Annotated in this window: 46 protein-coding genes (1 of these 46 running past the window's edge); 24 read left to right on the forward strand and 22 right to left on the reverse strand. The window is 65.1% G+C overall.

What is annotated here, in order from left to right; all coding sequences use genetic code 11:
• From AC1DW9_RS22560 to AC1DW9_RS22575, 4 genes are all read left to right on the forward strand, one after another.
• Positions 1–774, forward strand: partial view of an ABC transporter permease gene (locus tag AC1DW9_RS22560; RefSeq protein ID WP_441492495.1) — the 3' portion only. It extends 90 nt beyond the left edge of the window; only the last 774 of its 864 coding nucleotides appear in the window; its start codon lies off the left edge, out of view; the stop codon is at positions 772–774.
• Positions 771–1,565: an ABC transporter permease gene (locus tag AC1DW9_RS22565; protein WP_441492496.1), complete on the forward strand. Its 795-nt coding sequence runs from the start codon at positions 771–773 to the stop codon at positions 1,563–1,565. Before AC1DW9_RS22560 ends, AC1DW9_RS22565 begins: the two co-directional genes overlap by 4 nt.
• Before the next feature lie 77 nt (positions 1,566–1,642).
• Positions 1,643–2,764 carry an NAD(P)/FAD-dependent oxidoreductase gene (locus tag AC1DW9_RS22570; RefSeq protein WP_476769446.1) on the forward strand — a complete coding sequence of 374 codons (1,122 nt, stop codon included), beginning with the start codon at positions 1,643–1,645 and terminating at the stop codon, positions 2,762–2,764.
• Between the two features lie 20 nt (positions 2,765–2,784).
• Entirely contained in the window at positions 2,785–3,846 is a 1,062-nt protein-coding gene (locus tag AC1DW9_RS22575; RefSeq protein ID WP_476775513.1) for an NAD/NADP octopine/nopaline dehydrogenase family protein, read from the forward strand.
• A 21-nt stretch (positions 3,847–3,867) separates the two neighbouring features.
• Here the strand turns inward: AC1DW9_RS22575 and AC1DW9_RS22580 are convergent, their stop codons facing one another.
• The 9 genes from AC1DW9_RS22580 to AC1DW9_RS22620 form a co-directional block, all read right to left on the reverse strand.
• Positions 3,868–4,596: an SDR family oxidoreductase gene (locus tag AC1DW9_RS22580; protein WP_441492499.1), complete on the reverse strand. Its 729-nt coding sequence runs from the start codon at positions 4,594–4,596 to the stop codon at positions 3,868–3,870.
• Positions 4,593–6,248, reverse strand: a complete 1,656-nt coding sequence (locus AC1DW9_RS22585; RefSeq protein ID WP_476775512.1) for an FGGY-family carbohydrate kinase — start codon at positions 6,246–6,248, stop codon at positions 4,593–4,595. Before AC1DW9_RS22585 ends, AC1DW9_RS22580 begins: the two co-directional genes overlap by 4 nt.
• A 52-nt stretch (positions 6,249–6,300) precedes the next feature.
• The gene (locus tag AC1DW9_RS22590) at positions 6,301–7,740 is read right to left on the reverse strand and encodes an FAD-dependent oxidoreductase (protein ID WP_476775511.1); all 1,440 of its coding nucleotides are present in this window, start codon (positions 7,738–7,740) and stop codon (positions 6,301–6,303) included.
• Between the two features lie 76 nt (positions 7,741–7,816).
• Positions 7,817–9,112, reverse strand: a complete 1,296-nt coding sequence (locus AC1DW9_RS22595) for an ABC transporter substrate-binding protein (protein WP_441505733.1) — start codon at positions 9,110–9,112, stop codon at positions 7,817–7,819.
• 23 nt (positions 9,113–9,135) lie between these two features.
• A complete protein-coding gene (locus tag AC1DW9_RS22600; protein WP_441505732.1) occupies positions 9,136–9,969 on the reverse strand; it encodes a carbohydrate ABC transporter permease in 834 nt (277 codons plus the stop codon).
• Positions 9,959–10,834, reverse strand: a complete 876-nt coding sequence (locus AC1DW9_RS22605; protein WP_441492504.1) for a carbohydrate ABC transporter permease — start codon at positions 10,832–10,834, stop codon at positions 9,959–9,961. The genes AC1DW9_RS22600 and AC1DW9_RS22605 overlap by 11 nt, the downstream gene beginning before the upstream one ends.
• A 67-nt stretch (positions 10,835–10,901) precedes the next feature.
• The gene (locus AC1DW9_RS22610) at positions 10,902–11,999 is read right to left on the reverse strand and encodes a LacI family DNA-binding transcriptional regulator (protein ID WP_441505730.1); all 1,098 of its coding nucleotides are present in this window, start codon (positions 11,997–11,999) and stop codon (positions 10,902–10,904) included.
• Positions 12,000–12,368: 369 nt separating this feature from the next.
• Positions 12,369–13,652, reverse strand: coding sequence for an amidohydrolase family protein (locus tag AC1DW9_RS22615; protein ID WP_476775510.1), 1,284 nt, complete (start codon positions 13,650–13,652; stop codon positions 12,369–12,371).
• A gap of 273 nt (positions 13,653–13,925) precedes the next feature.
• Positions 13,926–14,678, reverse strand: a complete 753-nt coding sequence (locus tag AC1DW9_RS22620; RefSeq protein WP_441505728.1) for a GntR family transcriptional regulator — start codon at positions 14,676–14,678, stop codon at positions 13,926–13,928.
• A gap of 174 nt (positions 14,679–14,852) precedes the next feature.
• On the opposite strand from AC1DW9_RS22620, the gene AC1DW9_RS22625 reads away from it, so the two are divergent.
• Genes AC1DW9_RS22625 through AC1DW9_RS22635 form a run of 3 tightly spaced genes read left to right on the forward strand, consistent with a single transcriptional unit; the run spans position 14,853 to position 17,519 of the window.
• Positions 14,853–15,689: an ABC transporter ATP-binding protein gene (locus AC1DW9_RS22625; RefSeq protein ID WP_441505727.1), complete on the forward strand. Its 837-nt coding sequence runs from the start codon at positions 14,853–14,855 to the stop codon at positions 15,687–15,689.
• 1 nt (position 15,690) lies between these two features.
• Complete coding sequence (locus AC1DW9_RS22630) at positions 15,691–16,461, forward strand: ABC transporter permease (RefSeq protein WP_441505726.1); 771 nt, start codon at positions 15,691–15,693, stop codon at positions 16,459–16,461.
• A 32-nt stretch (positions 16,462–16,493) separates the two neighbouring features.
• Positions 16,494–17,519 (forward strand): ABC transporter substrate-binding protein, encoded by a 1,026-nt coding sequence (locus AC1DW9_RS22635; RefSeq protein ID WP_441505725.1) that lies wholly within the window; start codon positions 16,494–16,496, stop codon positions 17,517–17,519.
• A 157-nt stretch (positions 17,520–17,676) separates the two neighbouring features.
• Here AC1DW9_RS22635 and AC1DW9_RS22640 read toward each other — a convergent pair whose 3' ends face one another.
• Genes AC1DW9_RS22640 through AC1DW9_RS22655 form a run of 4 tightly spaced genes read right to left on the reverse strand, consistent with a single transcriptional unit; the run spans position 17,677 to position 21,606 of the window.
• Positions 17,677–18,489: an SDR family NAD(P)-dependent oxidoreductase gene (locus tag AC1DW9_RS22640; protein ID WP_441505724.1), complete on the reverse strand. Its 813-nt coding sequence runs from the start codon at positions 18,487–18,489 to the stop codon at positions 17,677–17,679.
• Positions 18,486–19,220 (reverse strand): SDR family NAD(P)-dependent oxidoreductase, encoded by a 735-nt coding sequence (locus AC1DW9_RS22645; protein ID WP_441505723.1) that lies wholly within the window; start codon positions 19,218–19,220, stop codon positions 18,486–18,488. Before AC1DW9_RS22645 ends, AC1DW9_RS22640 begins: the two co-directional genes overlap by 4 nt.
• Positions 19,221–19,268: 48 nt before the next feature.
• Positions 19,269–20,591: an MFS transporter gene (locus tag AC1DW9_RS22650; RefSeq protein WP_441505722.1), complete on the reverse strand. Its 1,323-nt coding sequence runs from the start codon at positions 20,589–20,591 to the stop codon at positions 19,269–19,271.
• A gap of 34 nt (positions 20,592–20,625) precedes the next feature.
• The gene (locus tag AC1DW9_RS22655) at positions 20,626–21,606 is read right to left on the reverse strand and encodes an alpha/beta hydrolase (protein WP_441505721.1); all 981 of its coding nucleotides are present in this window, start codon (positions 21,604–21,606) and stop codon (positions 20,626–20,628) included.
• A gap of 48 nt (positions 21,607–21,654) precedes the next feature.
• Between AC1DW9_RS22655 and AC1DW9_RS22660 the strand changes: the two genes are divergently transcribed.
• The gene (locus AC1DW9_RS22660; RefSeq protein WP_476775509.1) at positions 21,655–22,575 is read left to right on the forward strand and encodes a LysR family transcriptional regulator; all 921 of its coding nucleotides are present in this window, start codon (positions 21,655–21,657) and stop codon (positions 22,573–22,575) included.
• A 42-nt stretch (positions 22,576–22,617) separates the two neighbouring features.
• Here AC1DW9_RS22660 and xerD read toward each other — a convergent pair whose 3' ends face one another.
• Together xerD and AC1DW9_RS22670 are read right to left on the reverse strand one after the other, a co-directional pair.
• The gene (gene xerD, locus AC1DW9_RS22665; protein ID WP_476775508.1) at positions 22,618–23,547 is read right to left on the reverse strand and encodes a site-specific tyrosine recombinase XerD; all 930 of its coding nucleotides are present in this window, start codon (positions 23,545–23,547) and stop codon (positions 22,618–22,620) included.
• Complete coding sequence (locus tag AC1DW9_RS22670) at positions 23,544–23,690, reverse strand: histidine kinase (RefSeq protein ID WP_441492512.1); 147 nt, start codon at positions 23,688–23,690, stop codon at positions 23,544–23,546. The genes xerD and AC1DW9_RS22670 overlap by 4 nt, the downstream gene beginning before the upstream one ends.
• A gap of 156 nt (positions 23,691–23,846) precedes the next feature.
• On the opposite strand from AC1DW9_RS22670, the gene AC1DW9_RS22675 reads away from it, so the two are divergent.
• The 3 genes from AC1DW9_RS22675 to AC1DW9_RS22685 are packed head-to-tail and all read left to right on the forward strand — an operon-like array spanning position 23,847 to position 26,904.
• Positions 23,847–24,437: a shikimate kinase gene (locus AC1DW9_RS22675; RefSeq protein ID WP_441492513.1), complete on the forward strand. Its 591-nt coding sequence runs from the start codon at positions 23,847–23,849 to the stop codon at positions 24,435–24,437.
• A gap of 18 nt (positions 24,438–24,455) precedes the next feature.
• A complete protein-coding gene (gene aroB, locus AC1DW9_RS22680) occupies positions 24,456–25,598 on the forward strand; it encodes a 3-dehydroquinate synthase (RefSeq protein WP_441505718.1) in 1,143 nt (380 codons plus the stop codon).
• A gap of 13 nt (positions 25,599–25,611) precedes the next feature.
• Complete coding sequence (locus AC1DW9_RS22685) at positions 25,612–26,904, forward strand: HlyC/CorC family transporter (protein ID WP_441492515.1); 1,293 nt, start codon at positions 25,612–25,614, stop codon at positions 26,902–26,904.
• On the opposite strand, the gene AC1DW9_RS22690 is transcribed toward AC1DW9_RS22685, so the two are convergent.
• Complete coding sequence (locus AC1DW9_RS22690; protein WP_476775558.1) at positions 26,894–27,997, reverse strand: calcium:cation antiporter; 1,104 nt, start codon at positions 27,995–27,997, stop codon at positions 26,894–26,896. The genes AC1DW9_RS22685 and AC1DW9_RS22690 overlap by 11 nt on opposite strands.
• A gap of 142 nt (positions 27,998–28,139) precedes the next feature.
• Positions 28,140–28,466: a DUF1330 domain-containing protein gene (locus AC1DW9_RS22695; protein ID WP_476775507.1), complete on the reverse strand. Its 327-nt coding sequence runs from the start codon at positions 28,464–28,466 to the stop codon at positions 28,140–28,142.
• 142 nt (positions 28,467–28,608) lie between these two features.
• On the opposite strand from AC1DW9_RS22695, the gene AC1DW9_RS22700 reads away from it, so the two are divergent.
• Positions 28,609–29,004, forward strand: coding sequence for a hypothetical protein (locus tag AC1DW9_RS22700; RefSeq protein ID WP_441505716.1), 396 nt, complete (start codon positions 28,609–28,611; stop codon positions 29,002–29,004).
• A gap of 174 nt (positions 29,005–29,178) precedes the next feature.
• Here the strand turns inward: AC1DW9_RS22700 and AC1DW9_RS22705 are convergent, their stop codons facing one another.
• Positions 29,179–30,996, reverse strand: a complete 1,818-nt coding sequence (locus AC1DW9_RS22705; RefSeq protein ID WP_441492518.1) for a glucan ABC transporter ATP-binding protein/ permease — start codon at positions 30,994–30,996, stop codon at positions 29,179–29,181.
• Positions 30,997–31,137: 141 nt separating this feature from the next.
• Here AC1DW9_RS22705 and AC1DW9_RS22710 point away from each other — a divergent pair, with 141 nt between their 5' ends.
• Both AC1DW9_RS22710 and AC1DW9_RS22715 read left to right on the forward strand, forming a co-directional pair.
• On the forward strand, positions 31,138–31,908 hold the full coding sequence (locus tag AC1DW9_RS22710) for a motility protein A (protein WP_441505715.1): 771 nt from the start codon (positions 31,138–31,140) through the stop codon (positions 31,906–31,908).
• Between the two features lie 14 nt (positions 31,909–31,922).
• On the forward strand, positions 31,923–32,747 hold the full coding sequence (locus AC1DW9_RS22715) for an OmpA/MotB family protein (RefSeq protein ID WP_441492520.1): 825 nt from the start codon (positions 31,923–31,925) through the stop codon (positions 32,745–32,747).
• Between the two features lie 31 nt (positions 32,748–32,778).
• On the opposite strand, the gene AC1DW9_RS22720 is transcribed toward AC1DW9_RS22715, so the two are convergent.
• On the reverse strand, positions 32,779–33,306 hold the full coding sequence (locus AC1DW9_RS22720) for a CAP domain-containing protein (RefSeq protein ID WP_441492521.1): 528 nt from the start codon (positions 33,304–33,306) through the stop codon (positions 32,779–32,781).
• A gap of 4 nt (positions 33,307–33,310) precedes the next feature.
• Positions 33,311–35,929, reverse strand: a complete 2,619-nt coding sequence (locus AC1DW9_RS22725) for a DUF3772 domain-containing protein (RefSeq protein ID WP_476775506.1) — start codon at positions 35,927–35,929, stop codon at positions 33,311–33,313.
• A gap of 222 nt (positions 35,930–36,151) precedes the next feature.
• Between AC1DW9_RS22725 and AC1DW9_RS22730 the strand changes: the two genes are divergently transcribed.
• The 8 genes from AC1DW9_RS22730 (at position 36,152) to AC1DW9_RS22765 (ending at position 42,296) form a co-directional block, all read left to right on the forward strand.
• Positions 36,152–36,301, forward strand: coding sequence for a hypothetical protein (locus tag AC1DW9_RS22730; RefSeq protein ID WP_441505713.1), 150 nt, complete (start codon positions 36,152–36,154; stop codon positions 36,299–36,301).
• A gap of 95 nt (positions 36,302–36,396) precedes the next feature.
• Entirely contained in the window at positions 36,397–36,864 is a 468-nt protein-coding gene (locus AC1DW9_RS22735) for a (2Fe-2S)-binding protein (protein ID WP_441505712.1), read from the forward strand.
• Positions 36,865–36,988: 124 nt separating this feature from the next.
• On the forward strand, positions 36,989–39,181 hold the full coding sequence (locus AC1DW9_RS22740; protein ID WP_476775505.1) for a xanthine dehydrogenase family protein molybdopterin-binding subunit: 2,193 nt from the start codon (positions 36,989–36,991) through the stop codon (positions 39,179–39,181).
• A gap of 10 nt (positions 39,182–39,191) precedes the next feature.
• Complete coding sequence (gene soxX / locus AC1DW9_RS22745) at positions 39,192–39,641, forward strand: sulfur oxidation c-type cytochrome SoxX (RefSeq protein WP_476855187.1); 450 nt, start codon at positions 39,192–39,194, stop codon at positions 39,639–39,641.
• Positions 39,604–40,098 (forward strand): thiosulfate oxidation carrier protein SoxY, encoded by a 495-nt coding sequence (locus AC1DW9_RS22750; RefSeq protein ID WP_441505709.1) that lies wholly within the window; start codon positions 39,604–39,606, stop codon positions 40,096–40,098. Before soxX ends, AC1DW9_RS22750 begins: the two co-directional genes overlap by 38 nt.
• Positions 40,099–40,111: 13 nt before the next feature.
• The gene (locus tag AC1DW9_RS22755; protein WP_069878835.1) at positions 40,112–40,435 is read left to right on the forward strand and encodes a thiosulfate oxidation carrier complex protein SoxZ; all 324 of its coding nucleotides are present in this window, start codon (positions 40,112–40,114) and stop codon (positions 40,433–40,435) included.
• A gap of 9 nt (positions 40,436–40,444) precedes the next feature.
• A complete protein-coding gene (soxA, locus tag AC1DW9_RS22760; RefSeq protein WP_441505708.1) occupies positions 40,445–41,203 on the forward strand; it encodes a sulfur oxidation c-type cytochrome SoxA in 759 nt (252 codons plus the stop codon).
• A 163-nt stretch (positions 41,204–41,366) separates the two neighbouring features.
• On the forward strand, positions 41,367–42,296 hold the full coding sequence (locus AC1DW9_RS22765) for an alpha/beta hydrolase (protein ID WP_441505707.1): 930 nt from the start codon (positions 41,367–41,369) through the stop codon (positions 42,294–42,296).
• Between the two features lie 4 nt (positions 42,297–42,300).
• Here AC1DW9_RS22765 and AC1DW9_RS22770 read toward each other — a convergent pair whose 3' ends face one another.
• Entirely contained in the window at positions 42,301–43,410 is a 1,110-nt protein-coding gene (locus tag AC1DW9_RS22770; protein WP_441493178.1) for an ROK family protein, read from the reverse strand.
• Between the two features lie 225 nt (positions 43,411–43,635).
• Here AC1DW9_RS22770 and AC1DW9_RS22775 point away from each other — a divergent pair, with 225 nt between their 5' ends.
• A complete protein-coding gene (locus AC1DW9_RS22775) occupies positions 43,636–44,115 on the forward strand; it encodes a DUF2938 domain-containing protein (protein WP_476775503.1) in 480 nt (159 codons plus the stop codon).
• Positions 44,116–44,156: 41 nt separating this feature from the next.
• Here the strand turns inward: AC1DW9_RS22775 and AC1DW9_RS22780 are convergent, their stop codons facing one another.
• A complete protein-coding gene (locus AC1DW9_RS22780; protein ID WP_441505705.1) occupies positions 44,157–44,900 on the reverse strand; it encodes an aspartate/glutamate racemase family protein in 744 nt (247 codons plus the stop codon).
• A gap of 1,043 nt (positions 44,901–45,943) precedes the next feature.
• Here AC1DW9_RS22780 and AC1DW9_RS22785 point away from each other — a divergent pair.
• Positions 45,944–46,429, forward strand: a 486-nt coding sequence (locus AC1DW9_RS22785; RefSeq protein ID WP_476855188.1) for a diacylglycerol/lipid kinase family protein, incomplete at its 3' end; no start/stop codon positions are given.

The following is a 46,429-nucleotide window of genomic DNA, read 5'->3' on the forward strand; positions in this document are numbered from 1 at the left end:
ATGATCGCCGTGCTGAGCTTCCAGTCCTTCGACCTCGCGACCGGTGCGACGGGCGGGGCGACGCTGTCGAACTTCGCGGATACGCTGGGCGATCCCTATTACCACACCATCTTCCTGCGGACGGTCGGGATCGCGCTGGCGACGACGGTGCTCTGCGTGCTGATCGGCGCACCCGAAGCCTATTTCCTGTCGCGGATGCGACCACCCTGGCGCTCGATCTTCCTGATCGTAACGCTGAGCCCGCTGCTGATCTCGGTCGTGGTGCGCACGCTCGGATGGGCGCTGCTGTTCGGCCGCAACGGTGTGATCAACAACGTCGCCTCCGGGCTCGGCCTGACGAGCGGGCCGATCCCGATGCTCTACACCATCCAGGGCGTCGTCATCGCGCTCGTCCATGTCGCGGTGCCGTTCATGATCATCTCGGTCTGGGCCGCCCTGCAACGGCTCGACCCCAAGGTGGTTCGTGCGGCGCAGTCGCTCGGCGCCGGCGAGACCACGATCTTCATCAGGATCATCCTGCCCCAGATCGTGCCCGGCATCCTGTCGGGATCGCTGATCGTCTTCGCGCTCGCGGCCAGTGCCTTCGCGACGCCCGCGATCATCGGCGGGCGCCAGCTCAAGGTCGTCGCCACCGCCACCTATGACGAGTTCCTGGGCACGCTGAACTGGCCGCTCGGCGCGGCGATCGCGATCGTACTGCTCATCGTCAACGCCACGATCATGCTGACCTATAACCGCTTGCTCGAGCGGCGCTATGCGAGGTTTGCCCAATGAACCGCAACGGCCCCGTCGCGCTCCTCTGCCACAGCCTGTTCGTCATCTTCATGCTGGCACCGCTGATTGTGGTGATGTGGATGTCGCTGACGCCGAGCAACCTGCTCTCGCTGCCCACGACCTCGTTCTCGCTGCGCTGGTTCAGGGCCATCCTGGCCAATCCGCAGTTCGTTTCCGCCTTCTGGATGAGCATCGTGCTCGGCGTCGTTGCCGCGACCTGCGCGATGGCGCTCGCCGTGCCGGCCGCGCTCGCTCTGGCACGGCATCAATTCCCCGGGCGCGAGGCCCTGGTCGGGCTGTTCCTGTCGCCGCTGATCATCCCGCATGTCGTGCTCGGCGTCGCGTTCCTGCGCTTCTTCACACAGGTCAATATTACCGGCTCGACCGCAGGCCTGCTCGCCAGCCACGTGCTGATCATTTTCCCCTATGGGCTGAGGCTGGTGCTCGCGGCCCTGACCGCGGCCGATCCGGCGCTCGAACGCGCCGCGATCTCGCTCGGCGCCTCCAGCTGGACCGTGTTCCGGCGGGTGGTGTTTCCGCTGATGATCCCCGGCGTCGCCGGCGGCTGGGTGATCTCATTCATCCAGAGCTTCGACGAGGTGACGATGACGGTGTTCGTGGCGACGCCGTCCTCGATGACGCTGCCGGTCAAGATGTACCACTACATCGAGGAATCGATCGATCCGCTCGTCGCCTCGGTCTCGACCGTCGTCATCCTGCTGACCTTCCTGCTGATGGTCCTCGTCGACCGCATCTACGGGCTCGATCGCATGCTGGTCGGGAAAGGCTGACTAGCCGGGCTGACCGGCAAGCGCGGACAGGCCAGGCCGCCGCGCCCCCCTCTTCTCAATCGTCAAGGACATTCCAGATGAAAGCCATCGTCGTCGGTGCCGGTGTCATCGGCTCGTCGGTCGCCTATCGCCTCGCCCAGGCCGGCGCGGCGGTCACCATCGTCGAGGAAAGGCGGATCGGCGGCGGCACCTCCAGCGTGACCTATGCCTGGGTCAATGCCTGCGAGAAGCTGACCTCCCATGCCTATTACAAGTTGAACTTCGCCGGCCGGCAGGCCCATGAGGACATCCTGGCCGAGTTTCCGCACGCGAACTGGTACCACCGCCCTGGCGTGCTGCAATGGCAGAATGCGGAGGCCGAAGCCGGCGCACGCGACGGCACCGACCCGCTGGTGAAGCTCAGGCAGCTGATCGACTGGGGCTACCCGGCCGAGCTGCTCAGTCTGAAGGAGGTTCGCGAGCTCGAGCCGGAGATCGACCCGGACGTTATCGGCAATGCGCCAGTGATCTACTACCCCCGGGATGGTTGGCTCGATGCCGTGCCCTATGCCGGCGCGCTCGTCACTGCTGCGCAGGAGCGCCATGGTGCGAGGCTCGTCAACGCCAAGGTCTCGGGACTGCTGGTCAGCGGCGGGCGCTGCGATGGCGTGGAGATCGCGGGCGGCGATCCGATCCATGCCGATATCGTCGTGAACTGTTCGGGACGCTGGTCCAACGAGGTCGCCAACCGGAGCGAACATCAGGTTCCGCTCGCACCGACGGTCGGCCTGGTCGCCTACACCCCACCGGCGGGCGTGACGCTGCGCAGTGCCTTGCGCACTCCCCTGCTCAATATGCGGCCCGATGGCGGCGGCAGGTTCCTGCTGCGCTCGAACGAGCTTGACCGGCTGGTCGCCGCCGACGCCGCTTCCCTGCCCACGCATCCCCAGGCTCAGGAACTGCTCGCCCGGGCCAAGACGACGATCCCGGCCCTGCGCTCCGTCGAGGTCGAGGCCGTTCGCATCGCGATCCGGCCGATCCCGCGTGACACGCTCTCGGCTGTCGGGCCGGTCCCGGGGCTCGACAACTACTATGTCGCCGTCACGCATAGCGGCGTGACGCTCGGCGCCTTCCTCGGCGAAGCCATCGCCGACGAAGTCGTGCGCGGCCGCACCCGCTCCGAACTGGCCGAGTTCCGGCCGGCCCGCTTCTTCAACTGACGACCCGACGAGGACAGGACATGAAAACCGCCATCATGGGCGCAGGCGCGATCGCCTATGCAAGCGCAGCACTGCTGATCCAGAACGGTCATGAAGCCCGGCTGTGGTCGCCATCCGGCCGCCGCATCGCAGCGCTCGCCCAGGGCCAGACGCTGCGCAGCGAAGGGGTCGTCGCCGGGGAGTTCAAGCCGACCATCGCCGCGGATTGCGCTGCCGCGCTGGCAGGGGCGGATGCGATCCTGATCGCGCTTCCCGCGAACGGCCATAAGGCGGTGATGGACGCCATGGCGCCGCATCTCGTCTCGGGCCAGACGGTCGTGATCAGCTCGCACGCCTCGCTGGGCGCGATCTATCTGGCACGATTGATCGCGGATCGCGGGCTCGATGTCCCGGTCGTGGCGTTGAGCACGACGGTGCTGCGCGCGCGCCAGACGAGCGACACCTCCGTGAAGATCGCGACGCTGCGCGGCAAGGTCGATATGTCGACCCTGCCGACGGAAGCCGCCGAGCGCGGCCTCACTATCTGCAAGGCGCTGTTTGGCGACCGTTTCCGCGCGATCTCGAATGTGCTGGCCGTGGCGCTGAGCAACGTCAATCCGCAAAGCCACATGGCGCTGGCCCTCTGCAATTTCACGCGCATGGAGAAGGCCGAGGCCTGGGGCCAGAGCGAGCACATGACGATGGCCGTCGGGCGGTTGTTGGAAGCGATCGACGCCGAACGCCTCGCCATCGCGGCGGCGTTCGGCGTCGAGGTCCGCACCATGCGCGAGCATTATTCCCTGACCTATGGGCTTCCCGATGCAGCCCTTGGAGAGACCGCGAAACTGCTGGCAGCCAGCCAGGAGCCGACGCTCGGGCCGGCCACGATAGACACGCGCTATACACTCGAGGACGTGCCGTTCGGGCTCTCGCCCCTGGTCGCACTCGGACGCCTATGCGGGGTCGCGACCCCTTTGCACGAGGCCGGCCTCCAGATTTTCTCGGCGCTTTACGGTCGCGATCTCGCCGCGGAAAACGATATCCTGCCGGCGCTGATGGCCCGCCAGCTCACGCGAGAATCACTCATTGCAATGACGCGCTGACGAGGAGCCTGGAGAGGGCGCTCAAAGGTCGGTGCTCTGGGGTAGGATCACCAGGTCCCGGATGGTGACGTTTCGCGGCCGGGTCAGCATGAAATGCACGGCCTCGGCGACCTCCTCGGCTTCGATCAGGCCGCCCCTGGCTCGTTCCGCTTCAAGCTTCTCCTGCGGCCAGTCGGCGATGAGGGCGGTCACGACCGGACCCGGCAGGACTGCCCCGACGCGCAGTCCGTGCGGAATGACCTGGCGCCGCAGGGTATGAACGAAGGCCTGCACCGCGTGCTTGGAGGCGGTGTAGATCGGCTCCCACACCACGGGCACAATGCCGGCGATAGAACTGGTGACGAGAATATCGCCCGTCTTGCGCGCGATCATATGTGGGAGCACCGCATGGATGCTGCGGAATACGGCGTTGATATTGAGATGCAGCATGCGATCCCAGGCGTCGGGATCGCCCTCGCTGACCGACCCGCCGACATAGGCTCCGGCATTGGCGTGGAAGATGTCGAGCTCTCCGGCCCGCTCGAGGATCTGCGACATCATGCCGGAGACGGAGGCCGGATCGGCCAGGTCCACGACGAGCGGTATGGCCTCGGCGCCGAGAGACTCGGTGACACGGCCCAATGCTTCACTGTCGCGATCGACGAGAACGACGCGCGCGCCAGCCGCCAGCAGCCGTTTCGCGCAGGCCAGTCCGATCCCCGATGCGGCGCCGGTAATCGCGGCGACCTTTCCGGCCAGTTCCTGAGTCACGTCATCGCCTCCGACACGGCATGATCTTTCGTCTCCTGCAGCAGATCGCGCGCCGCGCGCGCGGCTGCCTGCAGCGTTTCAAAGGCAGCGAAGCGCCTGTCGTGTACCCGGGCGATGTCGCCGCCGACCGGTGCGAAGACACTGGCGCCCGGTGCCATCTCGACCATGGCTTGCGCGAGGTCCTGGAAGTTTCCGGCCGCCGTCGCACCAAGCATCGCGGATCCGAGAAGGACGGGGTCGACATCCTCGGGAACGAGCACGGGCAATCCGGCACAATCAGCGAGCATTTGCCGGATCAGCGGAGCGCGACCGGCGCCGCCGCTGAGCACGATCGCATCGATCGTTGCGCCCTTGGCGCGGCTGACCTCGATGATCTGCCGAAGGCCGTAGCCGATGCCCGTCAGCCCGGCGACATAGAGCGCGACGAGATGGTCCAGATCGCGCTCCATGCCCAGGCCGGCGATCAAGGCCCGCGCCTGCGGATCGGCATGCGGCGATCGGTTCCCGAGAAAATCCGGCACGACGACGAGACCCTTCGCAAGACGTGCAGCCTCCGAAAGGTCGGCGGCGCTCGTCGCCGCGCGCGCGGCGAGCCAGTCTGGCAATGAGCAATGGTCCGCCGCCGCGCGCTGCTGCGCCTCCGGCGCGGCCGGATGAAATCCGATCAATTGTTCGATCGCGGCGCCGGCGCCGGATTGACCGCCCTCGCTGAGCCAGAGATCAGGCGCCATCGCCGAGAAGTAGGGGCCCCACACACCGGGAATGAAGATCGGCTCGCGGCTGCTTGCCATGGTACAGGCGGAGGTGCCGAAGACATAGGCCATGCGGGTTAGTGCCGTGCCGTGCGACGAGCGCACACCAACCGAGCCGACACCGCCGGCATGAGCGTCGATCAAGCCCGCCGCTACGGCAGTGCCTGGCTTCAGCCCGAGTTCGGCAGCTGCCTCTTCGGTCAGCCCCTGTGCGAGGGCAGTGCCTCCGGGAACGATCTCCGTGCCGATGCGGGCAAAGCCATCGTCGCCGAGATCGCCGAGCCCGATCTGGTGGAAATAGCCTGCGTCCCAGCGCGCTTCATGCGCGAGATAGGTCCATTTGCAGGTCACCGTGCAGGTCGAGCGCGCCAGCGAGCCGCTTGCCCGCCAGGTCAGGAAGTCGGCGAGGTCGAGGAACTGCCACGCCGCATCGTAGGTGGCCGGCAGGTTCTCCTTGAGCCAGAGCAGCTTGGGCGTCTCCATCTCGGGCGAAATCGTGCCGCCGACATAGGCGAGCACCGGATGGTTCGTGCGGTTGATGCGTTCGGCCTGATCCAGCGCACGATGGTCCATCCAGACGATGATGTTGCGGCCCGGATCGCCATGGGGACCGACGGGCAGCGGCACGCCGTTCTGCCCGAGCACCACCAGCGAGCATGTCGCATCGAAGCCGATGCCCGCGATGGCCTCCGGCGCGAGCTGTGCCATCGCCATGGCCTCGCGGACGCAGGCGCAGACCGCATTCCAAATGTCAGCGCTCGATTGCTCGGCGATGTCCGGCCCGTCCCGATAGAGCGCGATGCCACGCTTCGCCGTCGCGAGCATGCGCCCGCTCGGGTCGAAGATTCCGGCGCGGGCGCTCGCGGTGCCGACATCGATGCCAATGAAATGCTCGGTCATATCCTCGCGATCCTGTCGGAAGGGGCGGCATCGGCCGCCCCGTGCAGAGCGGTCAGGCTGCGGCGCGATTTGGCGACCCGGCACGCGTCCCATCTGGATTGCGCAAGTAGACGCCGCGCTCGAGTTGCTGGCGGCGTAGGTCCTCGATGTCGATATCGGCCGGCGGGCGGTTGCCGCGGACCGAGATCCTGGCGGCGCGCCCGGCCGCCTCGCCCATTGCCATGCAGGTTGCCATGACGCGGATCGCGCCCATGGCCTCGTGTGTCGCAGAGATGCTGCGTCCGGCGACCAGCAGATTGCCGATCTTCTGCGGGATCAGTGAGCGGTATGGAATATCGTAGCAGTCGCCGCACCAGATCAGGGTACAGCCGTCGTCGGACGGGCGGTGAATATCGATCGGATAGCTCGCCACCGCGATCGCATCGTCGAAATGGCGACAGGAGAGGACGTCGTCCTGCGTCATCACATATTGGCCGATGATGCGGCGTGTCTCGCGGATGCCCAGGAAAGGCGCGGTCTTGGTGAAATAGGCCTTCTCGAAGCCCGGCACGTAATTGACGAGATAGGTGACGATATCGTCGATCTGGGCGCGACCTTCGATCTCGCCATTGGTCAGGCTGCGGGCGTTGGTTCCATCCGTGCCCTTGACGCGGGTCATGTTGATCCAGACCTCGCCCTTCTTCAGACCGGTGATGATGATGGTCCGCTCGTTCGGGATCTGCAGGCCGCGCTCGGCCTTGGCCTTGGCCATCAGCTCACGCATGCCGACGACGATGAACTGCCGGTTCTGGCCGAAATACTCGGCGGGAATGAAGTCGGTGAGGTAGGTGCGTGCTTCCGGCGGAGCATTTGCGATGCTCATCCGAAGCGCATCGGTGTCGACGCCGGCCAGGCAGAACATCAGCGTCGGCGGCTGCATGCCGCCGTCGGCATTGCCCTTCTCCGTGGGCACGCCGGCGCTGTAGGCGACGTCGGCATCGCCGCTGCAGTCGATGACGACCTTGGCGAGTATGGCGATGCGGCCGGTCTTGCTCTCCGTGATGACGCCGCGAATGATGTCGTTCTCGACAAGCGCGCCGGCGAAGAAGGTGTAGAACAGCACATCGACGCCGGCCTCGGTCAGCATCTCGAGCGCCACGGTCTTGACCGCTTCGGGTTCGACCAGCGTGATGCCCATATGCAGCGGGCAGGGCCGATGCTCGCTCGCGCCATCCCGCTCATTGCGCAGGCGTTCGATGAATTTCTGCGGCAGTCCGTCGATGATCTGGTTGCCCTTCTGGCCGAGGAAACCGAGCACCGGCAGGCCGATCGTCATATTGCCGCCGACGAAACTGCGGCTTTCGATGAGCCCGACGCGGAGACCGTCTTCGGCTGCGGCCAGGGCAGCGGTGATTCCGGACGGCCCGCCGCCGACGACGAGCACGTCATAATCGGCTGAAACGGGGATGGAGCGCGCCGGCTCCTCGATGAAGCGAACCCCGGTGGTGGACATGAGGCGATTTCCTTCCATTGGCATCGTTCGATCGTGGTGCGGGGCCGGCGCCGAGGCGCCGGCCGTTGTCGTTCAATCAGGCCGGCATCATCGGCTTGACGCGCTCGATGATGGCGCCGACTGCGTCCTTGACGGGCTTGCGTCCGAGCACGGCGAGTTGGACCTCCTCAAGGAACGTCGCCTGCGCTCGGGCCGCCTCGGGAAATGGCGGGAAGGCGCCGCGCGCCGTCGCCAGCACCCTGGCTTCTGTGGCGGCGAGAGCGTTTTTGGCCTTCAGGCTTTCATCGGCATAGGTCGAGACGCGCACCGGGCCATTGCCGTTGACGGCCATGCCGAGCGTCACGCGCTTGCTCGACACTTCCCTGATGAAGCTCCAGGCCAGCGCCTTGTCCTTGGCATTCTTCGGGATCGACATCGCCCAGGCTTCGACCACGGAGGCCATCGGCATCTTGCCCTTGAGCCCGGCGGCGATCGGGAACTCGACCGCCTTGATCTTGCCCGCAAATTTACTCTGCTCGGGATTGTTGAGCTGCGCGCCGCGGGCGAAAGGCAGGACGGTGAAGGCGGCACGGCCCTGTTGCAGCCAGGTCACCTGATCGTCGTTCTTGGTCGTCGCATAGCTGCGCGGCAGGCTTCCGGATTCGAACATGCCGCGCAAAGCCGCGAGCCCGCTTTCCAGAGCGGCACGGTCCGGGACCAACTTGAGATCAGGACTGATGAAGTCTCCGCCATAGGCGCGGGCAAACATCACGGGGAAGACGGCGAGATCGCTCGCCAGCACCATGCCGGTTACCGGCGTACCGGCCTTGGAGGTGAAGGTCGTCTTTTTGGCCTGCTCGATCAGCTCTTCGAGGGTCGTCGGCGGCGCCGAGATCCCGGCCTCATCGAGCAGGGCCTCGTTGTAGAACAGGCCCTGCGTCGCATGACGCACCGGGATGCCGATCAGCTTGCCGTCGACCGTCATGCCCTGCACGAGACCAGGCGCGATATCGCCGAAATCCTCGATCGGGTCCTGCTTCTGAAGAGCGTCCAGCGGCTCGAACAGGGCGGCGATCTGAGAGGTCGGCCGGTTGTCGATGAGATAGCCAACCCCGTACTCGGTCTCCTTCAGGCTCGCCTCCCGGAAGAGTCGGTCCTGCAGCGGGTTGGAGTCGAAGGTGGTGAAGGTGATCTCGGCATCATTGGCCTTGCGCCAGTCCTTCAGCAGGTCACTGTCGCCGCTGCCGAGCACGGTCTGATGGACCTTGTGGCTCAGCACGTTCAGCGTCTTGCCGGCGGCCAGGGCAGGCCCGGTTGCGAGCGCGGCCGCGGCGCCGGCAGCGCCGGCCATGAAACCGCGGCGTGTCACGTCTGTTGCAGGCTTGTTCGACATGGCTTCCTCCCTTTTTTGATTGGCTACCCCTTCGTCGAACCGGCGGTGAGGCCGGCCACGAGATAGCGGTTCATGAAGACGACGAAGAGCAGGACGGGCACGAGCTGCACCGTCGAGGCGGCAAAGAGGATCCCCCAGTCGACGCCGTCGATGGAGCCGATCATCTCCGAGATGACGAGCGGCGCGGTCTTGGCGCGCGTCGCCGTGAAGATGAAGGCGAACAGGAACTCGTTCCAGGAGAAGACGATCACGAAGACCGCGACGGCGAGAACGCCCGGCATCGCCAGTGGCGCGATGATCTTGCGCAGGATCGTCATGCGGCTGGCGCCGTCGATCGAGGCAGCCTCGTCGAGCTCGCGCGGGATCTGGTCCATGAAGGTGCGCATCAGCACCGTCCCGAGCGACACGAAGAAGGTCGCGTAGAGCAGGATCAGCACGAGATGGGTGTCGCTGAGGCCGAGTGCGTTGACGATCGGGAACAGCGGCAGCGTCACCACGATCGGCGGGATGAGGCGTACGACGATCAGTCCGACGATGCTGGCTCCCAGCCATCGGCTGGAATGGCGGGAATAGACATAGCCCGCACAGGCGCTGGCGATGATCGCGAGCAGCGTCGCGCCGACCGTGATCAGCAGGCTGTTCAGCAGAGCTTCGAAGAAGACACCCCAGGACCGCCAGAGTTCGGCGTAGTGCTTCAGCGTCGGCGTGAAGAGCCATTTCGGCGGAACCGCGAAAATGTCCTGACCCGGCTTCAGCGACGAAACGGCGATGAAGAGGATCGGAAACAGCGACCAGAACAGGATCGCCGCGACGGCGAGAGCCTTGCCGGCCCCGATGAGGAGACGCTCAGTGCGCATGGGAGAGGCCTCCCCGTCGCAGCAGAAGAACATAGCCGGCCGCGAGCAGCAGCGAGACCACGACCATGATCCAGGCGGTCGCCGCCGCCGACCCGAAGGCGTTGAAGCTGAACGCCTCCTGATAGAGATAGATCGCCACGACTTCGGTCGAGCGCGCCGGTCCGCCCTTGGTCAGCAGCCACGCCTCCGAGAACAGGCGGAAGGCGAAGATGTAGCGGAAGAGCAGCGCGATCAGCATCGCCGGGCCGAGCAGTGGCAGTGTCACACGCCGGAAGGCCTGCCAGCGCGTGGCTCCGTCGATCCGCGCCGCCTCGTAGAGCTCGGCGGGGATGGCGAGGCGTGCCGCATAGACGATCACGAAGGTAAAGGGCAGATGCAGCCAGACCGTCAGCAGCCCGATCAGCACCATGGCGTGCGACGGTTCGAAGGACCAATCCAGCGTCGGCAGGCTCAATGCCCGCAAGGCCAGCGTGACCGGCCCGGCATCGGGATCGAACAGGAAGCGCCACATCACCACGGCGGTGACCTCGCTGACGGCATAGGGCGCGAGCACGGCGACGAGAAGGAAGCGGCGAAACGGCAGGCCACTGGCGAAAAGCAGCGCCATGCCGAGCCCGACGGCCAGTTCGAGGTGGACGGCCACGACGACGAGCACGACCGTGTTCAGCAGCGCGCTGTGAAAGGCCGGGTCCGCGAGGACACGCATATAATTCTGAAGCCCGACGAAGCTCGGCGCCTGGCCGAAGCTCGAGGTGTTCAGGCTGAGCCACATCACATAGAGCGACGGCAGCACGATCACGCTCAGGATGAGCAGATGGACCGGCGCGAGCAGCGGCAGAATCCGTGCCGTTTTTTCAGGCTGCACTCTTTCCTCCAGGACTTCTTTCGATCCAGGCTCTCTTGGCCCGGTGGCGCGGACATGGGGTTGTCCGTCAATGCATGGCTTTGGGCGCAGAGATCGCCGTCTCCGGGTTCAGAAGCGGTTCGGGGCTATCGCTGTCGCGACCATCGTCCGCCGCGGGCACGAGATCGCGGACGGACTCGCGGACCTGCAGGCTGGTCTGCAGTACGATGCGCTGCGGCGCCGAGCCGTCGCCCGCCATGCGCGCGCGCAGGCGCTGCCAGGCGGCTGCGGCGATCTCCGCGATCGGCTGCCGAATTGCGGTGAGGCCGGTCTTGCGCGCGCTCATCCAGGGATAGTCGTCGAAACCGACCACGGAGACCGGATCGGGAATATCGACCCGCAGACGGGCCAGCGCCGAGAGCGCGCTGAGCGTCGTGACGTTGGTCAGGGCGATGACTGCGCTCGGCCGCCGGTGTCGCTCGAGCCAATGCAGGAAGGCGCCGGCCCCGCGCTCGGCATTGGAACCGAGTTCGATGACGGTCGGCTCGTGGCCGATCGTCGCACGAATCAGGTCGCAGGCGCCGCGCGTGCGCTCGCGGATCGGTGAAATTCCGAGGCTTGAGGCGGCGACGACGATGTCACGATGACCCCTGCCCAACAGATGCCTTGCCGCGATCTCACCGGCTTCTCGATTATCGATTGCGACCGTGTCGACGATGCAGCCTTCGGGCGGCACGCGATCCGCGAAAACCATCGGCAGGCGACCGATCTCGCGCTCGAGTCCTGCGGGCATGCCGTCGCTGCAGGGAATCGCGATCAGGCCGGAAGGGCGCCAGGCCAGCAGGGCACGCAGCCGCGATTGTTCCAAAGCGATGTCGTCACGCGAATTGGCGACGATGATGTCATATCCGTCCGCCTGCGCCATCACTTCGAGCTGCGAGACCAGGGAGGTGAAGAACACGTCGTCCAGATCCGGAACGAGTACGCCCACGACCTTTGCCTGGCCCGAACGGAGCTGAGAGGCAGCGCGGTCGACTTGGTAGGACAGCTCGCGGGCCGCCTTCTGGACCCGCTCCTGGAGATCGGCATTGACCGGCTTGTTGCCGCTGAAGACGTTCGACACCGTGGCGATAGACACGCCAGCGAGCGCCGCTACCTCCTTGATCGTGACACGTTTCGAGCTCACCGCATGGCCTGTTAAACGTTTTACAGTAAAACGTTTAACGGAGCGCGCGCGTTGATGCAACTGCCTTTCACATGGCTCCCTGTGGCCGGGGGCCAGGCTTGAGCGGGTCGGCCAAGGCTCCGTGCAACGGAGCCCGAAGCTCAGCGATCCAATCCCTTGACATCTGGGGTCCGTCCTATCTGGCACCCTGTGTGCATGGCGCGCCGCTCTGCCGCGCTTATAGCGACGACCTGCGGCTTGCCGGCCATGAGATCATCCTGAAGGGCGGCCAGATGGGGCCCGCAGGATTTCTTTGCGAGGGCTCGCGGGGGTATTCTTCCCAAGGTAGCCAATCGCTCCCCGCGCGGCAGATATCGGAATACGGAGCGCTCAACCGCCTGAGAGAGCGACGGGCCTTGGCAGGACGCCGTTCGTTGCAGCCAATCTGTTCAACGACGCTCGGGGGCGTTCGAAACTGAGCCGTCCGCGCTTGAAGCCAGTGATGGGCTCGGCAATCTCTGCCAGCGCATCGGTTGGGGTCTTGGCATCGAGAATGACAAGATCCGCGGGATTCCCAACCGCGATCCCGTAGTCAGGCAGCCGCATCAGCCGCGCAGGCAGCGTCGTGATCAGGTCCAGACAGCACGGAAAATCGCCCGGCCCGCATTGCGCGACATTGGCATAGAGATTCGCCATGCGGAGCAGCGAACAGTCACCGAAAGGGGTGAAGGGATTGAGAACGTTGTTGGTCGCGATCGAGCAGACCACACCTTGCGCGGCGAGACGATGGGCTGGTGCGAGCCCGCGCGGCTGAGCGTAGGCCGATTGCCGCCCCATCAAATACAGGTCTGTCGCCGGGAGCACAGTCAGTGCAACTCCGGAATCGGAAAGCCGGTGCCCGATCACAGCCAGCGTTTCCGGATCGACCATCGATAGTTTGCTGACATGGCCAATTGTGACGCGACCCTGCCAGCGATGGTGCTCAGACTGGCGGCAGACTTCGTCGAGATGCATCCAGCTCGGATCGAGGTCGAAGTCGAGATGGAAGTCGAGGTCGACGTCAAATTCCCTTGCCAGTGCGAAGAGACGGTCGATCTGGGCAACCGGGTCGGTATCAGTATAGGGGCAGCCGCCGAGGAGGTCGGCGCCATCGCGTAACGCTGCAAGCAGCAGCGCCTCCGTGCCCGGGTCGTTGGTCAAGCCCTCTTGTGGGAAGACGCAGATCGAAAGATCGAGCGCCCAGGCATAGTCGGTTCTCAAGGCCTTGATCGCCTGAAAGCTCCGAATCCCGGCACGGAGATCGACCTCGACATGAGTGCGCATGCGGGTCGTGCCCTTCGCGATTGCCTTGTCGAGCACGCAAGCGCCGCGCTCGTAGACATCGGTCACGCTAAAGTCCCGTTTCATCGCGGCCACAGCCGCAAGGGCGTTGCTGAGCCCGCCATGGGAGTGGCCGCAGCGGCCAAGCAAGCAGGCCTTGTCGAGATGGATATGGCTGTCGACGAAACCTGGCACGACAAGGCGGCCACCGACGTCATGGGCCGGTGCATCGGTGACGAGATTTGGTGCCATGGCGACGATACGACCGGCGCTGACTCCGATGTCCTGCGGCCGCTCGCATCCCGCAATGGCGGCCTGGCGGAAGACGAGATCGAGAGCTGTGTCGGACGGCATGATGCTGCTTCGGAATCGGCATTGAATGGATCGAAAACATGCATGCACTTAATGTGCCGGGATGATGCTCTCCGACGCACCGCCGTTGAGCCATGGCTGCGGCGAGGAGGGGAAGGCGCGAGAGGAGGCGAGATAGTCAGGCGTCGCCATGAACCCGTGGGGGTCACGGGCCCCCGAGCCAGGCGCCTGGCTCGGGGGCCCGCTGTCGCCGGGATGTCTGGAACGAGAATGTTGCCTCGATCCTGCAGCCGCACGGCATCGCCGCGGGCAGCGCTATTCCGCTGCGTCCAGGCGCCGCTTGCGGACGGTGGATCGCGTGACCGGCGCGTCAGCATAGGGCGCCAGGATATCCATGATGTCGCGGCCGCGGGGCTTGGCCTGCGCGACGAGGGCCCGCTCCGCCACCGAATCGAGGTGGTGATGCATCAAGCTCATCACCTTCTCCGCATCGCCGCTTTCAAGCGCATCGATGAGCAGGCGATGCTCATTGATTGCGCATTCCGAGGAATGCGGGCGGCTGAACAGCGATAGCGTCAGGCAACAGCGATAGGCGATCTCGCTGACATAGCGGATCATGATCGCGCTTTCCGTCATGGTGGCGAGAAGGATGTGGAATTCGGTGGCGAGCCGGATCGAGACCGCGTCGGGCCCACCGCGTGCCGCGTCTTCCTGATCGATATGAGCGCGTAGCGCCGTGAGCTGGGCCTTGCTCAACCTGCCTGCGAGCTGGCGCACGACGAGGCGCTCGAGCTGGATCCGAATATCGAAGGTGTCGCGCGCCTCTTGCCAGCTCGGGGTGGCGACGACGGCGATGCGGTTGCGGCGTAATTCCACCAGGCCCTCGGCCGCGAGCTGGCCGAGCGCGTGGCGCGCGATCGTGCGGCTCACGCCAAAGCGTTCCCCGAGCGCATCCTCCGGCAGTTTGGCGCCAGGCTCGAGCGCCTGCTCGATGATCGCACGCCGCAACGCCCGGCAGATCGTTCCGACCTTGTCCGATGGGCTGTCTTCGGCCTTGTCGCGCGCCATGTCCCGTGTCCGCGTGTGAAGCCACCCCTCTTAGCGCCTCGGTTCCAAACTCTGCAATCTGCTCGGATCGGGAGCCGCCGGATAGAATACAAGATGGCATCATGATTGCATGCACTTTTGGGAATGAACCTCGCGATAGCCACACTCCCTATCGTCTCGGCTCCTGATGCGATCATGGCACAGGGCACCATGACACGGCCGGGCTCGGCGATCGAACTGTCGCAGACGAGCGTCACCTTCGGGCGGGGCGCAAACGCCGTTCCCGCCTTGGCGGAGACGACCCTGCGTATCCAGGACGGTGAGTTCCTCGCGCTGGTCGGCCCGTCGGGTTGCGGCAAGTCGACGATCCTGAAGCTCGTCAGCGGGCTCGTGCAGCCGACGACGGGCGTCGTCATCGTGGGTGGCCGCGAGGTTGCGGCGAAGGCGCTCAGGATCGGGATGGCATTCCAGAACCCGACCATGTTGCCCTGGCTGACGATCGAACAGAACGTCATGTTGCCCTTGAAGATCGTCCAGCCTTTCCGCTCGCGTTATCGGCGGGAGAAACGCGCTGCTTTCCGCGACAAGGCGCATGCATTGCTGGCGCAAGTCGGATTGCAGGGATTTGCCAGCAAATATCCCTGGCAACTCTCAGGCGGCATGCTTCAGCGGGCCAATCTTTGCCGAGCGTTGATCCATGAGCCGCGCATGCTGCTGCTCGATGAGCCCTTTGGCGCTCTCGATCAGTTCACGCGCGAGGAACTTTGGGCGATCCTGCAGGATCTTTGGCTGGCTCACCGTCCGACCGTGCTGCTGGTGACGCATGATCTGCGCGAGGCCGGATTCCTGGCGAGCCGCATCTGCGTGATGAGCGCGCGGCCCGGCCGCATCCTCGACGACAGCGAGGTTGCGTTTGCGCGCCCGCGCACCATCGCCATGAGCTTCGAGCCGGATTTCGTGGCGCTGAACCAGCGCTTGCGTGACTTCATTGTTGATGCCCGCTCGGCGCCGGCAAGCCAGGACGGTGCATGAGATGAGCGAGTTCAAGCGCAAGTTCTGGGCAGCGGCGCTGATCGCGCTCTTCTTCGCGTCCTGGGAGCTGTTCTGCCTGCTCGCGGGCGTGTCGGACCTGATCCTGCCGCGGCCAAGCCAGGTCTTCGCTACGCTTCTCGCGCGCTTCCCTGTTCTCTGGCCCCATATCCTGCAGACGCTGGCGACGACGATGGCCGGCTTCGTCCTCGGCGTCCTGCTCGGGGTCTTCCTTGGTGCGACGATCGGGGTGTCGCGCACGGCCTATGACACGGTCTATCCGCTACTGATCGGCTTCTCCTCGATCCCCAAGGTCGCGGTCGTGCCGATCTTCGTGCTCTGGTTCGGCTCCGGCACAGTCCCGGCCGTGCTGACCTCGCTCGCGATGTGCTTCTTCCCGATCGCCGTCAATATTGCGACCGGGCTTGCCACCACCGAGCCGGAAATGGAGGACGTGCTGAAGGCGCTCGGCGCCAGCAAGCTCGACATCCTGTGGAATGTCGGCCTGCCGCGGACGATGCCGTTCTTCTTCGCCTCGCTGAAGGTCGCGATCACCTATGCCTTCGTCGGCACCGTGCTGGCGGAAACCGTCGCCTCCAATCGCGGCATCGGCAACGTGATGATGAGCGCCTCGTCGAATTTCAACGTGCCGCTGGTCTTTGCCGGGCTCTTCATCCTCGCCGGCCTGGGAGTCGCGCTCTACGCCGCGTTCTCGCTGATCGAGATGCGTGTCACCGGCTGGGCCAATCGCAAGAACGACTTCGCTGCCGCCTGATCCAATTCGTATCAACCAGAGGGGACATGAGGATGCTCAAGACGTTGACCGCGACGCTGTTCGCAGGCCTTGCACTGGCCAACTCCGCCATGGCGCAGGAGACGACGCTCAAGTTCACGCTGGGCTGGAAGACCCAGGGCTCCGATGCGGTGTTCTTCGTCGCCCGTGACAAGGGCTACTACAAGGCAGAGGGCTTGAACGTCGTGATCGACCAGGGCGAGGGTTCGGGCGCGACGGTGACGCGCATCATGGGCGGCGCCTATGACGCCGGCTTCGGCGACGTCAACGCCATCATCCAGAACGCGGCTGCCAAGCCGGGCGAAGCGCCGGTGATGGTGTACATGATCTGGAACCGGCCGCCCTTCGCCATCTCGAGCAAGAAGGCGACCGGCATCACCACACCGAAGGACCTCGAAGGCAAGACATTGGGTGGGGCACAGGGCACCCCGACGACCCGGCTGCTCGAGGTCTTCGCCCGCAAGAATGGCCTCGACATCAGCAAGATCAAGCTCTCGAACATGGCGCCCAACCTGCAGGAGCCGCTGCTGATCAAGGGCGATGTCGACGGCGCGCTCGTCTTCAACATCACCGGCTACTTCAACCTGCTTCTCAACCGGCAGGATCCCGACAAGGATTTCAACTGGCTGAGCTTCGGGGATTACGGGCTCGACCTCTATTCCAACGGGCTGATGGTCTCGCAGAAGCTGCTGAAGGATAACCCCAAGGCGGTGGCAGGGCTCGTTCGTGCGACCAACAAGGCCATGATCGAGATCGCTAAGGACCAGGCCCTCGGCATGAAGGGCGTGATGAATTTCGACAATCTCGTCAACGAGGCTGTCGAGAAGAAGCGGCTGCAATACTCCTTCAGCGAACTGATCGTCTCGCCGGAAATGAAGGAAATCGGTGTCGGCGACACCAAGGACGACCGCATGGCGCGCGCCATCGACATCATTGCCGAGGGCTATCAGCTCGCCCGCAAGCCGAAGCCCGAAGAGATCTTTTCGCGCCAGTTCCTTCCGCCCAAGGCGGAGCGCGAGCTGGTCTACACGGCAAATTGATCGGCCATGGCGGCAGGGCGGCGCGATCGGCACCGTCCTGACCGATCCGTCGCTGGTTTGTGACCAGGCGTCGGTGATTGTTTTCTATGCTCGTCAACGTCGCATGACACAGGGAGATTCTGCCCTTCGCGATTACTGGTGCGCGCCGCGGTCGTGGCTACGCGGGCTGTACAGTCCCGACGTCGCGCCCGATCTTCGTGTAGATACCGGCGCCGATCATGCCACCATCGACGGCGAGATCCGTGCCGGTGATGAAGCGGCTATCGGGTCCGAGCAGGAACATCACCGCGCCGGCGATCTCGTCCGGGTCGGCACCACGCGCGAGTGGCGTCATCATCCGGTTCCCTTCGAAGAAGGCGGTTGCGCGCTGAGCGTCGTAGCCTCCGTTGGGCTGATTGATCATCGGGGTATCGACCAGCCCCGGGCAGATCGTGTTCACCCGAATTCCCCGAGCCGCCAGTTCGATGGCAGCCGCCTTCGCGAGACCGCGCAGCCCCCATTTGCTGGCGGTGTAGGCGGCGCTGAAATAGCCGGTGAGGCCAGCCGTGGAAGACACGTTCACGATCGACCCGCCGTCGGCCATGTGCGGCGCCAGGTGCCGGATACCCAGGAAGGCGGCATTGAGGTTGACGTTCAGCACGGCCAGCCACTCGTCATGCGTGGTCTCCGTAACGGTCTTGCGCAGCGTGATGCCGGCGTTGTTGACCAGCCCTGAGAGCGAGCCTCCGAGTGTGCCGGCTGCGGCGAGGATCTCGGCCCAGGATTCCTCCCGCGATATGTCGGCCGTGACGACACTCAGCCTGTCCGCTGTGTCGCCGAGCACTGACCAATGCGGGTCGTCGGGGCCAAGCACGTCGGCGACCACGACCTTCGCGCCGGCCGCAAGAAGGCGGGACACCTCGGCAGCGCCTTGCCCCCTTGCCCCACCGGTGACGACGAAGACCCGATCCTGCCAGAAGGACGAACTCATGACCTGCCGATGCCTCCGTCGACACCCAGAACGTGGCCGGTGATGTAGCCGGCGGCATCGGAAGCGAGGAAGCTCACGGAATCCGCGATCTCTGTCGGCTGCCCCATGCGTCCGAGTGGCGTCCGACCAAGATAGATCGCCTTCTGCTCGGGATCGGCATGCATCCATGCGCTCATCGGGGTCTCGATATAGCCGGGGGCGATGGCGTTGACGCGAATGTTCAGGGGGCCCCACTCGATCGCGAGACAGGACGTCAGATGCGCGATTGCGGCCTTGGCAGCAGCATAATGAGCGCAGTTGGGCCGGGCCTTCAGGCCGGCATAGCTTGAGAGGTTGACGATCGAACCACCGCCGCCGTCCTTCATGACCCGCGCAGCGGCCTGTGCCCCGAAGAATGCCGCCGTCAGATTGACGTCGATCGACTTGCTCCAGTCATCGACCGTGATGTCGAGTGCGGCCTGGCGTTCCAGGAAGCCCGCGTTGTTCACCCAGATGTCGATGCGGCCGTGATCGGCTGCGATCTGCGCGACGGTATCCTGCAGGGCGGCCGTATTCGCGATGTCGACGATCCGGCGATCGATGCCGGCCGACCCTGGTCCGTCCTGGCGGTCGAGCGCAACGACCCTGGCGCCTTCGGCATTCAGCTTCGCGCAGATGGCTGCTCCAATGCCGCCGCTCGCGCCGGTCACGACGGCGATCTTGCCCCGATGGGCCTTCTGGCAATCCTGCATGGTTCCCGTTCCTGGAAGAATGGGCCGCACGCTGTGCGGCCCGGTTGGTCAGCGACCGCTGCGGATCTGGCTGAGGGGGACGCCGCGGGTTTCGCGGATCATGATGGCGGCGATGACGGCGAGGGCGCCGAGGACCATGATGTAGAGCGAGAACACCCAGGACAGTCCGATCGAGCTCAGCCAGGCGTTGAGATAAGGGGCCGTGCCTCCGAAAATCGCGACCGAAAGCGACGACAGGAAGCCGACTCCGAGCGCCCGCTGCTGGGTCGGGATCTGCTCTGCGATCAGGGTCGGGTAGATCGAGGCGATGATCGCCCAGACGGCCAGGCCGATGCCTTGAGAGAGGAAGAGGGTCCAGGGCTCGTTTGTCAGAATCGCTGCGACCGGGATCGGAGCCAGGATCAGTCCGAGCCCATAGATGAACACCATCGGCTTGCGGCCGACCTTGTCTGCGAGGTGCCCGAACAAGGGCAGCAGACAGAGAACGACGAGTTGAGCGAGCAGGCTCGCGATGAGGGCTCCGCGGGCATCCATTCCGCGCGCGGAGATCGCAAAGCTCGGAGCGAAGGTCACCCAGGTGTAGTAGGCGACATTGGAGCCGGCCGAGAAGAAGACCACCTTCAGCAGGATCTGGAGTTTGTCGCGGCCATTCATCGGCGCGACAACCGCAGGTGTGGCTTCGTCCGCGTCATAGACCGGGGACTCATGCGCGGCGCGGCGCATGTAGAGCGCGAACAGACCGAGGATACCACCGAAGGCGAAGCCGAGACGCCAGCCATAGGCCATCATGTCCGCCGGCGAGAATAGCGACGTCAGCACGATACCGAGGAGGGTCGCCGCCATGACGCCGAGCGTCACGCTGATGAAGACGCTGCTTGCCCAAAGGCCGCGCCTTTCGGCGGGAGCGATCTCTGCAACATAGGCATAGGAGACGCCGGACTCTCCGCCATGCGCCAGGCCCTGCAGCAGGCGTGCGATCAGCAACAGCGCCGACGCCCAGATTCCGATGCTCGCGTAGGAGGGGATGAGGGCGATCATCAGGCTGGCCGCAGCCATCGTCGACATCGTCACGATCAGGGTGTTCTTGCGGCCGATCCGATCGCCGAAGCGCCCAAAGATGATGCCGCCGATCGGTCTCGCAACGAAACCAACCGCAAAGACGGCGAGCGTCGAGAGCAGCGCGGATGTGGAGTCCGTCTTCTCGAAGAAGTTGGCTGCGAGATAGACGGCGAAGGTGCCATAGAGCGTCCAGTCGAACCACTCGAGCAGATTCCCGACGGCGGCGGCTCGGAGCGACTGGAGCGATTTGCTCCTAGCGACACGATCGTGCGGACGCGCGGCCTCGCCGCCCGCCAGAATATCGGCTGACATGAATTCCTCCCTGGTGGCTCTTTGGCCGTTCTGTTTAGAGATGGGTCGAGAACCAGCGCGCTGCCGCGCTGCTCGTCGTCTCGAAATGCTGCTGGTAGGCGGAGTAATGGCCGCCCTGGAGCAGCAGCAATTCCTTGGGCTCGCGCGCCTGGGTGAAGGCGTCGAGTTGAAGATCGGTCGGCGTCTGAAGGTCGTTGTCGGCAACGATCATCAGGAGCGCTGCGGGCCCGATCCGCGACACCCATTGACCTGGCTCGTAGCTGCGCGCGAGTTCGAGAGATCGGATGGTCACTTCGTTGCGCCATTCGGGGCAGCGCGCGGCCTGTCCGATCATGTAGTCGTATGATTCCGCGCCGGGATAGGCGACGTCCGGCCCTTCATCCTGCCCGACCTCGCGCATCGTGCCTGGCGGTTGTCCGTTCAGGCGCGCCAACCGGTCATCCGCGAAAAAGCGCTGGAGCGTCTCGGCGTGGCGCGGATGGACCTTCCGCAGGCCGGACAGGTAGCCGCTGATCGTCGGAACCTGGCTCACGACGCATTTCACCCGGCGATCGGTGGCACCGACTACGAGGACATGGCCTCCGCTGTAGCTGGTTCCCCAGATCCCGATGCGCTGCACGTCGACGTCGGGGCGCGAACAAAGATAGGTGACCGCAGTCCTATAGTCCTCCTGCTGCCAGGCGGGATCGATCTCCTGGCGGGGCAGTCCGGAGCTCTTGCCGAGCCGCCGATAATCGAAGGTCAGGCAGGCGATGCCCTGTGCCGCAATGATGCGGGCATAGTCCTCGAGATCACCGCCCGCGACCATTCCCCAGCCGTGTCCGAGGGCAACGGCGGGAAGCGGTCCGCTCGTCGACGGCAGATGGAAGGAGCCGCGAATGACATCCTCACCGGCGCGAAATTCCACGGGGGTGGTTGAAACGTCCATTCGCCTGTCCTCCTGATCCGCCTTGGCGCTGGCTGCGGGAGCGGATGTATTTTCAAGAGGTTTTGGCGAATGGTGCCTCTTGATCAACGCCGCAAAACAACTTTATCAATCGGTATTCCCGATTGATCAGGCGCCATGGATCTCCGCAAACTCGATTGCTTCCTGGCCGTGGCTCACCGGCTGCACTTCGGCCAGGCCGCCGAAGCACTGGGCGTGAAGCAATCCGTCGTATCGGAGTCGATCAAATCTCTCGAGAGCCATCTCGGAGGTCGGCTGTTTGAGCGGACGAGCCGGCGCGTATCGCTCACAGCTCTCGGGCAAGCTCTGCTGAAGGATCTCGAACCGCCGGTCAATGCTCTCAGGGCGGCGCTTGGCGATGCGCACAAACGCGCTCAGGGCCAGCAGACGGAATTGCTCGTCGGCTATCTCGGCGGTGGATTCTACGAGCTCACATCGGCGGTGGTTGCGGAATTCGCGCGCTCTCGTCCCGACATCTCGCTCCGCTTCGTCGAGCTCAACTATCTGAACCAGGGATCGGCGGTCCTGGACGGCAAGGTCGACGTGGCGCTGGCGCGGCTGCCGCTTGCGACACACAGCCTGACGCGAGGCGCCATTCTCTTCCAGGATGCACGCACGCTCGTTGTGCCGAGCGGACACCGCCTGGCGGCCAACAAGCTGGTGGATCCAGAAGAGCTGCAATACGAGCGAATGGTCCGATTGCCCGCCGGCGCAGCGTCCGACGAGTGGTGCAACTATCATTTTCCGCGTGTGACCCCGTCGGGGCAGGCCATCGCCGACGGTCCCGAGATCGCGACGGTGCGAGAAGGGCTGGTCGCGGTCGCAGCCGGCCAATGCGTCATGACCTTGACCTCGCGAGCCCGGAACTACTTCGCCCATCCTGGCGTCGAGTTCATCGAGATTGATCTGCCGCCGATCCAGAGCGCCCTGACCTGGCGCACTTTCGATCACCGCTCAGGGCCCCGAGATCTCGAAATGGCGGCAAGGGCCGTCGCCGCCCGCCTCGGCACGCTCGCCCTTGCAGAAGGCCCGCGCTGATCGGGGCGGCCTCGCAATTCCGGTCTTCCCGGGGCCTGGCGATCAGCTCTCGTCGGCCAGGGGGTGCAGGTCGCGCACCATGCTCTTCAGGCGCTCGTCGAGGACATGGGTGTAGATCTGGGTCGTGGCGATATCGGCATGGCCGAGCAGTTCCTGCACGACGCGAAGATCCGCACCGTTCTGCAGCAGATGGCTGGCGAAGGCGTGGCGCAGCACGTGCGGGCTCAGCGCCGCGGATAAGCCGGCTGCCCCGGCCAGCATCTTGAGGTCGCGGCCAAAGGCCTGGCGCGTCAGATGCCCACTCTCGCCGTCGGACGGGAAGAGCCAGCGGCCGTCCGCGCTTCCAGCCTGGCGCAGGGCCTCCAGATAGCTGCGTGCGGCCTCGCGGGCAGCGTCGTTCAGCGGCACCAGCCGGTCCTTGTTGCCCTTGCCGCGCACGACAAGGAAGCGCTCGCGCGTCGTTGCCGCTGAGAGCGGCAACGCCATCAGTTCGGACACGCGCAGGCCCGTGGCGTAGAGCATCTCGATCAGGCAGCGCATGCGCAGGGCCTTCGGCCGTGCCGCCGGGGTAAGACCATCGCGTTCGCTGAGGAGCCGCGCCGTCTCGATCAGGCGATCGACATCGGCGACGGAAATGACCTTGGGCAGCGGCCGGCCCTGCCTTGGTCCGTCGATCGCGGCGGAGGGGTCGGCGCCCGTCAGCCCTTCCGTATAGAGGAAGCGATGGAACTGGCGCACCGCGGAAAGCCGGCGCGCCGTCGATGACGCCTTCAATCCACGGGCTGCAAGATCGGCGAGCCAGTCCCGGATGTCCTGGGCGCCGATGGAGCCGAGGTCGCCGCGGCCGGCGATGAAGCCGGTATAGTCGTCGAGGTCGCGCTCATAGGCCTCGAGCGTGTTCTTCGCCGCGCCGCGCTCCGCCGCGAGCATGTCGAGAAAGGCCGTGATCCGGCTGCGCGCCAGCCGGCTCATCGCTGCTGCAGCTTGGACGGTGGCACGATCTCGACCATCTCGCGCTGCTCGGGCTGGACGAAGGTGACCAGCGCGATCATTCCGGCGAAGATCAGCCCGCCGACGATGGCGAGAAAGGCGATGAATCTGAAGAGGGTCGGCACGGGCCGGATGTCTCCTGGAACCTTGCCCCGATTCAGGACTATCCGGTTATTCCCGATGCCTGGCGGTTCGCGCAAGTGCAGACCGGTTCATCAGCGTCGTGAGGGCATGACGTCGGCTGACGGCTCATGCTAGACCGGCTGCGAGGAAATGCCGCGATGACAATAGCCGACCCCATCGAGAACCTGGACAATTCCGAGTTGCGCAGTCTGCTCGGGAAGCGCGCAGTCGTGCTTGTCGGCATGATGGGCTCGGGCAAGAGTTCCGTGGGGCGGCGGCTGGCAACGCGGCTCGGCCTGGCTTTCGTCGACGCCGACGTCGAAATCGAAACTGCGGCCGGCATGACGATTCCCGAGATTTTCGCGCAGCGCGGCGAAACCGAGTTCCGTGACGGCGAGAGACGCGTCATCAGCCGGGTTCTGGCGACACGCGCGCCGCTGGTGCTCGCGACCGGGGGCGGCGCCTTCATGAACGCGGAAACGCGGGAGCGCATCATCGAACTCGGCATCTCGATCTGGCTCAAGGCGGATGCCGATGTGCTGATGCGCCGGGTGCGCAAGCGCTCCAACCGGCCCTTGCTGCAGACTGCCGACCCTGAAGCGACGATGCGGCGGATGCTGGCGGAGCGCGAACCGGTCTATGCACTGGCTGATGTAACGGTGACCTCGCGCGATGACCCCCATGAGGTCGTCGTCGAGGAGGCGATAGTCGCGCTCGATCGCCATTTGCGTTCCCTTGAGAGCCTTTGAGCTGCTGAGAGCGAAGACATGATCAAACCTGCGAACGAGAAGTCCGGCGCGCGGATCGTGGTTCCCGTTGCGCTCGAAGGGCGCAGCTACGACATCCATATCGGCCGCCACCAGCTTTGCGAGGCGGCGAGCCTGATCGCCAGCTTCGCGCCTGGCGCCAAGGCGGCGCTGGTCACCGACGAGCATGTCGCCGGCCTGCATGCGCCCGCCTTCGAAACCTGCCTCCAACAGGCCGGCGTCGCGACCACGCGGATCGAGATCCCGCCCGGCGAGGCATCGAAATCCTATGCTCGGTTCGCGGCGCTTTGCGACGCGCTGCTCGCTGCGAAGATCGAGCGCAACGATCTCGTCATCGCCTTTGGCGGCGGTGTGGTCGGCGACCTGACCGGTTTCGCGGCGGCCGTGCTCAGGCGCGGCGTGCGCTTCGTGCAGATCCCGACGACGTTGCTGTCGCAGGTCGATTCCTCGGTCGGCGGCAAGACAGGGATCAACTCCTCGCATGGCAAGAACCTGATCGGCGCCTTCCACCAGCCAGCCCTGGTCATTGCCGACACGGCGCTGCTCGATACGCTGAGCGAGCGGGAGTTCAAGGCTGGCTATGCCGAGGTTGTGAAATACGGGTTGATCGGCGACCCGAATTTCTTCGACTGGTGCGAAGTCAACTGGAGCCGCATCATTGCAGGCGGACCCGAGCGCGATCATGCTGTCGCCGTGTCCTGCCGCGCCAAGGCGGCGATCGTGGCACGGGACGAACGCGAGGAGGGGGACCGCGCCTTGCTCAATCTCGGCCATACCTTCGCTCACGCGCTGGAGCGCCTAACCGGCTATGACGCGAACCGGCTGGTGCATGGCGAGGCGGTGGCGATCGGTCTTGCGCTCGCCTTCCGCTTCTCGCAGCGGCTCGGCCTTTGTTCCGGACAGGATGCAGGGCGGGTCGCGGCGCATCTCGATGCCGTCGGCCTGCCGAGCCGATTGCAGCAGGTGCCGGGCGGGGCCGGCAGCACGGAGGAGATCGTTGCCGCGATGACCCAGGACAAGAAGGTCAAGCGCGGCGTGCTGACCTTCATCCTGGCGCGCGGCATCGGCAAGAGCTTCATCGCGCCGGGCGTCGCGGCGGACGAGGTCAGGGACTTCATCGAGGCCGAGCTCGCGGCCGCCTGAGCACGCTGGGACCATGCTCGAGAACATCAACCCCTGGCTGGCCGCGCTGATCGTCCTGATCTGCCTGTTGCTATCAGCCTTCTTCTCGGGCAGCGAGACGGCGCTGACGGCTGCCTCGAAAGCCCGGATCGCCGCGCTGGAGAAGGCGGGAAGCCGACGGGCCGGCATCGCGATGCGGCTGCTGGCGACGCGGGAGCGGCTGATCGGCGCCATGCTGATCGGCAACAATGTCGTCAATATCGGTGCCTCGGCCTTCGCCACCAGCGTGCTGGTCGCGGCCTTCGGCAATGCCGGGGTGATCTATGCGACGGCCGTGATGTCGGTCCTCGTGATCATCTTCGCGGAGATCATGCCGAAGACAGCGGCGATCGCGAAGCCCGACCAGGCGGCGCTGCGGCTGGCGCGGCCGGTGGCCTGGGTCGTTGCCGTGCTGGGCCCGCTGACACTGGCGATCGAATGGTTTGTTCGGCGCTTCCTGCGCCTCTTCGGCATCCGTATCGACGAGAACCAGTCGATCCTTTCACCGAATGAAGAGCTGCGTGGTCAGGTCGACCTGATGCACCAGGAGGGGGCGGTCAAGAAGGCCGATCGCGACATGCTCGGCGGGCTGCTCGACCTGAAGGAGCTCGGCGTCGAGGACGTGATGATCCACCGCACCAAGATGCGGACGATCAATCTCGATATCGGACCGGAAGCGATCGTGCGCGAGGTCCTGGCCTCGCCCTATACGCGGATGCCGCTCTGGCGCGACAAGCCGGAGAACATTGTCGGCATCCTGCACGCCAAGGACCTGCTGCGGGCGCTCGATGCTGCCGGCGGGGATGCCGGCAAGCTCGACGTGGCGCAGATCGCCCTCGCGCCCTGGTTCACCCCGGTCACGACCTCGCTGCCTGATCAGCTCAAGGCCTTCCTGGCGCGCAAGACCCATTTCGCGCTTGTCGTCGACGAGTATGGCGAGGTGATGGGGCTGGTGACGCTCGAGGATATCCTCGAGGAAATCGTCGGCGATATCCGCGACGAACATGACATCGCGGTGCCGGGCCTGCGCCAGCAGGTGGATGGGTCGGTGGTCGTTGATGGCGGAGTGCCGATCCGGGACCTGAACCGCGCGATGGACTGGGACCTGCCCGACGAGGAGGCGACAACGATTGCCGGCCTCGTCATTCACGAGGCCCGCACCATCCCCGAGGCCGGGCAGGCCTTCACCTTCCACGGCTTCAAGTTCGAAGTGGTGCGCAAGAGCCGCAACCGCGTGACCTCGCTCCGGATCACCCCCCTGGCGCTTGCCCTCGCCGCTACGGGCTGAACACTAGCACCAGGAAGACGAAGAAGACGCAGAGATGCACGGCGCCTTCCAGCATCGTCGTGCGTGAGCCGGTGAAAGTCAGCGTGCTCAGCATCAGCGTCATCGCCAGGATGACCATATTGGTGGCCGACAGGCCGAGCGTGACCGGCTGGCCGGTGAGAAGGCCGATGCCCAGCACGGCAGGCACCGTCAGGCCAAGCGTCGAGGCTGCCGCACCCAGGCACAGATTGATCGCGCGCTGGAGCTGGTTGGCATTGATCGCGCGCAGGGCCGTAATGCATTCCGGCGTGAAGACGACCATCGCGATCAGGATGCCGCCGAGCGCCGGGGGGGCGTCGAGCTTGGCGATGCCGAAATCGAGCACGGCCGCCAGGCTCTTCGCCAGGATGACGATCGGCAGGATATTGGCCAGGAGCAGCCCGATATTGGGCAGGATGCTCCCGGACGCGGCGTGCCCGACGCCTTCGACCTGAGGCTGCGCTTCGCCGGTGCGTGCCAGCATGTCAGGCTCGATGAAGAAATCGCTGTGGCGGCCGGTCTGCAGGATCAGGAAGGCCGCGTAGAGCGCCAGGGTGAACAGCGAGAAGCAGATGGCCTGCACGTTGGTCAGCGTGCCGTCGCTGGTCGAGGTGGTGAAATTCGGCAGAACCAGCGCGATGACCGTCAGCGGGATGATCACGACCAGATAGGCGGTGGCACCTTGCAGATTGTAGCTCTGCTGGAAATGGCGCAGGCCGCCGAAGATCAGCCCGATGCCGACGACGCCGTTGAGCACGATCATCAGCACGGCGAACATCGTGTCGCGGCCAAGTGTCGGCGCCCCGGTTGCCCCGAGCATCACGGCCCCGATCAGCGCCACCTCGATGATGACGATCGAGAGCGTCAGGATCAGCGTGCCATAGGGTTCGCCCAGCCTGTGCGCCAGTTCCTCCGCCTCATGCACGACGCCGATCGCCGACCAGGCGATGATGCCGAGCAACCAGGCAAAGATCAGCATGGACAGGACGGGGGAGCCAAGCTGCCCGAGAATCGTCTTGCCGAAGAACAGATAAGCAAGGACCGAGGCCCAGGCGCAGATGAGGCGGATGATCATGCTGGTCAAAGACAGACCCCATCCTTGTGGCGGGCGGACGACAAACGAGACATCGCCCGGCGAGGACGCCGGGCGATGGACCGAGGGATATACGCGCGGCGTCGGAGGATCGTTGGCTCCGCCGCGCCTCATTCGCAAGTATTCACTGTCGGCGTAGCACATCCGTCGCCAGATGGTCGGACGAAACACCATCGATGAAAAAGACCGCGCCGGACGAATTGCGCATGCGCAAGGGCAGGATAGCCTGATAGGCCTCTGATTCGTACCAGGCCTTCGCGGCCGCACGGTTCGGGAACTCGATCACGATCAGGTCGCCCGACCAGCTGCCCTCCAGCAGCTCCGGCGGATCGCCATGGATGATGAAGCGCCCCTGGAACGGTGCCAGCGTCGCATCGATACCTTCGAGATAGCCAATGATCTCATGTCCCAGAGCGACGTGGGTGAGGTGGGCCATGGCGTAGGTCTTCATCGTGAAATCCCCTTCGTTGTCAGCCGGGCTGGTCTGCCGATGTCGCGACCTTCGCCTGCAGATGGAATGAAGTCGATTACCTCCAGGGTTATCGCGGCAACCCGTTCGCAATCCCGCCGCAAACCCGCGCGACAGCTGGGGCATGACCAAGCGTCTCCTTCGTTCGCTGCTCTGCGGCGCCGCCCTCGTTACGGCCCTGATCGCGGCGGATCAGGGCAGGGCGCAGCCCGAGCCGAGCTTGCGCGCGGCCTGTTCCGAACTGCGGCAGGCGCTGCGGGGGCTCGAAGGGAAGGAGGGCGAACTCACGACCATCCAAGTCGAGGGAGAGTTGACCATGGTCCGCTCCGACGGGGCGCTGGTCTATCTCGCGCTCTGTCATGCGCCGGATCCGCAGGTTCTGTGCGTCACCTATGCCGAGAATGGCAGCAAGCTCGGCGACCGGGTCGTGGCCAGCGGCAGCTTCGAACGGGTCGGACCCAACCATGTGAAGCTCGATCCCTGTCTGCATCACGAACCGGACAAGGAGAGGCCGCGCTAAGGCATCGGCCCGAAAAGTGGATTGCGGTTTTCGGAAAAGCCGATGCAAAGACAAAGGGTTAGATCATCGGACTGGATACGATATCCGGTCCGATGATCTAAGGCATCGGCTCGAACAATGGATTGCGGTTTTCGGCACAGCCGATGATCCAAGGCCGTCCGGTGCAGCACGCGGTCAATCGGCGGCGAGCTTCTGGGCGAGCGGGCTGACCGCGTCCTCTGCCAGCATCGCGACCGGCTTGTCGGTGACGAGATACTGCGCCCGCGCCAGCGCGGCGAAGCGTCCGCCCCTGGCGACGAGTTCGTCGAAGGAGCCCATCTCGATGACGCGGCCCTGCTCGAAAACGAGAATCCGGTTGGCGTTGCGGATGGTGGCCAGGCGGTGCGCAATGACGAAAGTCGTGCGGCCCTTCATCACCTCGTCGAGCGCCTTCTGGAGCTTCACTTCCGTGGCAGCGTCGAGCGCGGAGGTGGCTTCGTCGAGAATCAGGATCGGTGGGTTCTTGAGGAGCGCGCGCGCGATCGAAAGGCGCTGGCGCTCGCCGCCAGACAGCGTGCGGCCGCGTTCGCCAACCAGGGTGTCGAGCCCGTCGGTCTGGCGCGCCATGACTTCGGTCGCCTGGGCCCGGTCGAGCGCCTCAAGCATCTCGGCATCGGTCGCGTCGGGCTTGCCGACGGTGAGATTCTCGCGGATCGAGCGAGCGAAGAGCATCGGCTCCTGAAAGACGACGCCGATATTGCGGCGCAGGCTGAGCAGCGAGATGTCCCGAATATCACTGCCATCGGCGAGGATACGGCCGGATTGCGGATCGAAGGCGCGGTGCAGCAGGCCGAGCGTGGTCGACTTGCCGGAGCCGGTCGAGCCGACAATGGCGATGGTCTCGCCGGGCTCGACGGCGAAGGACACGTCGGCGACCGCCGCGCGCTTGCCGTCATAGGAGAACGAAACGTCATCGAAGGTGATGCGGCCCTCGAGGCGGCCGACATCGGGCGCGCCCGGGAGATCGCGCACGGCCGGCATGGTGTCGAGCACCCCGAAGAATTCGCGCATCTTCGGCGCCTGCATGAAGATGAAGTTCACGAAGGAGACGATCTGCTCAAGCCGGCCGACCAGCATGGTGGCGAAGCCCATGAAGGTGACGATTTCACCGACGGTTGTCTGCCCCATCATCAGGAGCCAGGTGCCGACGACGAAGATCGCCAGCACGGTGAGCGTTGCCGAGGCGCGGGTTGCCACCGTCGCGATCGCCCACCAGGACAGCACCGGAAGCTGCGCCTCCAGCAGGCTGGCGATGGTGGAGCGCAGGCCGCGTACCTCCGCTTCGATGCGGGTGAAGCTCTGGATCACCGGGACATTGCCGAGCGCGTCCGAGGCGCGTTCGGCAAGGTTGGAGTGGTAACCTTCGACATTGCTCTGGAGCTTTTCGGTCTTGCGCAGCACGAAGGCCGTCAGCGTGCCAAAGAGCACGACGAGGCTGATCAGCAGCAGCCCGAGCTGCCAGTTCTTCCAGAGGGTGAAGGGCAGCAGGATGAAGAGCGCGACGAAGCTGGCGCAGTGTTCGCGGAAGAAGGAGAGCCATAGCGCCCACATGCCGCTGGTGCCTTCCAGCATCACCTTGAGCACCCGGCCGGAATGAGTCTGGGTGTGGTAGGCCAGCGGCAGGGTCAGGGCATGCTCGAAATAGTCGGCCATCACGGCGAGGCGGCGGCGATGGGCCAGCCGGTCGGCATGGAGGGCGACGAAAACGCTGGCTCCGATATTGAAGAGCCCGAAGCCGACCCAAGCCGCGATCAGGACATTGATGTCGCTCCAGTTTGGTCGCTGGCCGGAGCTCTGGATGCTGGTCAACCTGTCGATCAGCGTGCCGAACAGAATCGGCTCGGCGAAGGCTGCGGCCGCCAGCAGGATATTGGCGAGCGCAAGGATCAGCCCCAGCCGCTTTTCGGGGCCGAGTTCGCCGAGGACGCGGGCATAGAGCGCAAACAAGGACATCCGCGGAGCATTATCCGAGCCGCGGGCCTGAGCAAGTGCTCAAGCTTAACGCTTCGTTCAAACCGCTCCCGCTATGGTTACCAGACTGCCAAGACAGGGCGCTGCGCGGGTGCTGGATCTGCGTGGATCAGGATGGCTTAAATGGATATCGCAACCGGCGTCGGCATTCTGGGCGGTATCGCGACAATCATTTCGCTGATCATGATCGATGGTGGCAATTTCGCCGCCTATTGGGATAAGCACGCCGCGATCATCATCTTCGGTGGTGCCTCGGCCGCGACCATGCTGCGCTTCCCGTTCACCGTGATTGCCCATGGCATTCCGATGGGCTTCCGTTTCGCCTTCACGATGCGCTCGATCCATCCGCGCGAGTTGATCGACGAGATCACGCGCGTCGCCGAGATCGCCCGCAAGAGCGGCCCTGTCGCGCTGGAAAACGTCGAGGTCTCCGATCCGTTCCTGGCCCAGGGCCTGCGCTACATCGCCGACGGCTATGACAAGGAGTTCATCCGCGACACGATGGAGCGTGACCGCGACAACTTCCTGCAGCGGCTCGACGAGGGTTCGAAGGTCTATCGCGCCATCGGCGACTGCGCCCCGGCCTGGGGCATGATCGGCACGATTCTCGGCATGGTGACGATGTTCGCCAATATGAGCGACCCGTCCAAGCTTGGCCCCGCCATGGCGACGGCGCTGCTCGCGACGCTCTATGGAGCGATGGTCGCGAACATGTTCACGCTGCCAATCGCCGACAAGCTGCATATCAAGCTCGAGGAAGAAGAGATCTCGCGCACGCTGATCATCGACGGCGTCCTGCAGATGCGCGATGCCAAGAGCGCGACGCTGGTGCGCGAAATGCTGCTCGCCTATCTCCCCGACCATCATCGGGCCGAGATGGCCCAAGCGGCCTGACGGAAACCTGAGCGATGGCGAAGAAAAATCGCGGCGGCCATGGCGGTCACGGCTGGTTCGTGACCTTCGCCGATCTGATGGCGCTGCTGATGGCGTTCTTCGTCATGGTCGCGGCCTATTCGAGCCAGGACAAGAACAAGCTCCAGATCGTCGCGGGCTCGATGCGCGAGGCTTTCGGCACACAGACCGACATGCGGCTCGCCGGCATCGTCGAGGTCGACGGCATCCCGACCAAGACCCATATCAAGAACGCCTATATCCGGCCGCTCAGCGATGCGTCCGACACGACAGCGCCCAACCACAACCAGCAGAAGGAAGACGGCCTGGTCTCGGCGACGCATGACCGTGGCTTTGCGCTCGCGGCCGCCTCGCTCCGGCAGGCCCTGCGCGAGATGCCGGAGATCGCCGAGCTCTCGCGTAACATCCTGGTGGAGGTTTCCGAGGCGGGCATCGATATCCAGCTCGTCGATCAGGATGGGCGGGCGATGTTTGCCGAGGGCTCGGCGCAGCCGAACGAGCGCATGCGCAAGCTGCTCGCGGCCGTCGCCCCGACGCTGCGGCGGATGTCCAACAAGATCGCGATCACGGGCCATACGGCGGCGCCACGTCCCGGAGCGGCCCCGGAAGGCAATCCCTGGGAGCTCTCCGTGGCGCGTGCCGCGGCGGTCCGCGAGATCCTCAGCAATACGGGTGTCCCGGATGACCGCTTCGCCTCCGTCACCGGCAAGGGCGACACCGAGCCGCTGATCAAGGACAATCCTTATCTCGCCTATAACCGCCGTGTCGGGATCGTCCTCAAGGCGGATGCACCGCCGCTGCCCTTCGGCGCGAAACCCTGAGGCAGCTTCGTCTCAGCGCGTCAGCCTTGCCTCAGGGGGCGAGGATCAGTGCCCAGTAGACCTGATATTTCGAGCCCGGCGCATAGGCGGTGGCAATGCCCATGCGGGTGGCGCCCGGCGTCTTCATGACACGGTCGTGCTGCGGCGAGTCGCGCCAGCCCGAGAAAGCTTCGGCCAACCGCCGATAGCCGGCGGACAGATTGGCTTCCGCTCCCGGCTGGCCGGCCCGCGCCAGCCGCGCCTTGACGGCTTCGGCCTGGACTGGCTTGTCGGCCGCGGCCATGGCGCCGGCCTCCTGCTCGGCAGCCTCGACCAGGGCCGGATCAAGTTTCAGCGTGCCGAGCCCGTGGTTCATCCGGTAGGCCGAGATCATGGCGCGCGCCTCATTTGCATCGACCCGGGCCGAGGGCGAGCCGAGATCGCGGTAGAAAGCGGGCTGGCTGGTCCGGGCAGGCTCGGTGCAGCCGGCAATGCCGAAGACGGCGAGCGCACCGGCGACGAGGGCGGGGCAGGTCACGGTTCGGTGCGCCACGGCGGCTGCACGGAAAGGCTTGGGCATCGCATCATTCCTTGCTGTCGTCCTTGGACGCATCCTTGGCCGGCTCGGGCGCGTGCGTGGTTTCGCGCCGCACCTGCTCCTCCGGCTCCTCCTCCTCCCCCGTCTCACCGTTGAGGAGGCGGGGCCTTGATGCGCGCGCGGTGGTTACGGCTTTCTTGCGATGCGAAGGCTTTGTTTCGCGCCCGACGGCGGCGGCGATGTCTCCGAGCGATTGTTCGATTCCGTCGAGGCCCTTGACGAGCAGCTCTGCGCCGGCTGCCGGCCCTTCCATTTCGGTCAGGCGCTTGTGAATGGCGAAGTTGAGATCGCTGGTGACGCGGCCGACGATGTCGACATCCGCGACGACGCAGATCAGGTCGAAATCCATCGTCGAGGTGCCGATCTTCTTGAACTGCACGGTTGGCGGCGGCTTCTGTAACACGTCGCCATGGGAGTGGGCGGCCTCGGCGAGCATCGTGCGCACGTCGGACGCGTCCAAACTCCTGGGCACGGTGATCGAGATCAGCGAGCGGCCGGTGCGATCGGCGCGCACCCGGTTCCTGACCACACCCGAGACGAGGTTGGAGTTCGGCACGATCACGGTCGAGCGATCGAAGGTCGCGATCTCGGTCGAGCGGACATTGATGCGCTTGACGATGCCTTCCGCGTCGCCGACCACGACCTGATCGCCGACCCGGATCGGGCGCTCCCACAGCAGGATCAGCCCCGAGACGAAATTCGAGACCACGGACTGCAGGCCAAAACCGATACCGACGGAGAGGGCGCTGGCGACGAGGGTCAGGCGTTCGAGGCTGAGACCCAGCGCAGAGACGGAGAGCGCGACGGCTGCGGCATAGCCGAGATAGCCGGCGGCGGTGATGATCGAGTTGCGCAAACCGGTATCGAGCTGCGTCGTCGGCAGGAACTTGCCTTCAAGCCAGCCCTGGGCGCCGCGTGTCGCCGTCAGGGCGAGCGCGAAGAGCAACCCGGAGACGATGATCGAGGACAGCGAGATCGTGACGCCGCCGACCTGGAAACCGAAGAAGGCGGCGCGCAGCGATGTCAGGAAATCGACCGATTCCAGGCCCCAGGGGGCCAGCGCGAGCATCAACGTCACCACGATCAGCACGAGCTTGAGCAGCCCGGTGACGATGACGGCGATCTTCTGCAGCGCCGAGCCCCGGATGCCGACGCCGGCCTTCAGGGTCAGCGCGAAATGTCCGTTGCCGGTCAAGAGCTCGCTGATGCCGAGATCGAGCAGCTGGTAGGCAAGGACGAACAGGCAGGCGAGAATGCCGAGCCAGAGCACCTGCTCGGTCAGGAAGGAGGCGAAGACGACATAGCCCGTCAATGCAGCCAATGCGATGACGAGGCCGACGATCCAGCCGAAGATGCGGATCGGCCCGAGCGAGGCGCCATCGACTGCCACATAGGGGCCGAGACAGGCCTCCTCCTCGACTTCCTTGTCGTCGCGAAGCTGGTAAAGCCCGGCGATCAGGACCGCCGCGAAGACGAGCACAACCACGCCGCGGACGACAATCGACGATGCCAGGCTGGCGGCGATGGCCTGGAGCCAGGCCTCGAGCACCTTGCCGGTCGATACAACGAGCGCGAGCGACGCCGCGATCCAGACCACGGTCCGGGCCGTCGAGTCCATGACGCTGACAAGGCGCCGCTGCGGCTTGTTGGGAGCAAACAGCGCGTCGGCCAATGCCTGGACGAAAGCGAAGATCGCGAGCCCGACGACGATCGCCCAGATGACCGGCTGGATGCGTGGCGGCAGGAGGCCCGCAGTTTTGAGCGCGGCGTAGATCAACCAGCTTGCGAGCGCCGGTGGGGCCGCACCGGCCACGATATGGGCGAGCGCGACGTGAAGGCAGCGCAAGCTGTTGGTATCGCCTGTTGGATCGAGCCGTTCCGCAAAGCGCGGCAGGTAGCGTGCACGGGCGACGTAGAGCAGGATCGCGCCGAGGAGGGCGACAGCGACAAGCGCTCCGCGGGCCGTGCTGGATGCTTCGACGACGACGGAGAGCCAGTCCCCGAAGATCAGGCCGGACGCGCGCATGTCCTCCGGCGAGGTCGACAGTGCCGCGCCCCAGAGCTCCGGGTTGACGATGGCGGGCCCCGGCGCGAACAAGGCCTTGGCGAAGAGGTCGCGGCGCCGGTCGCCGATGCTGGCCAGAAGCTGTTCTGCCTGGAGAAGGGCCGAGCGCGAGATCTTCAAAGTCTCGTCAGCGTAAGCAAACGCCTTCTCTCGCGTTTCGCGCTCTCGGACGACTTCGGCGGATTCGGCCGGCGCCTTTGCGTCGGGCTTCGGGCCAAGCTGCTCGATGCGCAACTTGGCCTGCTCGGTCTTCGGAGCCTGTTCCTCGGTGATATGGCGGAGCTGTTCGAGCAGAGGCTGCAGCCTGAGCCGGTGGCGCTGCAGCTCGGCATCGGTCGCATTCGGATTGGCGAAGAGGGTCTCGATCTGGGCGAGTTCGGCACGCGCTGCGTCGAGACGCGTCCTGGCCGGGGCCGGATCGGGAGCCTGGGCCCAGCTCTGTGCGGCAAAGATCAGGGCTATGGCCAGAAGCCCAAGCGCTGCCAGTGCGGCGCGCCACGCCGTGGCGATGGAAACCTCTCGTATGGCGCGGGCCGTCATGGCGATCCTGGCTCGTTCAGGCTGATTCGACGCGATGCCGCACCTCGCCCTCTCCAGCTGCGTAAGGCAAGGCGAGATCGGAAAATGCGTCGGATGGGGCAAGGACGGCACCTTGTTGCTGGGAATGCCGAACTGGCGCCTGATTCATCACATTGATGTGAGAAATGGAGCAGTCAGCGAAATGCGAGGATTGCCCTGATCGTCGATAATCAGGACGTGATCATGGCGATCAGGGGGCTGATTGCGCATTTTTGGGTCGATCCTGCTGGGATCGTACAGGTCATCCCGGAGCGGAGCGTCTGGGATACGGGCGCGGCGCTCGCACTTTTGGCATTGGCTCAAGGTCGCTTTCTGGATTTCAATCTCATCTAAATACAATCTGTCCGCGTGCCCGTTGGCACGGTGGACTCCTGGCGAGGCGCGCTGGCTCTCTCGCCACTCTTCTGAAATCGAACCGGGAGGTTGCGGTGGCGAAGCTGAGCATAAACGGCAAAGTGGTGGATGTGGCGGTCGATGGCGACACGCCGCTGCTTTGGGTGATACGCGAAAAGATCGGCCTGACCGGAACGAAATATGGCTGCGGCGTCGCGCAATGCGGTGCCTGTACCGTGCATATCGACGGGGTCGCGGCGCGCTCCTGCGCTCTCCCCGTGAGTGCCGTTTCGGCGGAACAGAAGATCGTCACCATCGAAGGGCTTTCGCCGGATGGATCGCATCCGGTGCAGAAAGCCTGGATCGCTCATGATGTTCCGCAATGCGGCTACTGCCAGAGCGGTATGATCATGGCCGCTGCTGCGCTCCTCCAGGCCAATCCCAAGCCGAGCGACGCCGATATCGCCAATGAAATGACCAATATCTGCCGTTGCGGCACCTATACGCGGGTCAAGGCGGCAATCCTGGATGTGGCGGCCAGCGGCACGCTCGGCCGGGGCTAAGCCTCTTCGCGTCGGCCCGGCTGAGCGTCGGTCCGCATGTTTCACGTTTCGCCTGGGTAGGGTCGAGCGCGACGGGCCAGGTGCCCTTGCTCCCCTGCTTCCCTAACGGAATCTGGAGAACGATATGATTTCTGCCTCGGCTGACACATCTGCGACCCTGTCCCGCCGCACCATGCTCGCCGGCTCCGCTGCGGCGGCCGGGGCCTTCACCTTCGGCTTTGCCATACCGTTCGCTGGCGAGGCGATGGCGCAGGGGGCCGTCAAGGAAATCAATGCGTGGGTGGTGGTCCATCCCGACGACAAGGTGGTGATCCGCATCGCCCGCTCCGAAATGGGGCAGGGGACGCTGACGGGGCTCGCCCAGCTCGTCGCCGAGGAACTGAACTGCGACTGGGCCAGGGTGACGACCGAATATCCGACGCCGGGCCAGAACGTCGCGCGCAACCGCGTCTGGGGCAATTTTTCGACGGGTGGCAGCCGTGGCATCCGGGAATCGCATGAGTATGTCCGCAAGGGCGGCGCGGCGGCGCGAATGATGCTGATCCGGGCTGCCGCGAACCAGTGGAGCGTGCCGGCGGCGGAGTGCTCCGCCGAGAAGAGCATCATCACGCACAAGGCTTCCGGCCGCTCGCTGCGATATGGGCAGGTCGCCGAGGCGGCGTCGAAGCTCGAGGCTCCCAAGGATGTTCCGCTCAAGGATCCGAAGGACTGGACGATTGCCGGCAAGCCGCTGAAGCGGCTCGACACGGTCGACAAGACCAATGGCGCCAAGATCTACGGCATCGATCTGAAGATGCCCGGCATGCTCAATGCCGCAATCAAGGACTGCCCGGTCTTCGGCGGCAAGGTGAAGAGTTTCGACGCTGCCAAGGTCAAGGCCATGCCGGGTGTGACGCATGTCGTGCCGGTGGGCGAGACGGCCGTCGCCGTCGTCGCCGAGACCTGGTGGCAGGCGAAGACGGCACTCGATGCGCTGCCGATCGAGTGGGACAATGGCGAGAATGCCAAGGTCTCGAGCGAGAGCATCGCTGCTTGGCTCAAGGAAGGTCTCGATGCGCCCGAAGCCGTCATCGGTAACCAGGTCGGAGACGCGAAGGCTGCGATCGCCAAGGCGGCGCGTGTCGTCGAGTCGGTCTATTCCTACCCCTTCCAGAACCACGCCACGATGGAGCCGATGAACGCGACGGCGCGCTACACGCCGGAGCGCTGCGAGGTCTGGACCCCGACCCAGAACGGGGAGGCGGCACTGGCTGCGGCGTCCGAAGCCTCGGGACTGCCGATCGCCAAATGCGAGGCCTACAAGATCGATCTTGGCGGCGGGTTTGGCCGGCGCGGCGCGGTGCATGACTGGGTCAGGCAAGTGGTTGCCATCGCCAAGCAGATTCCCGGCACGCCGATCAAGCTGGTCTGGTCGCGCGAGGAGGACATGCTGCATGGCCGCTACCACCCGGTGACGCAGTGCAAACTGACCGGCGGGCTCGACAAGGATGGCAATCTGACCGGGCTGCACATGCGCATTTCCGGCCAGTCGATCGTTGCCGGCATCTTCCCGCAGAACATCCAGAACGGGCGTGACCCCGCCGTCTTCCAGGGCCTCAATCCCCCGGGGCCGGAGGCTTCGATCGGATATGGCATCCCGAATCTGCTGATCGACCATGCGATGCGCAATCCGCATGTGCCGCCCGGCTTCTGGCGCGGCGTGAACCTGAACCCGAACACGATCTATCTCGAATGCTTCATGGACGAGCTCGCCCATGCGGCGGGCAAGGACCCGCTCGAATTCCGCCGGGCGCTGATGAAGAACCATCCCAAGCATCTGGCAGTTCTCAATGCGGTCGCCGAGAAGGCGGAATGGGGCAAGACCCTGCCGGCCGGGGTCTATCGCGGCATCTGCCAGACCATGGGTTTTGGCTCCTATGTCGCGGCGGTCGCGGAGGTTTCGGTCAGCGCAGAGGGCAAGCTGAAGATTCACCGTATCGTCGCGGCGACCGACCCGGGCCACGCCGTCAACCCGGCCCAGATCGAGCGCCAGGTCGAGGGCTCCTTCGTCTATGGCCTTTCGGCGGCGCTCTATGGCGAGTGCACGGTCAAGGACGGGCGCATGGTCGAGGAGAATTTCGACACCTACACCGTGCTGCGCCTGGATGAGATGCCGGTGGTCGAGACGGTGATCGTTCCGTCCGGCGGTTTCTGGGGTGGCGTCGGCGAACCGACGATCGCGGTTGCCGCCCCGGCGGTGTTCAACGCGATCTTCGCGGCGACCGGCAAGCGTGTGCGCTCGGTCCCGCTGAAGAACATGGATCTGCGGAAGGCCTAGGACCCGGCGTGTGACGCGCCTCGGCTTCGCCACAGCCCTCCTGCTCGGAGGACTGGCTTCCTCCCGGCCGGGCGCGGCGCTGGAGCCCTACGCCGTCGTCGGGGACGCGATTCCAAAGGCTCTCGGCGCGCGTGTCGGCGATGTGGCGCGAGGGCAGGCCATCCTGCGCGACCGGGAGCGCGGCAATTGCCTGATCTGTCATCAGGGGGCGGATCCGGCAGAGCCGTTCCAGGGTGCGATAGGACCGCCACTGGCCGGCATCGGGGCCCGGCTCGACGCCGGGYAGATCAGGCTGAGGCTGGTCGATTCATCGCGGCTCAATCCGGAGACGGTGATGCCGCCCTATTACCGGACCGAGGGCTTGCACGATGTCGGCCCGGTCTATCGTGGCAAGCCGGGTCTGTCGGAGCAGGAGATCGAGGATGTCGTTGCCTATCTCGCCACTCTCAAGACATTCTGAGTCCGCCCCGAGCCGGCGTGACATCGTCGTCGGTGCTGCGGCCGGGATCGGCCTTGCCAGCCTGCCGAAGGTGGCGATGGCTGCGACGCAGCCGGCGCTGCCGGAGCTGATCGCGCGGCTGACCGATGGCGCGGTGCCGGAGCGCGGCAGGATCACGCTGGAGATTCCGGCGCTCGTCGAGAACGGCAATTCGGTCGATACGAGTATCGTGGTCGAGAGCCCGATGACGGAGGCGGACCATGTCCGCTGGATTCATCTTATCGCCGAGAAGAACCCGTTCCCGGACATGGCGCGGTTTCATCTTGGCCCCCGCTCCGGCCGCGCCGAGGTCGCGACCACTTTGCGGCTGGCGACCTCGCAGAAGGTTACCGTCGTCGCTGCGCTCAGCACGGGGGGCTATCTCATGAGCGATGCCGATGTCGTCGTGACGTTGAGCGCCTGCATCGACGGCGGATGAGGAGAGATCTCCGATGGCATTCAACGCCCGCATCAGCATGCCGACGGAAGCTCGCGCCGGCGAGATCATCGAGATCCGCGTTCTGACGCGGCATCCGATGGATCGCGGCGGCCAATCCGACGGCAAGGGAGGCACCGTTCCGCGGAAAATCCTGAACCGGCTGACGGCGACCTATTCCGGGGAACCGATCTTCCGGCTCGACATGTATACGGGGGTCTCGGCCAATCCCTTCGTCTCCTTCACGACGCGCGCGGTCGAGACGGGCGACATCGTCTTCGAATGGCGCGAGGACGGCGGAGCGGTCTTCACCCGGACGGCCAGGCTGACGGTGACGTGAGCCCGGGCGATGTGGTTGAAGCTGGCCTTGGGACTCCTGATCGCGACGCTCGGCACAGCCGCGGGCGGCGAAGAGATCACCTCGGGGAGCGCCTTCCTGTCGCCCGATCTGCGCCGGCAGCAGGATGATCCGACGCGAAACCCGGCCTGGTTCTGGGTCGAGCAGGGTCAGGAACTTTTCAGTCGCAAGCCGGGGGCCAGCCAGGCCTGCAGCCAGTGCCATGCCGAGCCGGAGAGGAGCCTGCGTGGCGCGGCGACGCATTATCCGCGGGTGGATGCCGGCACCGGGCAGCTCCTGAATCTCGAGGGGCGCATCGAACAGTGCCGCGTGGAGCGGCAGAAGCAGCCGGCCTTCGGCTATGAGAGCGGTGAGCTTCTGGCGCTGACGGCCTATGTCGCTTCGTTGTCGCGGGGCTTGCCGATGGACGTCGAGACCCGCGGTCCGGCACAACCTTTCTACGACGCGGGCAGGGCCTTCTTCGAGCGCCGCCAGGGGCAGCTCAACCTCTCCTGCAAGCAATGCCATGACGGGCTGGTTGGCCAGAAGTTGCGCGGCGACACGATCAGCCATGGCGCGGGGACCGGCTATCCGGCCTATCGGCTGGAATGGGACGGCGTCGGTTCGCTGCATCGGCGCTTGCGCGCCTGCTCGCTCGGCGTCCGGGCGACGCAGTTCGACTACGGCGCGCCGGAATATCTGGCGCTCGAGCTCTATCTTGCCGGGCGTGCGCGCGGCCTGCCGATCGAGACGCCGGCCATGCGGCGTTAGATCATCGGACCGGATATCGTATCCGGTCCGATGATCTAACCATCTGTGATTGCATCGGCTTTCCCGAAAACCGCAATCCACTTTTCGGGCCGATGCTTTAGCTCTTGGCGGACCGACCGGGAACCGTCACGATCCCGGCACATTCATGTCGGAGATCCGGCGAATGCCTCGCCTGCCTGTCCTGCTTGCCGCCCTCGGGTTCGCCAGCGTTGCCGTTGCCCAGCCGGCTCCCGAACCTCCGGCTGCTGTTGCGGTCCCGTCGAGTCCGGCGCCCTTCGTTCTGAAGGACACTGAGGTCCGGACGATCCATGCCAAGACGCTGCAGCGCGACTACGAGATCTATGTCAGCCTGCCGGTCTCCTATCACTCCTCGCCACGCCGGCGCTTTCCCGTGCTGTTCGTCACCGATGCCGATTACGCCTTCCCGCTGGTGCGCAGCATTGCCCGCCGGGTCGGCAATCGCGGCCAGGGGCTGGAAGAGTTCATTCTGGTCGGTCTCTCCTACGCGCTCGGCGACACGCCGCAGTTCAGCCGCCGCCGGGACTACACGCCGACGCCCAATGGCGAAAAGACGAAGGACGAATCCGGCCGGACACCGATCTTCGGCGAAGCAGAGCCCTATCGCCGCTTTCTTGCCGACGAGGTGATGCCCTTCGTTGCCGCGACCTATCGCACCGACACCAATCGCAGCATCTTTGCCGGCCATTCCTATGGCGGGCTGCTCGGCGTCCACATCCTGCTGACCGAGCCGAAGATGTTCTCGCATTATATCATCGGCAGCCCTTCGCTCTGGTACGACCAGAAGGTGATGCTTGCGCGCGAGCGCACCTATGCCGAGACGAACAAGGACCTGAAGGCCGATGTGCTGATGGCGATCGCTTCCTTCGAGACGATCAGCAAGGCCTCGCCGCGCTATAGCGGCAAGCTCGACATGATCGCCGACCTGCAGGAATTCGAGAAGGCGCTCCGCTCGCACAACTATCCCGGCCTGAAGCTGACCACGGAGATCATCCAGGACGAGGATCATCTCACTGTCTTCCCCGCGATCATCACGCGTGGGCTGATGTGGGCGCTGCCGGCAAAGCGGAGCTGAGCGGTCAGCCCTTCTTATCGTCGGCCTTTCCATTCTTGGCCTTGCCGCGGCCCTTCGGCTTCGTCCGGTTCTGGTAGCTTGCATTGCCAAGGCCGGTGCCGATGGTCAGCACCGCCCAATGCTCGACATCCTGCATTGACGGCATCTCGCTCAGTCCCTGGATGACGGCGTCGTTATGCATCACGACCGTCGTCTCGTGTCCGCCGATCTCGGGGACCATCTCGCGGATGCTCTCGACCAGGTTGAACCGGCTGCTTTGCCAGTTGCCAGGCAGGTTCTGCGCGCCGCGGTCGATCGAGCCGTCCCGTTCGATCAGGCCGGGGCAGCCGACGCCGATAAAGGGAGCAACGCGGAGGCCCGCCTTGCCGGCCTGCTTGATCTGGGCATCGAGCATCTTGCCGAGCCGCTTGATTGCGTCGTCGCGATTGGTCTCCTCGTCGGCGTGGCGCCAGAGTTCGGATTGCCAGACCTTGGCCTTGGCGAGGTCAGGCGCCTTGTCCTGGCGCAGCTCGACGATGCCGGCGCGAATATTCGAGCCGCCGATATCGACGGCGACGAGGCTGTCATAGGCCTCGAAGATCCATTTCGGCGCAAGATGGGCGCTACCGACCAGCCCGGCCTCGTCGGGATGATGGCGGATCGGCACAAGGTCGATACTATGTCCGTCGGTCTGCAGGATGATGCCGGCACGCGCGATCGCAAGCTCGCCGACCCTGCTCTGGCGGAATCCGCCGCCGACCACGATACGCTCGACGGTGCTCCAGGGCTTCAGCCTGGCGAAGCGGCGAATGACGAAGGCCAGCGACTGGGCGTAGCGTTCGATGGCGCTGAGGATGAGAGCCGCCTCGCGCGGCTCGCCTTCCCCCAGCAGCGCATCGAGCTCCTTCTTGCCGATCTTGTCGGAGTCGACCGTGATGGGGTCTTCGCCGGTCCGGCGCAGGTGCTCGCGAAGGGCGTCGAGATGCTCGAGAAATGCGCCACGTTTGGCCTTGTCGCCAACGAAGCCGTCCTCGTCGCGAACCTCCAGATTATAGCTGGTGACGACAACCGAAGGCAGGTCATCCACTCCGTGAGGACCGCCCGCGCGTGCTTTCGTCGTCATTTCGGCTGCCATGTTCCGCTATCCCCCGTGTGGACTCCCGAAGGGAACGGCCTCGGTGCTCCCAGGGTTCCGTAAGCTGGCGGCATATCGCCTCCTGGGATGAACAGCGCATGGCGCCCCTGCGCGGCGCGCGCGGGGAAGACCGCCCCCTGCGATTGACCTCGCAGGGCCTCTTCCCTTCCATGGCGGCCAAGGCGCGACGGTCGATGCGCCATGGCTGGTTTCCGGGGATATGCGATGCTTGAGTTTCTTCTGCGCGCGGTGCTGATCGGTGTCGGCGCGACAATCCTGTTCGATCTCTGGGCCCAGTTCCTGAACCGCGCCTTCGGCCTGCCGACTCCGAACTGGGCTATGACCGGGCGCTGGTTCGGCCATCTGGCGCAAGGTCGACTGGCGCATGAGGATATTGGACGCTCCGAGCCGGTGGCGAACGAACGCGCCCTCGGCTGGATCGCGCATTACCTGATCGGCATCCTGTTCGCGGCGGTCCTGCTGGCGATCTGGGGGCTCGACTGGGCCCGCAATCCGAGCCTCGCGCCTGCTCTGATCGTCGGTCTCGTCACGGTCGGCTGCGGCTGGTTCATCCTGCAGCCGGGAATGGGCGCCGGCATCGCGGCGTCGAAGAAGCCGAATGCCGGCCCGATCCGCGCCATGAACATCGCGGGCCATATCGTCTTTGGCGTGGGGCTCTATTGCTCGGCGCTCCTGCTGCGCTGAGCATGCCGGCGGCAGCTCCCCGGTTCAGGACCTTCCCCGGTTCAGGACCTGGCGAGAAGGGCCGTAAGCGCGGGCGACAGGCCGACGCTCCCGACCGGCGCCGGGAAGGCGAGATCGCCGCTTGCCGGTTTCGCCGTACCGCCATTGAGAGCGGCCAGGACCGCTTTCATGCCGGTCTGGACCGAGCAGATCACCGGAATATCGAGAAGTGGCTGGACGCGTGCGGCGAGGCCGGCAAGTCCGGCGCCGCCGAGAATGACGGCTCCGGCGCCGTCGCGTTCCGCCGTCTTGCGGCAGGCTGCGGCGAGCAGTGCAATCGAGCCATCGGGATCACGGGCGATATCGGCCCCCGTCGGAGTGACTGTTTCAACCGAGGCAAGCCGGCCGTCGAGGCCGATCATGGCGACGAATTCATGCAGGATCGGTCCCCAGCGCTCGCCGCCGGTGACGATCGAGAACTGCCGCGCCATCGCCGCGGCGGCCAGGCAACTCGCCTCCGCCATGCCGATGACCGGAACGGGAGAGACCTCCTTCAGGGCGTGAAGCCCTGGGTCGCCAAAGCAGGCGAGATAGACCGCGTCGCAGCCGGCGCCATGCTCGGCATAGGCCTCGAGGGCGGCATGGGCCGCAATCACCCCCGCGCTGCGGCTCGAAATATACTGCGCGCCGAAGCGGCCTGTCACCGGATGCAGGGCGACATTGGACGGAGCATGCGGCGCCACGACCTGCATGACGAGATCCGTCATCGCCTGGGTCGTGTTGGGATTGATCAGCAGGATACGCAAGAGAGCCTCGGGCAGGGTGCAGGCTTCAGGCTTAGCGAGCTCGAGGCCCCAGGCCAAGCGACCAGCGCGGACAAGGTCCAAGTCATGAATGTATACGGGGCGCTTCGCAGAGGCGCGGTGTGGGCGCTGCGATGGCCCCGATGCCTCTGGCGGGCGACCGCCACGGCCGAGAGCGCCGTTCGATGAGCCTGAGGGCGGAGGCGATGCTTGGACAAGGTGCTCAAAGTGGCGCGTTGCGATCTAAGCGCGAATAGCGCTGACCAATGGGCGATGAGAGGCGTTTGTGGGTTGATAGTGGGAGAGCGCTCCCTACCGTAAGGATCAAGGTCGGCCTCCGGTCTGTGGCGCTCAGGCGCGCGCAGACCGAAGGCGAGTGCGGGGCCTTTCCTTGCGCGGCACAAAACGGCTACATTCCGCGCTCATAATGCCGCAACTTTGCCACATGTCTGACAAGGGGCCAGCATGGTGAACTTAGTCTGTCGCGTGAGCCTTGCCGGCTTGCTGGCTGCTGGCTGCTCGCCACAAGCGATGCCAACGGTCGAAGCGATCACAAAGCCGACGGTCGAGACTTTTGCTCGGCTGGGGAGTTGGCGACCCTGGCAGTCTGCTCAAGCGGAGAAGCCGCAGACTGCGCCTCTCGTTCTCTCTGACCCCGCGCCGGAGGCGAACAAGCCAGATTCGATCGTGCGTGAGCCGGTAACGGTGACCAGGCCAGCGCCCAAGCTGACAGCGGTCGCTGTACGGGCCCCGAAGCCGGTCGCTCGGCCCGTTCAACCTATTGTGCCCGCTTCGATGCCCGAGGAACCCAGTAAGACCCCGCCGGCCCTCGTCTCTTGCCGCACGCATAACGAACCCGGCCAGCGCGTACACATGGAGTGTAGTCCTGTCGATTGATAGAAGGCGGTGAACAGGTAACTGGAGCGCGAGCAAATCGCGGGCTATCAAGGTCCACGAGGCATTGATTGCATTGCTGTGCGGGCACAAACCTGAAGAAGGAGTGTCCGGTATCTCGGGTTCGGTAGGACCAATACCGGGTCATAACTATGTTTGTTCTGTTCAACCCGGTTGCCGGAAGGGCTCGTGGGTTCTCGGCTTGCGATCTCGCAAAACTCTTTCCCAACTCGACTGTCGTCGAGACCAGGATGGCAGGAGACGCGGAAAGGCTGGCGCGGCAAGCTGCCCACGATGGGCATGACTGCATCGTGGCAGTCGGCGGCGATGGCACGATATCGGAGGCCGCGTCGGGCATGATCGGATCGCGTGCCGAACTCGGTGTGTTGCCACTCGGCACTGCGAATTTGTTCGCGCAGGAACTCGGGATCCCGCTTGATATCGTGGAAGCCGCTCGCCTCATCAATGAGGGATATTCAGTGCCGGTCTATCCGGGACTGTACTCTGCTGTGGGGCGTCGAGAACGAGTATTCGTCCAAACTCTAGGAGTTGGATTCGATGGTGCGGTTGTTCGCCGCCTGAACAAAGATGCGAAGAAGATAATTGGTAAACTCGCATACGTCATCGCGGCTATACAG

It is taken from the genome of Allobosea sp. P4_E12 (genome assembly GCF_056401655.1).

Bases quoted from the DNA above. Each gene is read 5' to 3' on its own strand.
- AC1DW9_RS22565 (WP_441492496.1), top strand. From the start codon at position 771: ATGAACCGCAACGGCCCCGTCGCGCTCCTCTGCCACAGCCTGTTCGTC.
- AC1DW9_RS22570 (WP_476769446.1), top strand. From the start codon at position 1,643: ATGAAAGCCATCGTCGTCGGTGCCGGTGTCATCGGCTCGTCGGTCGCC.
- AC1DW9_RS22575 (WP_476775513.1), top strand. From the start codon at position 2,785: ATGAAAACCGCCATCATGGGCGCAGGCGCGATCGCCTATGCAAGCGCA.
- AC1DW9_RS22585 (WP_476775512.1), bottom strand. From the start codon at position 6,248: ATGACCGAGCATTTCATTGGCATCGATGTCGGCACCGCGAGCGCCCGC.
- AC1DW9_RS22590 (WP_476775511.1), bottom strand. From the start codon at position 7,740: ATGTCCACCACCGGGGTTCGCTTCATCGAGGAGCCGGCGCGCTCCATC.
- AC1DW9_RS22595 (WP_441505733.1), bottom strand. From the start codon at position 9,112: ATGTCGAACAAGCCTGCAACAGACGTGACACGCCGCGGTTTCATGGCC.
- AC1DW9_RS22600 (WP_441505732.1), bottom strand. From the start codon at position 9,969: ATGCGCACTGAGCGTCTCCTCATCGGGGCCGGCAAGGCTCTCGCCGTC.
- AC1DW9_RS22615 (WP_476775510.1), bottom strand. From the start codon at position 13,652: ATGCCGTCCGACACAGCTCTCGATCTCGTCTTCCGCCAGGCCGCCATT.
- AC1DW9_RS22620 (WP_441505728.1), bottom strand. From the start codon at position 14,678: ATGGCGCGCGACAAGGCCGAAGACAGCCCATCGGACAAGGTCGGAACG.
- AC1DW9_RS22625 (WP_441505727.1), top strand. From the start codon at position 14,853: ATGGCACAGGGCACCATGACACGGCCGGGCTCGGCGATCGAACTGTCG.
- AC1DW9_RS22630 (WP_441505726.1), top strand. From the start codon at position 15,691: ATGAGCGAGTTCAAGCGCAAGTTCTGGGCAGCGGCGCTGATCGCGCTC.
- AC1DW9_RS22635 (WP_441505725.1), top strand. From the start codon at position 16,494: ATGCTCAAGACGTTGACCGCGACGCTGTTCGCAGGCCTTGCACTGGCC.
- AC1DW9_RS22640 (WP_441505724.1), bottom strand. From the start codon at position 18,489: ATGAGTTCGTCCTTCTGGCAGGATCGGGTCTTCGTCGTCACCGGTGGG.
- AC1DW9_RS22645 (WP_441505723.1), bottom strand. From the start codon at position 19,220: ATGCAGGATTGCCAGAAGGCCCATCGGGGCAAGATCGCCGTCGTGACC.
- AC1DW9_RS22650 (WP_441505722.1), bottom strand. From the start codon at position 20,591: ATGTCAGCCGATATTCTGGCGGGCGGCGAGGCCGCGCGTCCGCACGAT.
- AC1DW9_RS22660 (WP_476775509.1), top strand. From the start codon at position 21,655: ATGGATCTCCGCAAACTCGATTGCTTCCTGGCCGTGGCTCACCGGCTG.
- xerD (WP_476775508.1), bottom strand. From the start codon at position 23,547: ATGAGCCGGCTGGCGCGCAGCCGGATCACGGCCTTTCTCGACATGCTC.
- AC1DW9_RS22675 (WP_441492513.1), top strand. From the start codon at position 23,847: ATGACAATAGCCGACCCCATCGAGAACCTGGACAATTCCGAGTTGCGC.
- aroB (WP_441505718.1), top strand. From the start codon at position 24,456: ATGATCAAACCTGCGAACGAGAAGTCCGGCGCGCGGATCGTGGTTCCC.
- AC1DW9_RS22685 (WP_441492515.1), top strand. From the start codon at position 25,612: ATGCTCGAGAACATCAACCCCTGGCTGGCCGCGCTGATCGTCCTGATC.
- AC1DW9_RS22690 (WP_476775558.1), bottom strand. From the start codon at position 27,997: ATGATCATCCGCCTCATCTGCGCCTGGGCCTCGGTCCTTGCTTATCTG.
- AC1DW9_RS22695 (WP_476775507.1), bottom strand. From the start codon at position 28,466: ATGAAGACCTACGCCATGGCCCACCTCACCCACGTCGCTCTGGGACAT.
- AC1DW9_RS22700 (WP_441505716.1), top strand. From the start codon at position 28,609: ATGACCAAGCGTCTCCTTCGTTCGCTGCTCTGCGGCGCCGCCCTCGTT.
- AC1DW9_RS22705 (WP_441492518.1), bottom strand. From the start codon at position 30,996: ATGTCCTTGTTTGCGCTCTATGCCCGCGTCCTCGGCGAACTCGGCCCC.
- AC1DW9_RS22710 (WP_441505715.1), top strand. From the start codon at position 31,138: ATGGATATCGCAACCGGCGTCGGCATTCTGGGCGGTATCGCGACAATC.
- AC1DW9_RS22715 (WP_441492520.1), top strand. From the start codon at position 31,923: ATGGCGAAGAAAAATCGCGGCGGCCATGGCGGTCACGGCTGGTTCGTG.
- AC1DW9_RS22720 (WP_441492521.1), bottom strand. From the start codon at position 33,306: ATGCCCAAGCCTTTCCGTGCAGCCGCCGTGGCGCACCGAACCGTGACC.
- AC1DW9_RS22725 (WP_476775506.1), bottom strand. From the start codon at position 35,929: ATGACGGCCCGCGCCATACGAGAGGTTTCCATCGCCACGGCGTGGCGC.
- AC1DW9_RS22730 (WP_441505713.1), top strand. From the start codon at position 36,152: ATGGCGATCAGGGGGCTGATTGCGCATTTTTGGGTCGATCCTGCTGGG.
- AC1DW9_RS22740 (WP_476775505.1), top strand. From the start codon at position 36,989: ATGATTTCTGCCTCGGCTGACACATCTGCGACCCTGTCCCGCCGCACC.
- AC1DW9_RS22750 (WP_441505709.1), top strand. From the start codon at position 39,604: ATGTCGTTGCCTATCTCGCCACTCTCAAGACATTCTGAGTCCGCCCCG.
- AC1DW9_RS22755 (WP_069878835.1), top strand. From the start codon at position 40,112: ATGGCATTCAACGCCCGCATCAGCATGCCGACGGAAGCTCGCGCCGGC.
- soxA (WP_441505708.1), top strand. From the start codon at position 40,445: ATGTGGTTGAAGCTGGCCTTGGGACTCCTGATCGCGACGCTCGGCACA.
- AC1DW9_RS22765 (WP_441505707.1), top strand. From the start codon at position 41,367: ATGCCTCGCCTGCCTGTCCTGCTTGCCGCCCTCGGGTTCGCCAGCGTT.
- AC1DW9_RS22770 (WP_441493178.1), bottom strand. From the start codon at position 43,410: ATGGCAGCCGAAATGACGACGAAAGCACGCGCGGGCGGTCCTCACGGA.
- AC1DW9_RS22775 (WP_476775503.1), top strand. From the start codon at position 43,636: ATGCTTGAGTTTCTTCTGCGCGCGGTGCTGATCGGTGTCGGCGCGACA.